Source organism: Eubacterium sp. 1001713B170207_170306_E7, assembly GCF_015547515.1.
In the GTDB taxonomy this organism is placed as follows: domain Bacteria; phylum Bacillota; class Clostridia; order Eubacteriales; family Eubacteriaceae; genus Eubacterium.
This window is the reverse complement of record NZ_JADMVE010000001.1, coordinates 57053-114723: the sequence shown is the minus strand read 5'-3', so window position 1 is coordinate 114723 and position 57671 is coordinate 57053. Positions and strand designations below refer to the sequence as shown.

Sequence of the window (57671 nt, the reverse complement as noted above, 5' to 3'; positions counted from 1 at the left end):
CAGCGTCCTTATAGAGAAGCATGTCGGTATTTTTCCACTTCTGCTGCTCGCCTCGGTTGGTGGTCATTTCATATATCTTAGTCCCCTCCACCTTTGAGATGGTCGAATTGGAGAAGGCTGCCCTTCCGATCACTGCCATATCAGCCGGCGTGGTATAGTGATCTGGATCATGGAGACCGTGGGCATTTTTAAAATGAGTATTCTTAAGCCCCATCTGCTGGGCCTTGGCGTTCATCTGATCTACAAAAACCGTCATGGCCTGATTGTAGTCCATTTTTTCATTTCCGCCGATCTTTCTGCCGATATTAGCTGCAATTACGTTGGCCGCATCGTTGCCCGACGGCAAAAGCAGTGCGTACAGCAGCTGTTCCCAGGTATAGATTTCCCCAACCTCCAGGTGGGCTACACTGCTTTCATAGCCAATAAGCTTGACCTCATCGCCCACTGTTACCTTATCATTCAGGCTGGACCCCACATAGTCGAGCGCCGTTAAGGCCGTCATCAGTTTGGTTGTGCTCGCCGGATAATAGCGTTCATCTGCGTTTTGTTCCACCAGAATATCACCGCTGTTTACCTCAAAGACAACCACTCCCTCATCTGGACCAAAGGACGGCATCGCCGCCCAGACATTGCTGCCAAAGGTTCCAAACACCAGCAGTAAAGCTCCTAAAACTGAAATAATTTTCCTTTTCATTGATCCCCGCCAAATTACTTAATGTATTTTATTTCTTTAAATTCATCCTTCGCTGCACGCACTGCTTCCTCACTTCCGATGACACAGAGCACATTTTTATCCATGGCTTCACGTATCATACCCGCTGTTTTGCGCAGGCTATCATTCGTTGTACCGAGAATTTCATCTCTTTCCTTCTGGAGGTCCGCCTGGGTGGTCTTGTTAAAGTACATGGTATCTGCCGCGTCTGCTTTCAGCGCTGTCGATAACGGTACATCCTTGCTGCTGATGGTCCCGATAATGTATTTTTCCATTTCACGTCTGGAAACATCCAGGTTTTCAACATATTCAAAGGCTTCGTTATAGGCGTTCAGCGTTTTAGACAGATTGGGGTCTCGGAAAGAGGCAAAGTAAAGCTCACCCGCCCGGTTGATACCAAATTGCGCGCCGTAGGCACCGCCCTGGACGCGGATGCGGTTCCAGAGGTAGTCCATAGCCAGAATCGACTTAAGCACCAGCATACTGCCATTATATCGATAGCCCAGTTCTCTGATGTTAAAGCCCTTGGAAACATACTGGATTTTAGCTGCGGTCATAAAGCCCTCGTCCCTGACCTCCAGATCGAAATGGTAGCGGTGGGTTGGCAGGTTCCCGTCTGGCAGGTCTTTTAAAAAGCCATCCACTGCTTCAAGAACGGACGCCTTCAAATCCTCGTCGCCGGTAATGCTGATGATCAGACCTTTTTTGTTAAAGATCGTACTCGCCACTTCCTTTAGCTTGGCAGACAATGTTTCCCAGCGGTCATCAAAATGATCGTCGAGATCGGCCAGGAACTGGTAAAACTCAACGCCCCCAAGCTCCTCAAACATTCTGGCAGACTGGGAATAATAGGACTGCAGTCGCTGTACGCTGACGGTATGCCCGCCCATCAGGAAATGGTTTTCCTTGTTCATACGGATTTCACCAACAATGTCCTCAATCAGGTGGCGCTCGTCAAAACGGCTTCGTAAAATCGTGGATTCGATAAGCTCCAGCAGCCGTTTGACATTGGCGCCTACGGCCTTACCTTTGATCACGAACTTGCTCTCATAGCGTCCGCTTTCCTTGATATTGTCATAGGTTTCCACGCTTGATGATATCCCGCCTGTGCTGATCTCAATTTCCTGGTTCAGGCGTTCGTAGTCATAATCCTCTGTGCTGACCCGACCGATAATTTTATTGACCAGAGACAGGTATTTCAAGTCTTCCTGGGGGATCGTGTGCGTGTCAAAGTAGAACTTGACATAAGCGATACCACCGGTGTAGCCCGGATGGTAAAGCAGCTTGTGTCCCTTGAATTCTTCTTCATAAAGCACTACATCACGTGCTTTTTTATTGATTTCGTCGAGGCTCAGCTTAGGGATGCTCTCAAGGGCTTCAGGTGTATCCTCAGTATTCTGGCGTTCCAGAAGCGCCTGTGTATCAGCTACCAGGGCGTCCAATGCGTCCGGTGACAAAGATTCCTTATAGGTTTCCAGCTTTTCGCTGAGCGCTTTTTCCTTCTTTTCCGCCAGACTGCTGTCAGGATGAATACTCACAAAGGCCTGATGGGGGTTGCCCAGCAGGTAACGCGCAATCAAAGCCTCAAAGCCTCGGTTTTCGCTGCTCATGCGGAGCTTGGAAATAGCGTCTCGGTATTTCAGATGTGACAGCGGATCGCCGCCATAAAGCCAGGTGTCAAACATCTCCAGCCCATACATCAATCCCTTTGGATACGAGCCGTACTCGCCTTCGATGAGCATAAACTCATTGATGTTAATACCGGCTTCCACGCTGCGCTTGTCAAGGCCATTTTTCACCAGCTCTTCTAAGGTTTTTTCAACGGTTTCGATGAACATATCCTTATATTTTTCGTCTGAATGCTTGAGCACAATGGAAAAATAGGGCTGTTTCATGGAGCTGGAATAAGCGTAATCCACCTCTTTACAAATGTTAAGATCTAAGAGCGCTTTTTTGAGCGGCGCGGAGTTTGCCCCCAGCAGGATGTGCCCCAGAACGTCAAAGGCCAGTATATCTTCAAAGGTCGGCTCGTTTTCCAGCACATAGCTTAAAGAGAGGTAATCCTTGTTCTTCTGGTCCTCGTCCGAGGGGATGGGGTAGCTGTCTGATGCGACAGCCATTTCTTCAAAAGGCGCCTGGGTAGAAATCTCGCTGTCAATCTCCGCCCGGTCAAACTGGCTCAGATAAGCTTCATCCAGATATTTCAGATGAGCGTCCATATTACCATCACCGTAAAGATAAATATAGGAATTGGACGGATGGTACAGCTTTTTATGGAATGCGGCAAAATCCTCAAAGGTAAGATCCGGAATATTTTCCGGGAAACCGCCGGACTCCTCACCATAGATTGAATCCGGGTAAAGGGTCTGGAAGATTTTACGCTGCAGCACCTCCTCGGGGCTTGAGTAAACGCCCTTCATCTCATTATAGACCACGCCGTTATAGGTAATGGGATCTTCTTTATTCTCAAGATGATAGTGCCAGCCTTCCTGGTGAAAAATATGCGGCGTATTATAAATGTCTGGATAAAACACCGCGTCCAGATAAACGTCCATCAGGTTCATAAAATCCTTGTCGTTGGTGCTGGCAATGGGATAGACCGTTTTATCAGGGTAGGTCATGGCGTTTAGAAAGGTGTTCATAGACCCCTTGGCCAGCTCTACAAAGGGTTCCTTAACCGGATATTTCCTGGAGCCGCACAAGACAGAATGCTCCATAATATGGGCCACACCGGTGCTGTTGTCCGATGGTGTTCTAAACCCGATATGAAATACCTTGTTGTCATCGTCGTTGGATATATAGATCAGACGGGCGCCGGTTTTATCATGTTCAAAAACCCGGGCTACGCCGTTTACTTCTTCAATATTTTCTTCCCTCAAAAGGGTGAATCCATGCAGGTTGTCATGTATTTTCAATCTTTTTCTCCTTATTTTTAAATTTTGATGTGGTTCATTATGTGGTTTTTATAGGATAATTTTTATTTTGTCTTTACATCCCAGTTTTTCAGATGCTCGAGGCGATCCTTAATCTTTTTTTCGTAGCCATTTTCTGTCGGTTCATAAAAACGCGTTCCGGCCAAATCGTCCGGCAGATACTGCTGGGGATAATAGTTTCCGGGATGGCTGTGGGGATAAATGTAGTTCAAACCCCTGCCCAGCTTCTCGCTGCCCGGGTAATGAGAATCTCTCAGGTGCCCCGGAACCTCTGAATTGGACTGGTGTCTCACCGCGGATGACGCGGCGTCCAGGCCTGCGTAGGAAGCATTGCTCTTGGGCGCAGAGGCGAGAAAGGTTACTGCCTGTGCAAGATTAATGCGCGCCTCGGGCAGTCCGATCATTTCAACGGCCCGGGCAGCGGCTGTAGCTACCACCAGCGCCATAGGCTCAGCATTTCCGATGTCCTCGGAGGCAGAAATCACGATCCGCCTCGCGATAAATTTCGGGTCCTCCCCGGCCTCCAGCATTTTAGCCAGCCAGTAAAGAGCCGCGTCAGGGTCCGAGCCCCGGATGCTTTTGATAAAGGCTGAGATGGTATCATAATGGTTATCGCCCTTTTTGTCATACTGCACAGCCTTTTTCTGGATACACTCCTGGGCTGTTTCAAGATCGATGTGGATATAACCCTTGTCATCCTTCTCCTTAGTCAGAATCCCAAGCTCCAGTGCGTTGAGGGCACGCCGCACATCGCCGTTGGAGACAGCCGTCAGGCGATCAAAGGCTTCCTCATCCACCTTAACCTTCATGCTGCCATAGCCTTTTTTCTTATCGGTGACAGCCCGTCGCAGCAGGCCCTTTATCTCGCTGTCTGTCAGGGTTTTAAACTCAAAAATCGTCGACCGTGACAGAAGCGGTGAGTTGATCTCAAAATAAGGGTTTTCTGTTGTCGCGCCGATCAGCACCACCAGTCCGCCCTCCACACTCGGCAGCAGCGCATCCTGCTGTGCCTTATTAAATCGGTGGATTTCGTCAATGAAAAGAATCGACTTACGGTTATAGATACCCAAATTATCCTTTGCCTTGTCTAAAATCTCTGTAATTTCTTTTTTTCCGGAGGTTACGGCGTTCAGCTCATAAAAAGCAGCCTGTGTCCGGTGGGCTATAATCTTGGCTAATGTGGTCTTGCCGGTTCCCGGAGGACCGTAGAAAACCACCGACGAAAGCTTGTCCGCCTCAATCAGTCGGTAAAGCAGCTTGCCTTTTCCAATAATGTGGGACTGTCCGACAAATTCGTCCAGCGTGGTCGGACGCATCCGCACCGACAGCGGTGCGTTGTCCTCAATCTGGTTTTCATAGTTCATGTCAAAAAAAGATGCCTGCACGATGCCTCACCCCGTTTCTATCAATTGTTTTTTACTGTTTTTCAATCCAGTTGATTTCGTCTTCGTTTATGTCAAAATACCCGTAAATCCAGCGGTCAGCCTCCAAAAGTAAGGCTTCCCGATCTTTTTTCTGGGTAGTCTCAGTCAAGTTTATAATTTTATCATAAAATTCCTTAAATTTGTCCGAAATTTCCATGCTGACATCTGGAATTTTCAACTTTAGCACGGTATTGGGATAATACTCATACAAATCGACACCCAGCTTTTTCGCAAAGGACTTAAAATAAAAGTTGTATAGCCGGCTGTTAAGCAGCAGTACCAGAAATTCCTCATTGACCTGGCTGTACAGCCGTTTTTTCAGTGTGAGGCCATAGATGTCTGCGCTGAAAAAATAGCGGTTCTCATCAATGGCAAAGCGGTTGTCCTTTGCCTTGTATGGGAAAATAATCTTTTTTTTCATAAAGCATTCGAGGTTTCTGCCCCACTGAATGGCGTACCAAGGCAGACGGCCGCTTTTACACTCTCTGCGGCCGCTCAGCTTTTCCCTGAACTGCTTCAGGTAAACTTCCTCATAGGGGTGCTGCTCGATAGCGTCAATCTCATTCGTATACAGGATTTTTTTACCCGGAGGGGTAATCTCAAAGGCGTGCACATTCCGGTTTTTTATCCAGGGATGCAGGAAACGCGGATCAAAATTATACGCACCCAGCTCCTCGTCGTCAAAGATAAAGGCCTTGTCATTGCCTGTGATGATCCCCTGGAAGCTGTCCACCAGATTCTCCAGGGTAAAGGGCGCACGCTTCTCAATTTTTTCCACCACCGCCTTTGTCCTGGGGCTGTACAGCCGCCACAAGCCGTCATCCATCTGGCTCTGGCGCGTCTCAAAGTCCTGGTGAAGCTTTGGCTGGGCACTCTCCAGATCTTCGATGTAAACAGGTGTTTCTCTCAGCTTACCCTTTTGTACAAAGAACCGGGAAACCCGCACCGTGTGCCGCGCAGGCGTTCTTCCCTTAACCAGAAGGCTCAGTGCCGGATCAATGCCAATGCCATTTATGACACGCAGGCCGTTAAAATCAATGAGCCGCTTAATGGTGAAATGTTCGCGGATAAACTGCCGAAGCGCCCGCGCATTGTAAGCCTCCATAAAATAACGCGAAGTTAAAAATAAAAGCCTCCCTTTATCCTTCAGAAGTTCATAGCCGCGTTTAAAAAAGCAAAAGGATAAATCCCCTTTATTCTGATAAACGTCGCTGTAAAAGGCCTTTAAGCGCTTCATGTACTCCGAATCAATCTCCTTGTGTCCAACGTAGGGCGGGTTGCCGATCACAACGTCAAAGGAGCTGTCCTTAAACACTGCCGCGCTCTTATCCAGGCAGTCCCCCACTATAAGACATGCGGGATAGCAATATTTCCGCCCCTTCAGCGCCAGTGTGATCCGTGTTACCAGCACAGCCAGAGGGTCCTTGTCCACACCGCACAGTGATTTTTGAAGCAACCGCTTATGTACAGTCTCCTTTTCCAGGTCTTTAGTGTTTCTCAGAATATAATCATAGGCAGCGTTGAGCAGCGACCCGCTGCCGCAGGCCGGGTCCAGAATTTTTTCCTTTTTCACAACACTCACACACAGCGAGACCATGTATTCTGCCAGAACATCCGGCGTGTAGAAGATTCCCTGGCTTTTTTTATGGCTCCGGTGCAGACACTCCTCATACAGCTCGCCGATGACACTGGCGTTTTTATTTTCAAAGCTGTCAGTATCCTCGATAAAACGTTTTACATCTTCCCAGATCAGGCCGCTGAGGGTCAGCTTTTTCTCATCGGTCCAGCGATGGGCATTTGAGGTTCCGTGGCTCCATACCCGCATGATGCCGCCGACAGTAAAGTCTGTTCGCAGCTTTTGGGCGTTCTTTCGGTCTAAGACCACGCGGCCATTGTCTACCAAAAACTTCAGAGTCAGTATTTTGATGAGAAAAAGCAGCAGCTCGCCCTTATTCTCTACATAATCGTAACGCTTATAAACCTCATCAATCTTCTGTATTATTTCCTTCATCCCGAGAATCACTCCTTAGTCATACTCAGACCATTATAACAAAAAAAGATGCTGATGGACAGCATCTTAACAAATTCTCTTTTATTCATACAAAGGATATTTCTTGGTCAGGTAGGCTACCTTTTCTTTTGCCAGCTCCAGGTCTTTTTTGATCAGCGCCGCTTCAAAGGCGTCTGCGATGACGGACATATCCTCTTCCTTCATACCGCGGGTGGTAACCGCCGGCGTCCCCACGCGTACACCACTTGTGACAGTCGGCTTTTGCTTGTCGTAGGGAATAGCGTTTTTGTTGGCCGTGATGTTGACACTGCCCAGAATATCATCAGCCTCTTTACCAGTCAGGCCAACAGCGCTGACGTCCACCAGCATCAGGTGGTTGTCGGTACCGCCGGACACAATCCGGAAGCCCTTGTCGGTAAGTGCGTCACACAATGCTTTGGCGTTCTTAATGATCTGTTTCTGGTATTCTGTAAATTCCGGACTGGCAGCTTCTTTGAAAGCCACTGCCTTTCCGGCGATAATATGCATCAACGGTCCCCCCTGAATACCGGGGAATACGGCCTTGTCAATTTTTTCCGCAAAGGCTTCCTTACACAGGATAAGGCCGCCTCGTGGACCGCGCAACGTTTTATGAGTGGTGGTGGTGACAAAATCGGCATAAGGCACTGGGTTCTGGTGCAGGCCAGCTGCCACGAGGCCAGCGATATGGGCCATGTCGACCATCATCAAGGCATCATTGGCTTTGCAGACCTTTGAGATGCGCTCAAAATCAATGGCTCTCGGATAAGCGCTGGCGCCTACTACTACCAGCTTAGGCTTTTTCTCGACAATCAGCCGTTCCAGCTCTTCGTAGTCAATGGTTTCAGAATCTGGGCTGACACCATAGGATATAAAATTAAAGTATTTTCCTGAAAGGTTTACTTTGCTGCCGTGGGTCAAATGTCCTCCCTGATCCAGTCGCATCCCTAATACCAGATCGCCGGGCTCCAGCACAGCAAAATACACTGCCGTATTGGCCTGCGCTCCGGAATGAGGCTGGACATTGGCATGGTCGGCTCCAAACAGCGCTTTCGCACGCTCTCTTGCGATCCGCTCTACCTCATCAACAAACACACAGCCGCCATAATAGCGCGCACCGGGGACACCCTCGGCGTATTTATTCGTCAGATGGCTGCCCATGGCCTCCATCACTGCCTCTGAAACAAAGTTCTCGGAAGCGATAAGCTCAATATGGCTCTGCTGCCGTCTGAGCTCTTTTTCCATAAACTCATAAATTTCCGGGTCTTCTCTTTTCACATGTTCAAAATTCATTTTTTCCTCCACATACGCTCTTTTTCTGTTTATTTAAAATATTGGTTATCATTTTGCCGGTTGGACAGCTTTTCAAGCGAGATGGCGATACTCTTAACATAAGCCATCATTTCTTCCATCTTTGCTTTAAAGTAAAAAACAAACATAATTCCGGCCATCAAAAACAGAATTAAGATGATCGGAACAATGGTCCAGGCCGTACTGGCCAGGCTATTCATAAAGGTATTCATATTTTCTCCTAAGTTTGCCAATCGGATTTGTCCTCAATATAAAGACTACCGTCTGCAAATCAATTACATACTATTTTAACACGAAAATACATTATTGCAAGCAGATTTTAAATTTTTCCTGCTTCTTTTTAGCGCTTAAATAAAAATGCTATAAAATGTTTAGAAATTCTGCGTATAGGTATATATATATACAAAATTACTATAAAGGAGTGACAATTATGTTCCACCTGATTTGGGTTTTAATTATCGGCGGCATCATTGGTGCCATTGCCGGGGCTATAACAAGCAGAAGACTGCCAGCCGGCTGGGTTGGCAACATCGTTGCCGGGATCATCGGTTCATATCTCGGTGAACTGCTCTTAGGCAGCTGGGGACCACAGATTGCAGGAATGGCGGTTTTTCCGTCCATTGTCGGAGCGATCATCCTCGTTGTCATCGTATCGCTTATTCTTGGTTTAGGAAGAAAAGAAAGCTGAACACAACATAAATAAAGGAGGAATCAACCATGGCACGTTTATTACGCGCAGCTGCCGCCATTGGCGCGGCTGTCCTGATCTTCAGTCTGCTCAAAAATAAAAGCGCTGAAAGCGCACCCGACGGCAAAAGCCTGAGAGATAAAGCAGAAGAAGCTGTTGAAGAAACAGCCTCAGCCATTTCTGAATAATTGACCAAGTCCGGCGCCGCCGGACTTTTTTTATGCAAAAAACATCCCAGGGTGCAGCCGGGATGTTCGTTTGGGGAAAATGCTTAAGCGCCCTTATTTACTAAAAAAGAGGCGATGTTCTTGGAAACAAGCTCATTGTACACCACCTCCGCGTTAAATTTCAAGGCCGACAGCCTAAAGATTTTGTTAAAATTCCGCAAAACGCCCTTCCTGAGCCTTCACCTGATTTTTAAACTTTTCAATGACTTCGCCCATTGTGAGGCCATCTACCACCTCGCCGGTCCCATTGATAATGCCCTGTATCCGTTCGTCACTGTAGATTACATCCATATAGTGTCCCTGGTATTCTTTTGCCAGCTTCATTTCAGGTACCTCTTTCATAAGTTGATACTACTTTATCTACCCAATCGGCGGGTGGAAAAATCATAAAAAAAGAGATGTATCTTGCAATACATCTCCCGGCACATTTACTGAATTTTTGCCTTACCGCCCATGTACATGCGCAACGGTTCAGGAATATTAATGGTTCCATCCTCGTTAATATTATTTTCAAGGAAGGCAATGAGCATACGCGGCGGCGCAACCACGGTATTGTTTAACGTATGGGCAAAGTATTTTCCCTTTTCCTTGCTGCGGACACGAATGCCCAGACGGCGTGCCTGAGCGTCACCAAGATTGGAGCAGCTGCCTACTTCAAAATACTTCTGCTGACGGGGCGACCATGCCTCAACATCAATACTCTTGACCTTCAGGTCTGCCAGGTCTCCGGAGCAGCACTCGAGCGTGCGCACCGGGATATCCAGAGAACGGAAAAAATCGACGGTATTGGTGTACAGTCTCTCAAACCACATCATGCTGTCTTCCGGCTCGCACACCACGATCATTTCCTGTTTTTCAAACTGATGGATACGGTAAACGCCTCGCTCCTCAATTCCATGTGAGCCAACTTCTTTTCTGAAACAGGGCGAATAGCTCGTAAGGGTCTGCGGCAGCTGGTTTTCATCCAAAATGGTATCGATGAACTTACCGATCATGGAGTGTTCGCTGGTCCCGATGAGATACAGATCTTCTCCCTCGATTTTGTACATCATGTTTTCCATTTCAGAGAAACTCATAACGCCAGTGACCACATCGCTGCGGATCATGAACGGCGGAATATAGTAGGTAAAACCGCGGTCAATCATAAAATCCCGCGCGTAGGACAAAATACCGGAGTGCAGTCTCGCGATATCACCGCTCAGATAATAGAAGCCATTGCCGCTGGTCTTACGGGCACTGTCAAGATCCACACCATTGAACTTTTCCATAATATCAATGTGGTAAGGCACCTCGTATTCCGGCACCACGGGCTCTCCAAAGCGTTCAACCTCTACGTTTTCACTGTCATCGCGGCCAATGGGTACAGATGGATCAATGATGTTTGGAATCACCAGCATTCTTTCCCGGATCTCTCCTTCAAGCTTTGCCTCCAGAGCCTCTAAATCCTCCAGCTGCTTGTTGATTTCCACCACCTGTGCTTTGGCCTTTTCAGCTTCATCCTTCTGACCTTTGGACATAAAACCGCCAATTTGTTTGCTGATGGTGTTACGCTGTGCTCTCAGGGCATCGCCCTGTGCTTTGGAGTCACGGAACTGTCTGTCTTTTTCCACAACTTCATCAACCAGAACCAGCTTTTCATCCTGAAACTTTTTTCGGATGTTCTCCTTCACAAGCTCCGGATCCGTACGCAGTAATTTGATATCTAACATGTTTCCTCCTTGAATCTATGGGGCGCCTCTCGCTGCCGGAAGGCAAACGAAAATCCCTCTTGCTCATTGTTATTTTACAGATACCACCAATTATAACAAATCTAAAAGAAAATAGCCATTCTCTCAGGGAGGAAATCCCACTAAATCAAAATTTTTTTCATTCCACCTCATCATCGACACAGGTCAGCACTGACTGAAAGGGCAAGCTGCTGCAATCTTTACTATAAAACTGATAGCCATCCTTTCCCGACCGTTTCAGGTGATAAAGGGCCTGGTCTGCCTTGCTGAAAAGGACGCCGTAGCCATCCCCGTCCTCAGGGTAGCGCGCCACGCCGATACTGCCGGTAATCTGTCCTCCAGCCGTGTAACGCCTGAAATTCTCACAGATATTAGCAATCTTCTGCTCCAGCTGCTCCTCGGAGGGATAATTTCTGAAAAAAATCATAAATTCATCTCCGCCGATACGTCCTACTGCATCTCCCGGCAGCGCACAGCTCTTTAAATTTTCAGCCATCCGCTTCAGAACTTCGTCACCGTACAGGTGTCCAAAGCTGTCATTGATCGTCTTAAAATTATCAACATCGATAAAGCATAAAGCGCCGCACCTGGTTTCCGGATTGCATAACATGGTTCCGATACGGTCCTCCATGGCCTTTCGATTAAAAATCCCCGTCAGGACGTCATTTTCTGCCTCATTTTTCAGTTTTTTAAACTCTTTTTTGCGGCTTCCCAGCTCAATAATGTTTGAAACCCGTCTTTTTATCACAACAGGATCAAAGGGCTTTGTTAAAATGTCCAGAGCCCCAAGGGCATAGCCTCTGCGTGCCGCCATTCCCGGCTCCTCCGCGGTGATGAGGACCACTGGCAGCACCTCAGTCAACGCCTCGTCCTGCAAATGCTCAAGAACCTCAAAGCCATCCATCACCGGCATCACCACATCCAGCAGCACCGCTGCCAGCATGTCCTGATTTTTATGTATACAGCACATGGCCTCATATCCGTTTTCAGCCTCTAAAATCTCGAAGGTGTCCTGAAACATCATTCCCAAAATCTTCCGGTTTTGTTCCATGTCATCAACAATTAATATACTCTGACGCATACTGTCCACCCCCTTATCCGCTCTCACACTCTGGAGAGCCTTTCTAAAAAATACCACCCGGCCAAGCCAGAAGCTGACCAGGTGGCAAAACACAGGAAACATCATAAAAAAAGCCGTGCAGGGACACGACACCCATACACAGCTAAAAGTCATCAAAGCGAAAAAATGCTTACACAAATAAGCCTACCAAAAAATATGGCTCTTCTCTTGTTTTTGGAAGAAAAATAGCCTATAATAATCAGTATGCGGTACGGCCCCCACGGGACGTTGTGTATGGTGGTAGTGTCACCCTGCGCAAGCCGGACAGTGCTCCCAACACTTTCCGGATGCCGCATTTGTTTATTTAGTTTTCCTTATGCATTATTATACGTCTTTATTCCTTTTTAAGCAATCATTTTATATTATTTTTCTTTCAATTTCTGCTGTTTTTTACAATAAAAAAGGGCAGTCCGTCTCTTTTCAAAACGTCTGCCGCTGACCGTCTTTAGTTGAAATATGCTCTTATTGCTTCCACAACGCCGTTTTCATCATTGGATTTTGCGGTGTAATTACAGATTTCCTTAAGCTGGGGATGAGCATTCTCCATCGCATAGCTGTACTTACCGGTTTTCATCATTTCATAATCATTAAGGTAGTCACCAAAAAGCATGGTTTCCTCATAGCCGATCCCGTATTTTTCCTGAATCTTGCTGATGGCGGTTCCCTTGTTGCAGCCTGGATTAGAGATATCCACCCAGTGCTCACCCGAAACGGCGATCTCCATCTGTTCGCCAAAGGCCTCCACAAGCGGCGCATGACAGTTTGTTTCTGCGTTTACATAGTCGTAAACCGCAATCTTGCAGATGTCGTCACCGGTTTCCAGGATATCGTCCATGATTTCGTACCGATGGTAATACATCTTGATATTTTCCATAAGCTCTGGCTCATCACTCTCAGCGTATGCGCCTTTTAAACCGCAGATTACAGGGCTGACACCCTCTATTTTCCGAATCTTTCTGACAATTTCCCAGACAGTTTTCCTGTCAATTACACTGGCAAAGCTGTTCGTATCCCGCTCAAAAACCACCGAGCCATTTTCAGCGATAAAAATCATCTTGTCTTTCACTGGCTCAAAAATATGCTCGAGATTGTAGTACTGTCTGCCGCTGGCTGCCGCAAAACGGATTCCCTGCTCTGTGAGGGCCTCAATCATCGGGAAAAGCTCTGGCGAGAGCTTCTTATTACTGTCTAAAAGCGTACCATCCATATCTGCTGAAATCAGTTTAATCATTTTTAGCGAACCTTTCAAATTCAATATTTCTTTTTATCTCATAAATACATGTTTAATCTTCATACGTCTCAATCAATCGTTCAATATTTGCGATGGTCTCCTTCTCAAATAAAGGGCAGAAAAGCTCCACCTCAGTCCTTAAACGAACCTCGTCATAAAAGCGGTTCAGCTTGTCCTCCATCACGTATTCATCCATCATTTCCGGGTTAATATCCCTAAAAAAGCGTTCTCCCATCTCAGTGATAATATCAGCCTCGTCTGGCGACATGGGCGCCAACGTGATGAACTCCAGAGGATATTCCTCCAGACCGAGATAAATTGTAATACGTTTTATTTCTTCCATTTTGTTACCTTTCGTCTATGCTTCTCTACCGCAAAAAATCCAAAACGTTTTTATTTTCTGATAGCTGGCCCTTGCCTTTTCAGTGGGGAAAGACAGCTGATCCGTTTATCACGGCTGTTTGTTTTTCTGGTTATAAATCCCTTCTTGGCCAGCTGGGCGTTTCCTCAGTTAATATTATTGGGGTTCAGATAGATCAGGCACTGTATTGTCCTGGATGATTCCTGGCTCCTCGCAGATTTTTACCACAAAAAATGCTGGCTTGAGTTAATTCCCATCTCAGCCAGTTCCTTATCCGAAGCTATTCCCGTAAAACCATCTCTTACCGGCATCCACTTTATCAGACTTCTTTAAGATTTACGTTTATCCATAAATATCTGTTTCAATTCCGTGTATATGCAAACAATTTGCTGTGTCTGCATTTATTATAGCCTACTGCTCCACGGTTGTCAAAATGAAACCAGACTTAAATCCCTCTGCCTCCCCTTGACAAAACAGATTAGAGCGTTTAAACTATGATTATAAGTTAAATAAAACTTACTTTTATGAATCTAACCAGTAAGGAAGTGACTCTATGAATTTAGCAACCTTTATTATTGCTGCCATTGTTTTTATTCCCATGGCACTGATTGTCTATAACCAGGTGAAAAAGGCCAGAAGCGGCCAGTCCGGCTGTGGCTGCGGCTGTAGCGGTTGCTCACACGCTGCCCAGTGCCATCCGGAACAGGAAACCGATCTAAAAAAAGACAGGAATTAAATTTCCTGTCTTTTTTTTAAAAGCTTGCAAAGGCTTTGCCAAACTCAACGCAGGCATGCCGGCCGGCATCGTCTGGAAACTCCTTGATCATCAGGCCTTCATCAAACAAACGCGCGCCGGTATGTCCGATCCGGTCTTCCCAGTCGCGCATCCATTCGCCGTTTCCCCATCCATAAGAGCCAAAGAGCGCCACCTTTTTTCCTTTCAGTTTTGATTCTATTTCTTCAAAAAATGGTTCAAAAGTGTTCTTTTCAAGGGCTTCACCATCCATGGAGGGACAGCCAAGGGCCACTTTGTCATAATCCGCAATCTGTTCGATCGGAAACTGGCTTACATTGTAAAGATCTGCTTTTTGACCGGCCTCGTCAATGCCATTGGAAATTTTTTCGGCCATAATTTCTGTATTTTCACTATTGCTCCAATAAATTACAGCAATATTTTTATTTTCTTCATTTTTTCTCATCATTGTTCTCCTTAACGGTTCATAAATCATCGAATATCTTAATAAGAAGTATACCCCTGTGTTTAGAAATTATTCATCTCTCAGACCAATATATCCGTTTTTTTCACTCTCAACCAGGATAGATTGATTTTATTTTTACCGTCCTGTCAAACTCCATCACAAGCTTCGCTGTCCCCTTTTCAAAGGAACAGTCTACTGTAATTCTCAGCTCTTTATCCCAGTTATCATTCTCCAGACCCACTATCTCGATAAAGTTTCCTTTTTCCCCGGACAGCCCTTTCCAGAGTGTTTCAAGCGATTGGGCGTTCAGCTCTTCCTTTGCCTTAGTGGTGTATGGAAAATCGTAAGCGGCCCTGACATAGTCTCCTTCAGCCAGCGTTTGTACCAGAGAACGGGCTATTTCTTCTGATTTTGTCTTGGTGTCTTCTCCGTATTTTCCTTTATTGCAGCCTGTAAACAAGAGCATAACCGACAGCGCAACCAAAAAAAGCGCGAGATATTTTTTCTTTTTCATTAATTCCTCACTTTCCTTAGCGTATTATATCTTCTAATGGGAATAATATCAAGTAAAAGACTTTTACGTAAATTCAAAAAGTTTTTGCTTTTCATCTCTGTTTATATTAAACTAGAAAGTAATCACAAATTCACAAAAATAAAGGGGGATCCGATGAAACTTAAGATCAACTCACGGGGAATTGGAAATGTTTTACTGATTGCCCTTTTAGTTTTATTGATCATTCATATTTTGGTATTATCCGGGGTGTTATCACCAGACATTATCTGGGACACCACCATCACCGATACAGCATCTGTTGTCATTTCTGAATGGATCGCTATCTTTTTCATTCTACTGTTTGTTTTCGGTATACTGCTCAAGCTAAATTACCTTCCCATAAAGGGCCTGCGAAAAAGTGCCGACAGCATTCTCTGGATTATGAGCCTCTATTATATGCTGAACATCATCGGTAATTTTATGTCTGACAACCCCATAGAAAAGCTTCTATACGCTCCCCTGACGCTGATTATGATCCTCATGGCCCTGCGCCTGATCTTTGCAAAGGATCTTGATCCCAAGCGGCGGCGCAAGCCTCAGAAACGTCCTCAAAAAATACGAAGAGCCTCCTGAATTGATCAGCCCCTTGTCAAGTAGACAAGTAAAATATCTAAAATAAAACGATAGGTATCCGCCATATCAGAACACAGATATGGCGGATATTTATGTTATACACACCATTTGGCTTTGTAGGCTTCTAGCCGTTTGTTTTCAGAAATCGGGTACTGAATAGCTGCTTCTGAAGCCAGTGCCTCCCGCCTTACCTCAGATGGTGTTTTACAATGAAATCTGTCCTGTGGTCTTTCATTGGCATAAAATTTCATATATCCATGGATGGCAGAATACAGAGAGCCTTCGTCGGTGATCTTATACATACAGTACATTTCAGACTTGATAATTCCCCACAAGCCTTCTGTGGGTCCATTATCAATACAGTGTCCGACACGTGACATGGATTGAGCCATTCCCTGTTCTTGAAGCTTTGTCTGGAATACCTTGCTCGTATACTGATAGCCTCTGTCGCTGTGAAAGAGTGGTCTGGCTTCCGGATTCTGTTCCACTGCTTTGTCATATGTATCAAATACAAGCTTGTTGTCATTTCTCCGGTTGATAACATAAGCTACTGGATAACGGTCATAAAGGTCGAATATGGCGCTGAGATACAACTTCTTTCCGGTTTCGGGAATTTTAAATTCTGTTACATCCGTAGCCCATTTTTCATTAGGTTTTCCTGCATTGAAATCTCTTTTGAGCTTATTTTCAGCAGTAGCTTCCGGCTTGGAAGAATGGTATGTTTTCTTCTTTTTTCTAATAACAGAATGTATTCCAAGTTTCTTCATAATCCTATGAATCCGGTTCTTGCTATAGTTCGTATGATTGAAATGGTTTATCCAACTTGTCATTCTCCGGTAGCCTAAGATGCGGCAAAAACGTTCATCGTACTCTTTTATCAATTCTGCCAGCTTTAAATTCTCTGCCTCCCGTTCAGGAACTGAGCGGTGCAGCCATTTGTAATAAGCTGCGCGTGAAATTTCCAACTGTCTGCACATCCAGTTGATGCTCCATTGTTTTTTTTCAATAAAATATTGAATCGCCATATATTTCGATTCGAAGCGTTGTTTTCCAAACCTCACATCCTTTCGAATTCTTTCGCTTTTTTTAACAGTTCCACTGCCATATCCTTTTCTTCAAGCTGGCTTTTGAGCCGTATATTTTCTCGGCGCAGCCGTTCCAGTTCATCCACTTCGTCATCTGCTTTATGGTGCCCGCGCCGATCAACCAAACCAGTTTCACCATTAGCATCATATTTTTTCACCCAGGAGTAAACCTGGCTGTATGAAACATCAAACAAAGAAGCGGTTTCTTTGTAATCTCTATCATGGGCAATGCAGTATTTAACAATTGCTTCTCGTTCTTCCAAAGTTGTTTTTCTCCGTGCTTCTGCCATATAGACCTCCCTCTTAGGATTATAATCCTTAAGCTTTCTATTGGCATTATACAACGAAACCCAATGCAACAAAACATCTGCTGTACTAATTTTGTGTTTTGCGGCAAGTTCAACTGCGGAGCCTTTTCCAGAAAGATACTCTTCAACCACCATTGTTTTGAATTCTGCTGTATAAGATTTATTACCTGCCGAACACAAGAGTCCCTCTGCTCCTTGCTCCTGATACTGCCGTACCCATCGTTTAAAGCACCCCGGTGCTGACTTATATCCTAACTCATGGGCTTTTTCTTCCAAGGAAAAAAGCCCATTCAGATATCCCTCCACAATATTCAATTTTTCTTCAGATGTATATTTTCTATACATAAAATCCCTCCTAAGTAGATTTTGGTTATTTACCTTGTCTACTTAAGGGGGATCATATCAAATCAGGAAGCTCTTCTTTTTTTATTTACGTGTTACACTTTTAATTTCACCAGTGATTTCATTCATCAGGAAGTCGGTATAGGGGATTTCTTCAAAAAGGCATCCATCTTTTTTCATCGGTACCAGCCGAACTGAGCCTTCACAACTGCCATTTTTGATCTGACCGCCGACTTCCACGTTCCTCAGTTCAGGAAGCTCTGTCTGAAGGGCTCTGCGGATCAAGCCGGTACAGGTGGACCCAAGGCTTTCGCCCAGAATTTTTCCGATTTCTACTACCATCCCAATGTTGGTGTAGGGCAATGGGCGCTCAACGGCCGACGTTACACGTTGCAGCCTGCCCTCGGTATTGATAAAGGTTCCCGCAACTTCTGGGAATGCCAGAGCCGGAAGCACAACATCTGCCTTCTGGGCTGCTAAGGTCAGGTGCGTATCCTGAACCATGACAAAATCATAGCCAGATAAGTCCGCATTGGGGTCCTCACCAAAGATCATGATTCCCCTTGCAGCGTCCAGCACCTGCTGTGTCTGAGTAACGCCCAATAAACTAAGCGCTTTGCTGTTATTTTTCTGTTCAACTCTGAAAATGCCGCGTCTCGGTCCGTCGCTCATTCCTAAGAGAACCGCGATATCAGCGGCCAAAGCAGAAGCTTCTTCTGTGATATACTTGCCGCCAAGGACCACCATTGGGTGTTTTGCGCTCACCAGCGCATTCCCGATCATTTCAGATTCCTCGCTGATCTCCAGCGCTGCCAGGGAATCCTTCAGGGCCTCTAAGCCGTCGGGTACGTCTGCTGTCTTACGGTTTTCAAGAACGTATTTTGTAATTTCACCCAGAAAATCCAAATCATCATATTCGGTTGTAAATTCATCCCCGATGCGGTTCATGCCATCTTCAGCCGCATTGATAAAGAAGATGGAAGCACCGTGGTTTGAAGCCTGGCTGAGCTTATAGCGCAGTACAGGATTGTTTGTCCGCAGACATCCCAGCACCAGTATCGCGTCTGATGACAGCAATTCATCCATACTGTGGATTTCGCCGCTGCATGGCAGTACAGCATCCTCGCCATGAATGGTATTGCTGAAAGAGAAGGTTTCTGCTTGCAGAGTGTCTGCCAGCTTTTTAATGATGGCAATTTCTTCAGTGGTATATTTCGGTGAAACAGCGACTTTTAAAGCCTCCGCTCCATTTCTTGCTGAAATGGTCTGCGCTTTTTTGGCAATGGCAACAAAAGCGTCGTACCAGCTTGCTTCTTCCAGCTGGCCCTTTGCATTGCGGATTAACGGTTTTGTCAGGCGGTCGCCCAACTGTACCTGGTTTGTTCCAAAACGGCCACGGCCACACATTACCCCTTCATTAGCAGCAGCGCTGATATCCATCGGTACTGCTTTTACAATGGTATCGCCCATAGTTTCAACTACCATCTGGCAGCCGGCACTGCAGTAGCCACAGGTTGTCAGGGTCTTTTTCGTATCGGTCGGAACGTTTTTGAAGCCTCTTGCGCGTTCTCCCAGCGCTCCGGTGGGACATACAGAAATACAGGTACCACAGGAAATACAACCGGAATCAGCTAATTTTCCACCGAGAGCCGGTACCACAACCGTATCAAAGCCACGGTTCATCAGACCAAGCGCTGTCACACCCACGACTTCATCACAGGCGCGTACACAGCGTCCGCAGAGAATACACTTGTTGGGGTTACGCACAATAAACGGGTGGTCATCATCAAAAATCAGCTCTTCATTTTCACCGTCAAAGCGTTCAGGCGCCACATCGTACCGGTTGGCATAATCGATCAGCTTACATTCAAAATAATCGTGACAGCCGCATTCCAGACAACGAGACGCTTCTTCTCTGGCCTGCTCGGGCGTATAGCCCTTGACAATTTCTTCAAAAGTATCTTTACGTTCCTCTGGTGTCAGATGTGCCATCGGAGGCCGTTTGTACTTCTTTTTGCCTTCCAGGTAATCTGCGTCGATATCATCACGCGTAACATAATAAGGCTTACGGTAGCAGATTTCCCGGCCCTGAAGATATTCGTTGATAAAGCCGACTGCTTTTTTGGCTTCGCCAATGGCGCGGATAGCAATGGAAGCGCCGTCATTGGCACAGTCGCCGCCCGCAAAGACGCCTTCGAGATTCGTCGTAAAGGTTTCTTCATCTGCGACAATGGTATTGAACTTCGTCAGCTCAAGTCCATCCATTCCTTCAGGGTCAATGCCCTGGCCAATCGCCAGAATAACGGTGTCCACGTCAATCAGCTCAGTTTCACCCTCAATGGGCACAGGCCGACGGCGTCCGCTGGCGTCTGGTTCGCCCAGCTCCATTTTCTGAAGCAGCATCTGCTTAACATGACCATTTTCATCCTTGATGATTTCAATCGGGTTACACAGGTTTTTAAAGACAACGCCCTCTTCCTGCGCTTCCTCAATTTCTTCCTGTTCAGCCGGCATTTCGGCAACAGTACGACGGTATACATTGTAGACTTCCTTTGCCCCCAGGCGCACCGCGCTTCTGCAGGCGTCCATGGCGGTATTCCCGCCGCCGACAATGGCGACCTTATCGCCCAGGTTCGCCGGCTCATTGTTGACAATCTGTCTGAGCAACTCGATCCCGCCAATAACGCCATCTGCGTCTACGCCTTCACAGCGCAGTCCACTGCTGGTCCAGGCGCCAATGGCCACATACATGGCATCATGCTGTTTTCTCAGACTCTCAAAAGGCAGATCCGCGCCAATGCGCACACCCGTCTTAACAGTAACACCCATATCTTCGATCAGCTTGATTTCTTCATCCAGGACTGTCTTTGGCAGACGGTACTCCGGAATCCCATAGCGCAGCATGCCGCCAGCTTTGGGCATGGCTTCATAGATGGTAACGGCATGGCCGGCTTTTCTCAGAAAATAGGCTGCTGTTAAACCGCCTGGGCCGCCGCCGATGACACCAATGCTTTTGTGAGTGTCTGGCGCAACCTCTGGCATAAACATTCCCTTGTCAATGTCCAGATCCGCTGCAAAACGCTTGAGCCACAAGATTGAAACAGGTTCATCCACCAAACCTCGGCGGCAGGCCTTTTCGCAGGGATGCGGACAGACACGCCCGATGGATGCCGGCAGAGGCAGACGGTCCTTGATCAGCTTAATGGCTTCCTCGTATTCTCCGTTGGCTATAAGCCCAACATATCCCTGGCAGTCTGTCTGTCCCGGACATTCCAGCTGACACGGCGCCACACAATCGCCAATGTGCTTGGAAAGCAGAAGCTCCAGGTTGGTTTTCCTGGATTCCAGCACTCTGTCGGACTTGGTCGTGATGACCATACCTTCCACGATGGGGGTTGCACAGGCTTTCAGCAGTTTTGGATTTCCCTCAACCTCTACCATGCAGAGGCCGCAGGAGCCATAAACCTCGGTGCGTTCGTCATAGCAAAGAGTTGGGATGTCAATACCGTTTTCGCGGGCAACGTCCAAAATAGTCTGTTCTGCAAAACCCGTTACTTCTTTTCCGTTAATATTAATTCTTAATTTCTTCATGTCCCTCACTCCTTCCTAATCCACGATTACCGCATCAAACTTACAAACGCTGGCGCATTTTCCGCACTTAACGCATTTTTCCTGATCGATAACATGAACCTTTTTAGGTGTGCCCGAAATGGCCTCAACCGGGCAGTTCTTGGCACAGCGGGTACAGCCGACACATTTTTCCTCATCAATGCTGTAGGTAATCAAGGCCTTACAGCTGTGAGCTGTACATTTATGTCTGTAGATATGGTCCTCATATTCGTTTCTGAAATAACGCAGGGTGGTAAGAACCGGGTTCGGCGCTGTCTGGCCAAGGCCACACATCGAGCCCTCCTTAACCTTGAGACAAAGCTCTTCTAGAAGCTCAATATCGCCGTCACGTCCTTCGCCTTCTGTGATACGGGTCAGAATTTCAAGCATACGCATGGTTCCGATACGGCAGTAGTTGCATTTACCACAGGATTCCTTCCGGGTAAAATCCAGGAAGAAGCGGGCCATATCAACCATACAAGTGGTTTCATCCATGACAACCATCCCGCCGGAGCCCATGATCGCGCCAGTTTTAGTAATAGAAGGATAGTCGATAACGGTATCCACCAGCTCAGCTGGAACACATCCACCGGATGGTCCGCCCATCTGAACCGCTTTAAATGCCTTATCATTTTTGATACCGCCGCCGATATCATAAATGACGTCACGCAGAGTTAAGCCCATTGGAATCTCAACCAGACCGCCCTTTTTGATTTTACCAGTCAGGGCAAATACTTTGGTGCCCTTGGAATTTTCATTTCCGAGCTGTCCGTAAGCTTCACCGGAATTTCTGAAAATCCACGGTACGTTCGCATAGGTTTCAACGTTGTTGATATTGGTCGGTTTTGCCCAGTAGCCTTTTTGGGCCGGAAATGGCGGCTTGAGACGCGGCATCCCGCGTTCCCCTTCCAGCGACGCAATCAAAGCGGTTTCTTCACCGCAGACGAAAGCGCCGGCGCCGGCTTTAATTCTCAGATCAAAGCTGAAGGAGGACCCAAAGATATTCTCACCAAGATAGCCTGCCTCACGAGCCTGTCCGATGGCATTCTCAAGACGTTTTATGGCCAGTGGATACTCTGCACGGACATAGACAACACCCTGTCCAGCGCCGATGGCCCTGGCTGCAATAATCATCCCTTCAATGAGCGCATGTGGATCACTTTCAAGTACCGAACGGTCCATAAAGGCACCAGGGTCGCCTTCGTCGGCGTTGCAGACTAAATACTTGACGTCTCCCTTGGCCTTATGGGCTTCATTCCATTTAAACCAGGTTGGGAAGCCTGCCCCGCCGCGGCCAGCCAGCCCGGCTACTTTAACGGTATTAATAATTTCTTCCGGTGTCATCTCCTCAACAGCTCCTTTAGCGGCCTTATAGCCGTCGACTGCCAGATAATCCTCAAGACGTTCCGGGTCAATGACACCACAGTTCTGAAGCACCACGCGTTTTTGCTTGGCGATCATTTCCTTGTCCTGAGCTGCCATTTCCAGGTCTGTAATATTTTTCTGCCCAAGGATATGTTCATCCACAATACGCTCAACATCGCCGGTATCGACATTGACGTAGGTAATCTTAGCGCCTGAGGGATCAACCACATCCACAATGGGTTCAAGATAGCAGGTCCCGATACAACCGGTTTTTTCAAGGTCAATACTCAGATTTTTAGCGGCAATCTGATCTTTAAAGGCTTCTTCAACCTTTGCAGCGCCGGCAGCGATACCGCAGCTTCCCTGCCCAATGATTACTTTATAGTTTTCCATTGTCTACGCCTCCTGTTCCTTGAGCTCTGTTAAAATATTAACCACTTTATCCTTTGTCAGCTGGCCATAGGTCTCTCCGTCGATCATCATCACCGGAGATAAAGAGCAGCAGCCCAGACAGGCGACATTTTCCAGGGTAAAAAGACCGTCCTCGGTGGTTTCGCCCTCTTTAATGCCAAGATGCTCCACAACGGCTTCCTCAATCATTGAAGATCCATTAACGTGACAGGCTGTTCCCTGACAGAGCATGATCAGATGCTTGCCAACAGGATTCATGCGGAACTGAGCATAAAAAGTTGCAACACCGTATATTTTCGCTACTGGAATATCTGTTTCACGAGAAATATACAGCATTAAGTCCGGGGACAGATAGCCATAGGTTTCCTGAGCCTTCTGCAGGATGGTAATCAGGCTTCCTGCTACATCGGCATACGCGTCCAGAACTGCATCTAATTCTGGGAATTTGGGCTCATCCTGACAGCCGCAGCCGCAGTGATGATCATGATGGTGTTCGTGATTCATAATTACTCCTTACTTTTTTCCTGATTTAACAGGTTTCCTCAACTTCTTCCACTTGCACAATGTATCCAATTTTTCTAAAGAAATTTTCCCGTTTTAAGGATAAAACGGGATGAATCCACAGTAATATTTTCTTATTCTATAGTATAAATCCTTATTGTCTTTATTATACTCCTATTTTACGAATTTGCAAGACCTTTTGCGAATTTTTTCACTTTTATTCTAATAATTTTTTCTACTCTCTAGTCTCAGCTGTTTCTTCTAGTTTTTGGTCTGCCAAAGCTGTCTTTTTATTCGGTACAAGGGTCAGTACAATACCGAATAAGATAGCTGCGAACCCGCAAATTGTGTAGGTGCTCGGAACCTCCCCCACAAAGAAAAACACAAAAACCGGGTTTAGTATTGGCTCCAGCAGCGAAAGAATCGACGCTTCAAAGGCAGATACCAGTCGAACTCCTTTAAGAAAAAACAGGTAAGAAATACCAATTTGAAAGACGCCAAGCAATATAAGATACAGCCAGTTTATCGTGGGGAGACCTGAGAAGGATATCTGGCTGTGCATGAATATGAGCATTACCCCAGCCATAACAAAATTGATAAATCCGATGATGGTAATATCGCCCATCGGGTATTTTTTCTCCATAAAATACTGCTCCAGCGCATAGGCAATACCTGCGGACAGGGCCAAAAGATTACCAGCCATGGCGGTCGCGTTACCTGAAGCATTCAATGGATCGCAAAAAATAATGATAATTCCAGCCAAAATTGTAACCCGTGGCACAAACTCCCGCGTGACCAGCTTTTTTTTACCGCTGATCAGATAAGCCAGATAGAGCCACAGCGGCGCTGTACACTGCAGTATAATCGCGTTGGCAGCTGTCGTCAGCTTTGTCGCGATGACAAAGCTGATGGTTAAGTATGTATAAGAAATAATAAGACCAATGTAATTTTTACTGAATCGGACTTTTTTCCATTTTATGAATGGCAGAAAAACACAGCCTGCGATCAGACTTCTCGCAAAGGCAATGCTGATCGCGCTCGCTTCAATGCTTTTAATTAAAAGGCCGCCTGTGCTCATTAGCGTGACGGCCAGTAAAATAAAGCATGCTCCTCTATTTTTTGAATTCATTCCCCACAGCACCTAAATCATCCGGTGGCCTCTTTGAAGGCCGGTATCGCCGGAACGCACAAATTCCAGAATTCCATAGGGCTCAATCATGTTAAAGAACGCGTCCACCTTATCCCGGGTTCCGGTTATTTCCAGTACCAGGCTTTCGCGGGCCACATCCACAACATTGGCTCTGAATAAGTTGGAGATTTCCACGATATTGGAACGGGTTTCGTCATTGGCCTTAACCTTGATAAACACCAGCTCCCGGCGAATAGATTCCTCCGGTTTGAGCTCAATGACCTTGATAACGTCGATTAGCTTGTTCAGCTGTTTTTTTATCTGCGCAAGAATATGCTCATCACCTGTCACCGTAATGGTGATGCGCGATACCTTGGCATCCTCTGTCGTACCGACAGTCAGGCTGTCGATATTATAGCCGCGTCTTGCAAAAAGCCCTGCAATACGGCTTAAAACCCCAAAGTTATTTTCAACCAAGAGGGATAAACAATAGTTTTCCATGGCTTCTCTCCTAAATCTTTATAAAGTCTTCATGAACCTGACATTCAATCAGAGTTGGCCCATTATGGGAAATAGCATCGTTAAGGGCCGCTTCGGCTTCGGCGTTTGAGCTTGCCTGATACCCTTTAATGCCGTATGCCTCAGCCAGCTTCATAAAGTCAATGCTGAAGTTAATGTCTGTGCCGCTGTAATGATTTTTACCATAAATATCGTGCTGAAGCTGGCGTACCATCCCCAGCTTATGATTGTTGATCATAATAATATTGATATTTAGATTATGCTCTGCAATAACCCCCAGCTCACCCATGGACATCTGGAAGCTACCATCGCCGCAAATCGCGAAGACCTGCTTTGGATTTTCCCTTGTCGCAAAGGCCACCCCGCCAGCGGCGGGAATGCTGTAGCCCATGGTTCCCAGACCGCCAGAGGTAAAATAATGACGTTCCTTACAAACCTTAAAGTACAGCGCGGACCATATCTGGTTCAGGCCAACATCAGCTACAATCGTTGCGTTATCCGAAGCGATGTCTCCTAATTTTTCAAACAAAAGCTTGGGGTTTACCAGGCCTAATTCCAAATGTGTATCGTACAGAAGCGGATGATTCTCTTTGATGATCTCAATGGTTTTAAGCCAGTCTCTGGTATCCTTCTTTAAATCCTTCTGGATCAGGTCGAGCAGAACCGTACGCGCGTCGCCTACAATGGGCACGTTGGTATCGTCGATGTTTTTTCCGATCTCTGCAGGGTCGATATCAATATGAATGAGCTCCATATCATTGATCAAGTCCATCAGATTGTTGGTTCCCCTGTCAGACATCCGGGCGCCGACACATATGCATAGATCCGCCGCCTCTAAAATTTTATTTGAGTACTCAAAGCCATGGCTGCCCGCAATGCCGCAGTACAGCGGATTATCCTCTGGAAAACAGCCAACCCCCATCAGGGTTGTGATAACAGGAATACCGTTTTGCTCCGCAAAGGTAAGCAGTTCTTTTTCAGCGTAGCTTAAAACCACACCGCCGCCTGCATAAATAATCGGGCGTCTGGAGGACTTCATCTTTCTGATGGCCCGCCTTATCTGGCCTGTATGACCTTCATAGGTTGGCTTATACCCGCGTATTTCGACCTTTTCACAATAGTTGACACTTTTGAGATTCGTATTCTGCACATCTCTTGGAATATCAATTAAAACAGGGCCCGGACGACCTGTAGATGCAATGTGAAAGGCTTCCCGTATAATCCGGGGAATGTCGGCCGCGTCCTGAACCAGATAAGAGTGCTTGGTAAACGGCTCTGTCGCACCGGTAATATCGGCTTCCTGAAAAGCATCGGTTCCAATAAGGTCTCTGTTAACCTGGCCTGTAATGGCAACAATCGGAATAGAATCCAGATAAGCGGTAGCGATTCCAGTAACCATATTGGTTGCTCCCGGACCAGAGGTTGCCAGACAGACCCCAACCTTGCCGGACTCTCTTGAATAACCGCTGGCATAATGCGGTCCTGCCTGCTCATTCCGGACCAGCACATGCTGGATGGGTGATTCGCGAAATGCTTCGTACAAGGGCAGCAGCGCACCGCCCGGATAACCGAAGACGACCTCCACGTTTTCTTTTTCCAAACACTTTAAAATCAATTTTGCAGCTAACAGTGGAATCACTCCCTTTACTTTAGTATAATTTAGTAATTCAGTCTATGATATTATTTTTAAAATAAACTGTCAAGACTATTTTAAAAGATAAAAATTTAACGATATATCAGCAACTTGCCTAAGAGCGGCGTCTTAACAGTAATCGCCTTTTTAGGACACATTTCCTGACAGCAGTAGCACCGAATACATTTATGATAATTGTAATGCGGCACGCGGCCCTTGCGTGTTTCCTTCCAGGTCAGGGCCTTATCCTCTAAAGGACACGACGCCACGCAGATACCACAGCGCACACAGCGCTCCTCAATAATAACGGGCTTTCTGGTGATCAATCCTCTTATTTTAGACAGCTGGCCAATGGTGCTGTTCTCCTCAGACCGGACGGGAATCCGCTCAACGTTAAAATTGCGGTTGATGTGGTCCTCCAGCCTTTCGCCAAGAATTTCAATTTTATCGACATCACTTGTGCCAAGCCCCATTTCATTTCCAGAAGCAATGGTTGGCACATAGGACGGCTCCAGATCCACCAGACGCGCAAAGGTAGCGTCCAGAGCCACGGGATCATCCGAAACCAGCAGCAGGTTCATGGCAACCGGTGTGCCAGACGCCGGTCCGTTGCCCTCCATTGCGATAATTCCATCCATGACAAAAAGGCGTGGCTTTATGCAGAGGTTCAGATCGACCAGCATTTTCCCAAATTGCAGGCTGTCAGGATAGCGCGCGTGGCACGCTCCCTTGTTAAATCCATAGACACAGCCAAGCTGGTTTTTTACCGCACCGGTAATCCGTGTGAGACCGTGGGTTTTCATCTTACTGATACTGATGATGGCATCACTTTCCAAGACACCCTCAGCCAGTTCAAATTTTTTGGTCGTCACTCCCTCGGGATAGGCAACTGATTTTCCTTTTGAAAATTCCAGCAGCGAGATACCATGCCGGTCGGCCACCTCCTTGATTCCCGATTCCTCTGCGACCTTTTCAGGGTTACCGATTCCTGGAGAATCACCATAACATATCTTTTTACAGTCGGCTTCTTCCAAAATACGGGCCACGGCTTCAAACACTGCCGGATGGGTCGTTACAGCGCTTTCTTTTTTCTTCCCGCGAAGCAAGTTTGGCTTCAGTAAAATCTTTTCCTCCGGGCGGACAAAACGTTCAATCCCTCCCAATGCGGCTACGCCCTGCTTCAAGGCTTTGTATACAGCCTCCGCGTCATAGGAATCGCATTGAATTAAAGCTACCTGAGACATTCCATACCTCTTTATTTACCAACCAGCTCGATGCCGTTGGCCGTTTGTTTTATTTTCTTTTCTTTCATCAGCTTACCCAACGCGCGTTTAAAGGAGCTCTTGCTCATTTTAAACTCTTTGCTGATAATCGACGGATTGGTTTTATCATTATACGGCAGCATTCCGCCGTTTTTTTTCAGTTTGTCCAATATCAAAAGAGCGTCCTTGGGTATTTCTTTATAAGCCTTTTTATTGGGGCTTAAAACCAGCTTGCCGTCCTTTCGGGTTTCTGCAACCCTGGCTTTGATTTTATCCCCGCAGTGAAAATCGGTCGTCATTTCATTTTTCAGAATCATGCCATGATAGGCGTTATCCACAGCGACAAAGGCTCCAAGCTCTGGATTGATCTGATAAATGTACCCCTCGACCCAGTCGCCGTCCTTGTAGGGCGATTGGGCTTTAAGCAACGGATAAACTTTCATGGTCGCACACAGGCGGCCGCTCTTGTCAATATAAAGATTCACAAGGTATTCCCGTCCCTTCTGCACTTTTGTAATCTGCTCATGATAGGGCAGTAAAAGGTCTTTCTCCAAGCCCCAGTCCAAAAAAGCGCCAACCTTAGTGATGTCCACCACTTTTAAGGGAGCGAACTCACCCAGCGTAATCTTGGGCTTTCTGGTCGTTGCGATAAGCCGGTCTTGGGAATCACGATAAACAAACACCTCGATTTCATCGCCGACCTTACAATTTTGGGGGATCTCCTTTTGTGGCAGCAAAACGCTGTCCTTCTTTTTATCGCTGCTGTCATCCGCTGCCAAATATAAACCTACTGAGGTCTGACGGTCAACCGTCAGATGCTGTATTTTTCCTATTTCGATCACTTTACTTTTCCACTTATTCCTTTTTTAAAATATTGTATACAGATTTATCTTATTGCAAAAAATAGGACTTAAAAAGTCCTATTCAGCCATTACTTAATTTCTTTAATTTCTTTTCGGTTTGCTTCGATTTTATCGTTCAGCTCTTTCAGCTGTACCTGGAGGTTATAGAGTATCTTATCAGAGTAATGCTGGGTCCCGATTCTCAGCTCTTTCGCACTTGCCTGGGCATTTTTTATGATGGTTTCGGCCTGGGCAGTCGCGGTTCGTGTAATCTCGTTGGTATCGATCATTTCCTTCAGCTTTTTCTCAGCTTCGTTTTTGATCCGTTCTGCGTCTCCTTCTGCTTCAACCATTATTTTCTTCTTTTGCTCTACTATTTCCCGGGCCTGTACCAGCTCTGCCGGCAGCTCTTCCCGTATTTCATCGATAATTTCCATAATTTCTTCAGGACTGACCAAGGCCTTTGACGAAAATGGCAGGGTGTTTCCCTTTTCCACAAGTTCTTCCAATTCAGTTAGCAGTTCTAAAACCTTCATTCTCTAGCATCCTTCCCATATTTTATCCGTATCGCTTTTTCAACATGTGGAGGTATGAAATCTGACACATCCCCATCGAATTCCATAAGCTCCCGCACAACGCTTGAGCTCAAGTAGGAATATTGATTGTTTGTCACCATGAAAAAAGTTTCAACATCATTGTCCAGTTTTTTATTTGTCAGTGCCATCTGCAGTTCAAATTCAAAGTCCTGCACTGTCCGAAGCCCCTTTAAAATTACCTGGGCGCCCTTTTCCTTAGCATAATCCACCAGCAGTGAGGACGAAGTATCAACCTCTACGTTTTCCAGATGCGCCACGCTCTCCCAAATCATCGCACACCTTTCCTCACTGGAAAACAGGTATTTCTTTTTATAATTTACCATCACACACACGATGACCCTGTCAAAATGCTTCGAGGCCCTTTCTATAATGTCCAAATGACCAAAGGTAACCGGGTCAAAGCTTCCGGGATACACAGCACTTCTCATTGACCAACATTCTCCCAACTATAAAAACTGATTAAAGTCGTTCCGTACTTTTTTTCTTTATATTTTGCAAATGATTTAATCGTTATTGGCATTATAACAGATTTTTCATGTTCCATCATTATAATTCCATCAGAATTCAAGATATTTTTCTCACAAATTTTTTCCACGATCGAAATCATGCCGATCCCATCCTTATACGGTGGATCCATGTATATCATATCACATTTTACTGAATTTTTGCATAAAAAACCAATTCCTTCTTCTGCTGAACAATTTTTTATAATTGCTTTGCCTTCAAAACCGGTCAGTTTTAAATTTTTCTTAATGATACCAATACTGTCTTTGGAAATATCAAAGAAATAGGCCTGGGGAACACCGCGGCTCAGCGCTTCTATGCCCATAGCACCGCTTCCGCCAAAAAGATCCACAAAGATCTGGGCTTCCCTCAGTTCGATCTGGACGCTGTTAAAAACAGCCCCTTTAACCTTATCAGTCGTTGGCCTTATCCAGTCACCGCCGATGGATACGAGCTTTGTCCCCCTTTTTTCACCTGCTATTACGCGCATTTCGTTCTCCCTTTAATTCATAGAAATTTCCGATAAATTTTTATAGAAGGTTTCAATAATCCGGGCCCGGTAGGCCATTGTTTCCTTATCACCTGCATTGTAGATTTCCTTTGCCACCATTTTGGTTTCAGCAATAAGATCAAAATCCTCATAAGGATTCAAGGCTTTAAACTCGGGAAATCCATGCTGCTTCAGACCAAAATAATCACCTGGCCCGCGCAGCCGGTAATCTTCATCGGCAATCTTTTTGCCGCTGTGATTGTTGACAATTACCCGCATGCGTTCAATGGTCTGATCATTTCTGGAGTTTGACACTAAAAAGCAATAGGATTGGTGCATCCCCCTGCCCACACGTCCCCGAAGCTGGTGCAGCTGGGACAGACCAAAACGGTCCGCGCTCAGAATGGTAATCACGGAAACATTGGGCACATCAATTCCAACTTCAATAATACTGGTGGCCACCAGAAGGTCAATTTCACAGCGGTTAAAGGCGTCAATAATCTGTTTTTTTTCTTCCGCGGGCATTCGGCTGTAGAGACAGGCAATACGGAACCTGCTTCCGTAAAACTGCGTCACCTCTGCAAAGACGTTCTGAATATCCTTGACTTCACTCATTTCCTCGGACTCTTCAATAAACGGGCAAATGACAAAAGCCTGCTGGCCCTTGTCCATTTCGTTCGCCATAAAATTCAAAATCTTCGGATAAGATTTCTCATTATAAAAATGGGTCTTGATTTTTTTTCGCCCCTTTGGCAGCTCGTCGATATAGGAAACATCCAAATCGCCATAGAGAATAAGCGCCAGTGTTCTGGGAATCGGGGTAGCGCTCATGACCAGCGTATGAGGTGTTTCTCCCTTCAGACTGAGCTTTCCACGCTGCTTGACGCCAAAACGGTGCTGCTCGTCAGTAATAACCAGCCCCAGATTATAGTAATCCACACTGTCCTGTATGAGCGCATGTGTTCCGATGATCACCTGTGCCTCGCCGCTGGCAATGGTTTCAGTCACTGCGTTCCGCTCCTTGGCCTTTTGTGAGCCTGTCAGCAGTTCGACGCGTATGCCGTAGGGTTCAAGATACTGTTTGAAATTTTGGGCGTGCTGGCCTGCCAGTATCTCTGTCGGCGCCATATATGCGGTCTGGTAACCATTGAGCGCCATCAGATAGGCGCAGGCAACCGCGATAATTGTCTTACCGGAACCCACATCGCCCTGAACCAGACGGTTCATTACAATTTCCTTTTTCATATCGCCGGCAATATCGTCAAGCACCTTCATCTGGCTGTCTGTCAGCTCAAAGGGCAGTCCCTTTGTGAAGCGTTTGAGTGCCCCAAAATTGTCAAGATGGATTTTAGACACGCCGTTTAACGCGCGGCTGTTCATAATACCAATATTAATTTTCAGGGCTTCCTCAAACTTTATCCGGCTTTTTCCCTGGGCTACATCCTCTACTGTATCGGGAAAATGTATCTTTTCCAGGGCGGCTTCCTTTGAAAGCAGATGGTACTTTTCCCGGTAACGCTCCGGCAGATCATCCTTTACAACCAGGGGCTGCTTGAAGACTGCTGACATGTATTTTTTAAGCGATTCTCCCGGAACTCCCTCGATTTTGGGGTAAACAGGGGTAAGAATAAAGAAATCCTCTAGCTTGCTCTCATGAGCAAACTGGGGATTATACATTTGACGCCGATTATTTTTTATGACAACCTTTCCGAAAAAATAATAAACCTCGTTCTCGGAAAAAATATCCCTAAGATAGGGCTGGTTAAACCAGACGATCTCGCCTTTTACGGATTCGCCATTTTCAAGCGTTTCCACTACCGGCAGCACAAAAAGGGACATGTTTCTGCGGATACGGCGCAATGTTCCCTTCCTGGCAACAACGGCCCTTACCGTCACCGCCTCATCCGTTTCTGTCTGAAATGAGCCCATTATTTTTCGGTTAAGATACTTCCGGGGATAAAAATCAAGCAGATCCTCAATGGTGGTAATACCGTGCGCCCCGAAAGCCTCCGCTCTCTTCGGCCCGATACCTGATATGTTTCTAATTGAATCTGACACTTTCATTTTATCCCCTCTGAATCTATTCTACCGACACAATGTAATAATACAGCGGCTGCCCGCCTTCGTTGATTTCCACATCGCAATCTTCAAATTTTTCTTCCAGCTCTTCAACAAGTGCTTCCGCATCGTCCTCGGCCACATCGGAACCATAATAGACCGATACGAGCTCGCTGTCCGCATCAACCATTTTATCCAGAAGCTCTTTGGTTACCTCTGAAACATCGTCACCTTTCACGATTATTTCACCGCCAAAGATACCGATGATATCATTTTTGGCAATCTTCAGGCCGTTGATCTTGGTATCGCGGACGGCGAAGGTAACCTCCCCGGTTTTAACCGTTGGAATGACCTCCAGCATGTTCTTTTCATTGTCTTCCCATTTAACCTCGGGCTGAAAGCTCAGCATTGCCGTGACACACTGCGGAATGGTCTTGGTTGGAATGACATGCACATGCTTTTCTGAAATGGCCTGTGCCTGATTGGCCGCCATGATGATATTGCTGTTGTTGGGGAAAAGAAAAATTTCTTCCGCGTTGGTCTTTTCAATTTCATCCAGAAAATCCTGAGTACTCGGATTCATGGTCTGTCCGCCGGAGATAACCCGCGTAATCCCCAGATCCTTGAACAAATTGGTCAGTCCCGCTCCTGGCGATACGGCCACAAAGCCATAGGGCTTGGCCGGCTCATTATCCTCGGTTTCTTCTTCCGAAACCCCCAGCATCTCGCGCATATTGTCAACCTTCATACGGATCAGAGCGCCATAGGTCAGCCCTTTTTCAAAGGCCTTGCCCGGGTGGTCGGTGTGCACATGCACCTTGATGATATCATCGTCTTTAATGACAAGCACACAGTCCCCAATGGTATTCAGGTACTCACGCAGCTCGTTATCGTCCGCCTTGGCAGCGTCCTTAACAATAAATTCAGTACAATAGCCAAAGGTAATGTCCTCAGGCCGCATGTTTGAGTCGTCGACAAAGCGCTCGCGGTCGCTGATATTCAGGTGTACCTCCTGGCTCAGCTCCTGGTTGGTCATTCCCTTGTAAGCGCCTTCCATAATAAAAATCAGGCCCTGCCCGCCGGCATCCACAACACCGGCTTCCTTTAATACCGGCAGTAATTCCGGTGTTTTCGCCAGCGATTTTTTACCATAGGAAATAACATTTTCAAGGTAATCTTCCAGATTGTCGTAACGGTCATAGTTGTCCATGGCAAATTCAGCCATTTCACGGGCAACCGTCAAAATTGTTCCTTCAGTCGGCTTCATGACAGCTTTGTAAGCAGCGTCAGCGGCGGCGCGGATCGCCATACCAAGGCCCTTGATGTCCAATTCTTCCTTATCCTTACAGCCCTCGGCCAGACCACGAAGCAGTTGAGACAGGATAACGCCTGAATTGCCGCGGGCGCCGATCAGGGCGCCGCTGGATGCGGTTTTCGCAACACTGTAAAGGCTGATGCTCGTCATTTTTTCCAGCTCGCTTACCGAATGTGAGAAGGTTAAAGACATATTGGTTCCCGTATCGCCGTCCGGCACCGGAAACACATTTAGCTCATCCACTGTTTTTTTATAAATTTCGAGATTTTTCGCACCATACTCGAACATTTTTTTTAGTAAATTTCCATCAATTATTTGGGTCTTCATTCCTTCCTCCGCCTACACTCTTACGCTTACGACATTAACACTGATGCGTTTTACCTTCAGTGAAGTTTGTTTTTCAACGCTGTATTTTACGGCTGAAATAATATTTTCAGCCACTACAGAAATCTTAATTGCCTGTTCTACAATCACGTAGAGGTCGATAATCAGCTTTCCATCGTCGTCGATTTTAACGCCGACGCCCTTACTGGCCTGCTCTCCGGACATTATTTCAATCAGGCCGTCCTTACCGCGCTGATGTGCCATACCGACTAAGCCGTAGCATCCCATAGCAGCGTTTCCGGCGATATCCGCAATCGCTTTACGCGAGATATCAATATATCCTAATTCGTTTTCTATTTTCATTGGTAAATACTCCTTTATCTTCTTTACTCAACTATATCATATCTATTTTACATAAATAATTCAAGAAAGTCAAAATTCTTATTGCATTATTTTTAAATTTTATGGTATAATAACCTCTGTTTTAGTAGAAGAATAGCGCAAGGGAGGTTGGACAAATGGCTAAAGAATGTTTTGTATGTAAAAAAAGCGTTGTGTCTGGCAACAATGTCACTCACTCTAATAAACATAATAAAAGAGTATGGAGACCTAATTTACAAAAAGTTAAAATTGTACTTGATGGCACTCCACAAAGAGTTAATGTTTGCACCAGATGTTTACGTTCCGGAAAAGTTGAAAGAGCATAGTACCCGTTTCAACTTATAAAACGTGCAGGTTTGATTACTTGCACGTTTTTATTTTACTCATTTACAATATCAACCATCAATATTCCCTGCTCAACCGATATTTCAGGCTGCTTTTCGGCGGTGACATTACTGATGCCATAGCCGGGTATAAAATGTGCCATCTCGCCGTTTTTCACTGGATACTCGAACCCCTTCAGGTTGATCTCCCCGGCATGGTCGGTAAACGCCAGAACCGAAACCGTCGTTCCCACCGGCACATCCAGGACGGCGCGGTCCTTCACCAGAAAGATCCGGTTGTTTTCATTGATAATTTCACCCTGAATCCCTTCTTTCAGAAGACGGTTCAGTAAATAAAGATTCCCGAAGCTGTGGTCAAACCGGTTTCCTAAAGCGCCGAACAGTACCACTTCATCAAACCGCTTCCGGATACAATACTCCACAGCCAGCTCCGTATCCGTTTCGTCCTTATGGGTAGGATGGCGTTCAACGACCACGCCCTTTTCTAAATATTCTGTGAGCAGCCCGGCACGGATTGAGTCCATGTCGCCGATTACCAGCTGTGGTGTTATGTCCAGGGCATGGACAACGTTCGCCCCGCCATCCGCACAGATCACCTCAAAATCCACTGCACTCTCCAGATAATTTTTATAAAAAGTTAAGTTTTCATACTGTCCATTTGTAAAAACGACTGCTTTCATTCTAATAGTCACTTCTCTTATTTTTTATTTCATTCAAAAGATAGCTGTAGTGCTCATACCGCACCGGGCTGATCTCACCGCTCTCAAGCTGCGCTTTCACCGCGCAGCCAGGCTCGCTCTGGTGGAGACAGCTGGCAAAGCGGCAGGCGCCCTCCTCAAATTCCGGGAAATAGAAACGGAGGTCTTCCTTTTCTATTTCCCTGTCCAGCTTCAGCGACGAAAACCCAGGGGTATCCAGTAAATACCCGCCGGCCTTTAAATCCAACAGCTCAACATGGCGTGTTGTGTGCTTGCCGCGGTTAAGCTTCTGGCTGAGCTCGCCGGTTTCCATGGCTCCCGCCTCACACAGCCGGTTGGCCAGCGTTGATTTGCCCACACCCGACGGTCCTGCCAGAAAGGCTGTTTTGCCCTCTATTTCGGCCTCTATCGCTTCCAGGGCAATGTTATCCGTCTGATCAAAAGCAAAGCATTTATAGGGCGTTTTGGCGTAAATAGCCCTAATCCTCTGCAGCTCACCCGCGTCCACAAGATCGGTTTTTGTAATGCAGATGATCGGCTCAACAGCTTTCATTTCCGACGCGATCAGCAGCTTATCCAAAAGCAGCAGGTTCGGGCTCGGATTTTCTCCGGCAAACACAATTAACGCCACGTCTACATTGGATACAGGCGGGCGTACAAATTCGTTTTTTCTCGGTTTTATTTCATCAATTGCCAGTTCGTCCTGGTCATTCTCAACCACTTCCACAAAATCGCCGACCATGGGCTTGATTTTCTGATGCCTGAAAATACCGCGGGCCTTACATTCTAATAAAGAAGCGGAACCGTCGGGTCTTACATAGTAAAACCCTCCGATTCCCTTGATAATTCTTCCTGAGATTCTATTTTTTTTCATATTCATTGACAACAATACCGTTATTAATTGCCGCCTCCACCTTCTTCAGGCGACGGTGATGGCTTAGGCGTTGGGGTTGGGGTCGGTTCTGGCGTCGGGGTCGGCGTCGGGGCCGGCTTTCCGCTGCTGACGACAAAATTAATCGAAGTGCCTCTTTCGGTCTGGGTGCCTTCGGTCGGCGACTGACTGATAACAAGACCAGCGCTTACCGTGTCGCTTTCACTGGTCGTTACTCTGCCAACACTCAGTCCGCTGTCCTCAATCTGTGCCTCCGCGGCGGATTCGCTCATTCCAACGATGCCAGGAACTGTTACAAGATCCTGCCCCTTGCTGACATAGAGCGTGATACTGGTTCCTTCAGCAACGCTGACGCCCTCACCGGGATCAACCGAATAAACTATGCCGGTGGCGACATCACTGTTGTACTCACGCTTAACATTCTTAACCAGCTTCAGTTTATCAATGGCCGCGGTGGCTTCCGCCTCGGTCAGTCCGATAACCTTTGGTACCGTGACATTCTGTGTCCCCTTACTCACATTTACCTTAACAGTCTGTCCCTTTTTCATTTCTCTGCCTTCTTCAGGATTCTGAGAAACGATTTTGCCGGCTTCAACATCCGAGCTGTATACCTGGCTCTCTACTTCCAGCTTTAATCCAACCTTTTCCAGTTCCTGGGCCGCCTGCTCCTGAGTCATGTTCTTAACGTTCGGAACCATGACCGCTTTTGTGGACAATGTGTTCATCAGGATAACGATCAGGATGACCGCCAGAATTCCTCCGGCGATGGAAAAACCAATGATTTTTTTCTTTTTCTTCCGCTGGGCCAGCGCCAGGTCATCTTCCTCTTCCTCATCGTCTTCGGGATAACCGCTTTCGATGGGGCCCGTAACCGGCTCAATTTTAAAGAGTCCTTCATCGCCGATAATCTGTGTTTCACTGGTGGCGGCAGCGCCGTTATCGCCCACTGCCGCATTGGCGTCCACCATGATCTTTTCAAGATCATCGATGAGCTCATCCATATTCTGGTAGCGTTCTTCAGGCTTTTTACGCGTCAGTTTAACCACAACATCATTGACACTGGCCGGAATGTCCGGCAGGATTTCCTTCGGAGGTACCAGCTCCTCCTGAATATGCTTGATGGCAATGGTCACTGTGTTTTCTTCGTCAAAGGGAAGCTGCCCGGTCAGCAGCTCATAGTACATGATGCCGAGAGAATAGAGATCGGAACGCTCGTCCACGAACCCGCCTCTCGCCTGTTCAGGTGAGATATAGTGAACAGAGCCCATGGTCTGGTTGGTCATGGTTACTGTAGAGCTGGTGATGGCTCTCGCAATCCCAAAATCCGCAACCTTTGGCACCAAATCACGGGTCAAAAGAATGTTGTGAGGTTTTATATCCCGGTGAATAATCTTATGCTCATGGGCGCATTTAAGCGCAGCCGCCACGTCTATAATGAAGCGGGTCGCTTCCTTATAATCAAGATGGCCTTTTTTATTCAAGTACTGCTTCAGGGTAATGCCGTCCACATACTCCATAATGATATAATAAATATCCCCCTCTACGCCCACATCGTAAACAGAAACAATATTCGGGTGGGAAAGCCCCGCGGCCGCCTGGGACTCGCGGTCAAACTTTTTGATGAATTGTTCGTTTTCTGTGTACTCTTCACGCAAAACCTTAACCGCGACGTAGCGGTTAAGCTTACGGTCCTTTGCTTTGTAAACATAGGCCATGCCGCCGCGCCCGATCAACTCAATTATCTCGTAGCGATTGTTCAAGACCTTACTAATCATTGGCAGTTACCTCTTCCTTTGGGTTAAACAGTACAACGGTTATATTATCATTACCCCCGTTGTGGTTTGCTAAGTTAATCAATTCTTTGGTCGCGTCTTCCAGAGAATGCGTTAAGACAATTTCCCGAATAGCCCCTTCGTCAACCATATTGTAAAGACCGTCGGAACAAATCAAAATGACATCCTCCGGGGTTACCTGATAATCATACAGGTCTGGCTGAACAATATCGTCTGTGCCGAGGGCACGGGTAATGACGTTTTTCTGAGGATGGACACTAGCTTCCACCGAAGTGATTTTCCCCTCATCCACTAGCACCTGAACCAATGAGTGGTCCTTTGTTAACTGCTCCATTCCAGCTTTGTTAATGCGGTAAGCCCGGCTGTCGCCCACATGGATAACGCCCAGACGTCCACCATCCAGGATGCACATGGTCAGAGTGGTTGCCATACCAAGACACTCTTCACAATTACGGCTCACATCAAGAATCTCATGATTGATTGCATTGACAAAACGGTACATTTCGTCATAGTCAAAATAATTTTCGACATCTGACAATTTTTCTTTTATATAATCAACAGCCATCTGGCTGGCGATTTCACCGGAACGGTGACCGCCAAGACCATCGGCTACTGCGAAGACATAGTATTTTCTTCCACTGTTTTCAATGGTAGCCGCCAGACAAGCGTCCTGATTTACTTTTCGCTTGGCGCCTATATTTGAAGAATACGCACACTTCATCTCATCACCTCTTTATTCCGTCTGCTTTTTGGCGCAGCTGGCCACAGGCCGCATCGATATTATCGCCTATTTTCCTTCTAATTGTACAAGTAATACCGCGCTTTTTCAACTCATTGCTAAAAAAATTTACATTTCGGCTTCCCCTGTACGCACTTTCCGTAACCGGATTCAGGCCGATCAAATTAACATGGCAGGGCATTTTCCCCAGTATTTCAGCAAGCTCAGCGACATCCTCGGGACGGTCATTGAATCCCTCGATTAATGCGTATTCAAAGGTGATTCTCCGCTTTGTTTTTGTAAAATAATCGTTACAAACCTTAAGAAGTTCTTCAATTTTATATTTTTTTGCAATGGGCATCAGCGTTTCACGGCGGTCCTGGAAGGGCGAATGCAGTGAAATCGCCAGATTAATCTGAAGGTCCAGCTCCGCAAAGGCTTCAATCTGCGGGACAAGGCCGCAGGTGGAAAGTGTGATTTTGCGCTGTCCAATCCCCCAGCCCTCATTTGCGATATTCAAAAATTTCAGTATGTTTTCATAATTATCAAAAGGCTCGCCAATGCCCATGATCACGACATTGGAAATCCGTATTCCAGCTTCCTGCTCGACCAGATAGATCTGATCGAGAATTTCGCCTGCTTCAAGATCTCGGATTTTCCCACCTCTTGTGGACGCGCAGAAGGCACAGCCCATCCGGCATCCCACCTGGCTGGAAACACACAGAGAATAGCCGTGATGATAGGACATCAGCACCGTTTCGATGCTGTTGCCGTCTGGCAGGCGGATTAGGTATTTTTTAGTCCCATCGACAGGGTCTTCCTGCAGCCTTTCAATTTTTCCATGCTCGATACCGTATTGTGCTTTCAGCTTTTCCCGGAGTTCTTTTGAAAGATTGGTACAAGCCTCGAGATTTTCCGCTTTCTTTTCATACAGCCATTGAAAAAGCTGTTTTCCCCTGAAGGAAGGCTCTCCGGCTGCTTCCATCAGCGTTTTACATTCGTTTAATGTCTTTCCAAATATATTTTCCATCAGAAAATGGATTACCTTTCTATCCAATTAAAAATCCGGCATAAAGCCGGATTCTAATTTAGTCAATCACTTTTATTTATTATAACACAAATTCTAACAAGATTAACAATCTTTTTTCAGCTTCGCCATAAAAAAGCCGTCACAGCCATCGTCGAGGGGGCTGGTGTGCCGTCCGTTCATCTCGCCGGGCGCCACTTTCATAAAGGGATATTCCCTCAGCACCCGCTCGATCTGTCCTTCATTTTCGTCACGGTTGACCGTGCAGGTACAATAGACCAGTGTTCCTCCTGGCTTCAGATACAGAACCGCGTGGTCGAGAAGCTGTCTCTGGATGCGGGTCAGCTCTTTGCGGGCTTCCCTGGTGACGGTGTAGCGTATCTCAGGCTTTCTTCTGATAATTCCAAGGCCTGAGCACGGCGCGTCCAGCAGTATCCTGTCAAAGGCTTCCCGATCCTCTGGCCTGAAAATACATCCGTCTGTTTTCTGCGTTTCAATATTACGGATACCAAGGCGTTCGGCCGTTTCCTCAATCAGCTTGAGACGGCTGTCGAAAATATCACGGGCGATTATTGTCCCCTCATTGTCCATTATCTGGCTCAAATGCGTCGTTTTTCCACCTGGTGCGGCGCACATATCCAGTACACGGTCCTTTTTCTGGGGCGCTAAAAGCCGCGCTGCCATCATGGCACCCTGGTCCTGAATCATAAAACAGCCCGCTGTAAACAGCGGATCCCGCTGCACCTGGCTCTCAAAACTCCCCAGTCTGCTTAAATGCAGGGCATCGCTGTCCAGCTTGCCCTCCGCACAGTCTATTCCCTGCTCAGAAAGCTTCTGCGCCAGGGTATGCCGGTCAAGCTTAAGGGTGTTGACTCTTATGGTAAACGGCGGTTTTTCATTGAGCAATGGGATGATCGCTTCAGCCTGTCTGGCACCGTAGGTTTCATAGTATTTATGAATAATCCAGACCGGTATGGAGTAACGCACTGACAGCGCTTCCTTCTCATTGCTGAAGGAAGAAAAATCAAAGGCTGCATCCGCATCTCTGCCCCGGAGCACATTTCTGAGCACTCCATTGACAAAACCCCTGGCCTTTGGTCTGAGTTTTCCCGTAATTTCCACCGCTTCATTTACCGCCGCGTAGGATGGGATTTTATCCAAAAAATAAATCTGATAAACCGTCATCCTCAGTATCTCCAATACCTCAGGGTCCAGCTTATTCAGATTTTTTGAAACATGCTTTTTTAACAGGTAATCCAGGTACAGCTTATTTTGAAGGGTCCCGTAGACAATATTGAGATAAAGTCCACGGTCCTCTTCTTTATAATGGCTTTCTGAGAGCACTTTTTTGGTTTCCAGATTGGAATAAGCGCCCTCACAGCTCACTCTGAGCAGCGTTTTTACCGCTTGTTCACGAATTTTCATAAGCTGTCAGTTCCTGTTCCGCAACGCCAGCAGACGCAGCAGGTTTAAGAACGCCATGAGCGTACTGGCAACATAGGTTAACGCAGCGGCCCGAAGCACCTTCTTAACGCCCTGTTCTTCGCCCGGAGCAATGAGCTGGTACTCTTCCAGTGCCGCCACTGCTCTGCGGCTCGCGTTAAATTCTACTGGCAGGGTGATAATATAGAACACCAGCGAAACACAGAATAAAATAATGCCAATATTCATCAATGTCGGACCAAAGCCTGTATTCCCTCTGCCAAAGACCAGCCCGATGAAAAACAAAGGCCAGGCAGCATTGGACGCAAAATTACAGACTGGCACAATGGCGTTGCGGAACCGCAGCGGAAAGTAACCTTCCTTATCCTGGATGGCGTGCCCAGTCTCGTGGGCCGCAACGCCGACAGCAGCGATGCTGTCCTGACCGCCGACGCCGCCGGACAGACGCATGACCTTATGTCTGGGATCATAATGGTCTGTCAGGTTCCCGCCAATGCTCTCAATGCCAATGTTGCTGAGTCCATTAATATCCAGCAGCTTTCGCGCTGCTTCGGCCCCGGTCAGGCCATTGCGCGTCCGTACACGGCTGTAGGTTTTATAAGCGCTGCTGACCTGATACTGTGCATAGGCGGCCAGAATAAGCCCAGGTATCAAGATCAGCATTGAGCTGTAGTAACTTAAAAACATTTTATTTTCCTCACAATTTTAATTATTTGTGACCTATTATACAAAAACTCTCTAAAATCAAGCTTAATCTATTCAAACCGTGAGCCTGATTCGATGGTATTCCCATTGAAATAGACCTTCGACGGCATTCTTTTCTTGCCTGGCATCTGAATTTCTCCAATGGCGAGGGCGCCATCCCCGGTTTTTACAACTAAACCGCTCTTAGTGTTTGCCTGCAGGACTATTCCGGGGAGTTCTTCCCCGGAATAGTCCAAGCGTACCGGCGCAAAGCATTTTATCTTTTCACCGTTCAATTCAGTGTAAGCGCTTGGAAAAGGATCGGTTCCGTTAATACGGCGCAGAATTTCAAAGCTGCTCTGGTTCCAGTCAAGCTTTCCGGTTGTCTTTTCAACCTTATCCGCATAAGTTGCCAGAGCCTCGTCCTGCTTTTCGGGCACCGCTGTTCCTGCCGCCAGAGCCTCCAGCGTATCAATCAGCAGCTCCGCTCCCTTTTCTGCCAGAAGATCATGAAGCCGGCCAACGGTGGTGGTCTCATCAATAGGCACATGCACCTTTGAGAGCATATCGCCCGTATCCATACCGACATCCATTTTCATTATGGTAACGCCCGACTCGGCTTCGCCGTCAATAATGGCATGATGCACTGGCGCGGCGCCGCGATATTTAGGCAGCAGCGAACCGTGTATGTTCACAGAGCCCAGGGGCGGCATAAAAAGTATTTCCTCAGACAATATCTGTCCATAGGCGGCCACCACAAAGACATCCGCCTCCAATAGCCGCAGCGCTTCAACCGCTTCCGGGGTTTTAATCTTCTCTGGCTGAAGCACAGGAATTCCAAGCTCCAGCGCCCGCTGCTTGACTGGTAAAAACTTTATTTTTTTACCGCGCTGGTTTGGACGGTCGGGCTGAGCGACCACAGCCGCCACATCATGCCCGGCTTCCACCAGCTTATTGAGGGCAGGAACCGCAAAATCAGTGGTTCCCATCAATATGACACGTAGTTTTTTCATTTAACGACCCTGTCCAGAAACACAATGCCATTCAGGTGATCAACCTCATGGCACACTGCCCGGGCCATGAGCCCCTGGCATTCCATTTCGTAGCGGTCACCACTCAGATCCGTGTATTCAACCGTGACAAGCTCCGGGCGCTCTACCTTGCCGGAACGGTCTGGAAAGCTTAAGCAGGCTTCCTCCTCGATGACGGATCCCTCCTGCTTTGTAATTTCCGGATTAATCAAGGTCACCGGGCCTTCTCCAATATCAATTACGATGAGCTGTTTCAACACGCCAACCTGCGGCGCGGCCAAGCCGACGCCCTCCTCAGCATACATTGTATCCAGCATATCTTTTTGCAATTCAATGATCCGATCATTTATTTCAGTAATTTCACGGGTTTTTTTTCTCAGAATCGGATCGTCGTTTACCCGCATTTTTCTTATCGCCATATTTTCTCCTTTCTAAAGGGTCGCAGGAGGATCAATTTCGATTGACACCTTTGAGGCCAGCCGTTCGATTTCCCCTGCCGCCGTTATTTCTTCAATTATATGTTTAAAGACTTCCAAATCCTTTGTTTTTAATAAAATTTTCCAGCGAATCTGCCCGTTCCCACGGATCACGCCGGATAAAAAGGGCTCAAAAACTTCCACAGCGCCCTTATGTCCGCAGGCTTTTTTCAGCGAATGGTAAAAAACCCGGCTGTCCGCTGCCACCTGCGTCTCATCTGAATGAAAGAGGCTGAACAGCACAATGTGCTTTTCCGGCGGATAGCCCATGAGGCTCCGGTATTCAAACTCCTGCCTGTAAAAATCTTCTGGGTCCTCTGAGATCAACGCCTCATTGGTGATATTGTCCGGCTCATAGGTTTGAATCAGGCATGGGGTATCTTCAGCCATCCTGTTAAAAAAACGCTTGTAAAGCTGATAGGCGTTTTCCGATGAACTGTAATCTCCGTGGTTCAGATCGCTGTCGATGAGCAGCGCAGCGGCCAGGCCGATATTTTGAAAGTCAAAATTTCTCAGCAGCATACGCGTTCCCAAGATAATATCCCAGCTTTTTTCTGAGAGCTCACGGTTGATTCTTTTAAAATCATCATAGCAGGCAACGGTTTCGCCGTCAAGCTTTAAAATACGACAATCCGGATAACGGTTTTTAAGCAGCTCATAGACCTGGTCTATGCCTAGTCCCAGCGCCTTGATTTTTTTCTCGCCGCATTCAGGACAGACAGCGTTCCTTTTTTTAGTATACCCGCAGTAATGGCATTTTAAAACATCACCGCCTGCATAGTATTTCAGACTAACCCCACAGGTCGGGCACTTTTCCACATAGCCGCAGCTCCTGCAAAAGACATAGGACGCGTAGCCGCGCTTATTGATGAGCAGCGCCGCGGTTTTTTTCTCCGCCAAGGTCTTTTCAAGACAATCTCTGAGGCGGTGGCTCATAAAGTCAAAATTCCCCGACTTCATTTCGCTCTGCATATCAATAATCGCTGGCACAGGCTTTTTTCTTACAAAGCATGGGGCATTATGAATCCCTGTCCAGTGACCGGTTTCTGTCTTTTTCATCGCCATCACAGAAGGCAACTCGTCACTGATGACCAGCTCTGCGCCACAGAGCGCGGCGTATTCCTGAGCAAGGGTAATGGTGTTGTACCTGGGCATGGCCGCCGCATAATAGGACGGATCGCGCTCCTCATCCACAATGATGAGCCCCAGCCTTTTGAAGGGCATAAAAAGCGCTGCCCGTGAGCCAACCAGTACCTTTATCTCACCGCAGCTCACCCGTTTAAAAATCTGATAACGCTCCTTCTGGCTCATCTTTCCATGGCAGACGGCCACGGCGTTTCCAAAATAGCGGTAAAGCAGGGCCCTTGTCTCAAGGGAAAGTCCAATTTCAGGAAACAGCATCACGGCTGTTTTTTCCCGGCTCAGGCAATCCTCCACCAACTTGCAGTAAAACATGAGCTTGGTCATTGCGTCCTCTTCAAAAACAAAGCAGGGCCTTTCCTCCTCACGTTTTTCTAAAAACCGCTGATATAAAAAGGCGCTGCCCTCAGAAAGCTCAATCGCTTCAGTCACCGCTTTTCCGGATGGCGCCGCGCAGCTTGTATCCCGTTCATAGCCTGTCACCAGGCCTTTTTTCTCCAGGGCACACAGACTGCCGCCAACATCGCCCAAAAGGTCACAGAGCTCTCTTCTGGTAAAATCTCTTACCGCCAGCAGCTCAAGAATCTGTTTTTGCACCGGTCCGCGCACTGCTTCTCTTTTCTCAAGCCGGTAAACTCTTTCGGTGGACTCGTAGGAGGTAAAGACAATCCGGTTCTCATGTGGGTCTTCCTCCGAAACCGCTGAGCGTCTGACGATTTTTACAGGGCTTGTAAAATGATAAAGGCCCTCATAAAACAAAGAACAGTAGGCGCTTTTCATCCACAGGCATAAAGCGATTTGTTCCTTTGTTAAAATCGGGCTTTCATCAATAACGGCTTCGAGTTCTTTGATTTTTTCCGGATAAGCGGTTTCCTCTTTCACACGGACCACAAAGCCCTCAAGCTGACGGTTTCCATTCCCGAAGGTTACGCCAACGCGCACCCCGGGAACAACAACCGACTCAAACCTTTCCGGTATTTTATAGTCATAAGGATGATCAATTCGCTTATTCGTCTGATTTAAATAAATCTCAGCAAATTTCACGATCGTTCCTATAAATCTTCAGCCATATCAGCGGTTGTTTCCGCTTCACTAAAAAGATCATCTTCTGGGAAAACAGCGTCTTCAAAAACATCGTCAACTTCTGAAGTCTCCACAGGCTGTACCGGACGTACAAGATCCTGGGCAATCTCGGCTGTGGCGATGGAGACCGGATTATCAATGGTAATCTTGACCAGCGGCTCGTCGCCGTCGATGATTTCCCGGGCTCTTTTGGCCGCTGCCAGCACCAGCTCATATTTATTGCTCGCTTTGGAAATCAGATCGTTGATGGCCGGGTAGCGCATTCCCTTGCTCGCGTAATTCTCTGTAATATTTGGTTTCATTTCTACCTCCCTAAAATATCATTCACTTTATTTTTCAGACGTTCGGTTCTGCATTTTTCAGCAGTGATAATGGATTCGACCTGGCGGGCCGCCACATTTTTATCCTGATTAATGACAATATAGCTGTAATCATCCGCATTGGTCATCTCATCATAGGCGCAGCTCAGGCGCATTTCCATCTGCTCCGCACTCTCCGTCCCACGCATTTCAATTCTTCTGCGCAGCTCTTTCATGGACGGCGGCGCAATAAAGATGTAAATCCCTTCTTTGTAATTCTCCCGAACCTTGGCGGCGCCCTGAATATCAATCTCCAGTATAACATCATACCCTTCTTCGAGTAAATTTTCAACATAATCCTTCGGAGTTCCGTAATAATTATCATAAACCGTCGCGTATTCCAGGTATTTTCCCCGCTCAATACGCTGCTCAAACTCTTCTCTGGTAACAAAGAAGTAATCCTTACCCGGCACCTCATAATTTCTTGGTGAACGGGTGGTCTCAGAAATTGAAAGCCGTATCTCCGGACGGTTCTCACGCACAATTTTACAGACTGTCCCCTTGCCGGCGCAGGAAGGCCCTGAGATCACGATCAGAATTCCCTTTTCCCGTTCAAAAAACTTTTCTTCACTGCTCATCTTTGCTTAAACTCCTCCAATTGTTGACATTTTTATAAAATTATTCGATATTCTGGATCTGTTCGCGGATTTTTTCAATCTCACTTTTAACATCCACAACCAGGTTGGCAATGCCGATGTCACTGGCCTTTGAGCCAATGGTATTGATCTCGCGGTTGAGCTCCTGAACCAGAAAGTCAAGCTTACGCCCTACGGGTTCATCCTCTTCTCCGAGAATTTCTTTCAGACGGCCGGTATGGCTCTTAAGCCGTGTCAGCTCCTCGCTGATATCCAGCTTATCTGCCATAATGGCCACCTCTGTCAGAACACGCTTCTCGTCCACTTCCATGGAATCGGTGTAGGTCTCGATTTTTGCTCTCAGCTCTTCCTGATACTTATTCAGCATCTCCGGACTCTTGGCCTCAATGGCCGAGACGGCTTTTTCAATGGCGGCACAGCGGGCCGCAACGTCCTCTTTGAGCGCCCTTCCTTCACGGCTCCGGCTGGCATCCACCTGTTCCAGCGTTTCCTCGAGTACAGGGGCCATTTTAAGCCAGACGGCTTCATAGTCCACGCCCTCATCCTCAAGACTGACAACATCCGGAAATTTAGCGATCAGGCCAGGGCTCAGATCATCATCGATCATGGAATCCATTGTCTTAATCTCATTTAAAACATTGATATACGCCTTGGCAAGGTCACGGTTAAAAACAATCCGTTTATTCTGGGCGTTAATCTCATTGTATTTGATAAAAACCTCAATGCGGCCGCGTGCGATTTTTTCACTGATGGCCTTTCGGATATTTTCCTCAATGGGATTCAGGGACCGCGGCAGCTTCAGAAAAAAATCTCTGAAGCGGTGGTTAATGGTTTTTATCTCGATTGATATTTCCAGTGCTTCGTCTCTGTAATCCTTTCGGCCAAAACCTGTCATACTTTTCATTTTGTTGCCTCCGTTCTTTTCGGGCTTACAATTCTCTTAAGGCTGCAAACAACGCCTCTTCCGCATCGGGAACCTGCATTTCATAGACTCCCGTAAACACTACCTTTGCCGGTCCTGTCATAAAAACAGCGTTTCCGTCAAGTTCAATGACCAGATCCCCGCCGGACAAACAGGCCTGTACCTTATTGCCAACCAGCCCCATGCGGTTTAACACCGCAACGGTGGCACAGGTACCCGTACCACAGGCCAGCGTACGGCCAACGCCGCGCTCCCAGGTGTCCATGGCAATGCTGTCCGGGCCAAGCACCTCCGCGAAGCTGATATTGCATTTATTGGGGAACATGGGGTGCTTTTCAAAGTATGGGCCGACCTCCTCGATGGGAAAGCTGTCCACACTGTTCACCAGAACCGCCATGTGCGGGTTGCCCATGGACGCGCAGCCATAGGTCAGTTCTTGACCATTATAGGTGATTTTTTCTCCAATGAGCGCCGCCTTATCTGAAACCACAGGAATATCCCGGGGCTCAAAACTGACGTTACCCATGCTTACTTTGATGGTAGATACCCCTCGATAGGATTCTAAAACCTGGACGCCGATTTTCCCGGCCCGGGTTTCAACCTCAAAGGGTTTTGAAGCGTCCACAAGGCCAGCGTCAGCCGCGTACTTGGCAAGGCAGCGGACACCGTTGCCGCACATTTCAGCGACGGAGCCGTCCTGATTGTAATAATTCATGCGCACATCGCAGGACTTTGAGGGCTCGACCAGAATCAAACCATCTGCGCCGATTCCAAAATGCGGCCTGCACATCGCCTCTATTAACTGCGCCGGAAGCTCAATGGACATATCCATATTGTCAATGACGATAAAGTCATTCCCGGCACCCTGCATTTTTGTAAAATTCATTCTTAAGCCTATCTTTCCATTTTCAATTATTTATCTTCTATCATATCCAAAAAACTTCCAAAAAACAACAGGAAATGCTAGAATAATTTGAAAAGATTAAATAAAGAAATAAAATCTTTAAAATAGATGAAGGGAATTGAATCAATGGCATTTGACGGCATTACCACCAAACATTTAATAAACGAATTACAGGAGACCATCACCGGGGGCCGTATCCGTAAAATATACCAGCCGGAAAACGATGAAATCCGAATGACCATTAACAAGGGAAAAGAAAACCATAACCTTTTAATCTCGGCCAACGCCAACAACCCGAGAGTTTACCTGACCGAAAAGCTCAAGGAAAACCCGGGCACACCGCCCAGCTTCTGCATGGTGCTCAGAAAACACCTGCTGAACGGCATTATCGTGGACATCGTCCAGCACGAGACCGACCGGGTCATCGAGTTCAGCGTCTCTGGCAAAAACGAGTTCAACGATGTGGTGGTAAAAAAGCTGATCGTTGAAATCATGGGCCGCAACAGCAATGTTATTTTATTGAACGATAAAACCGACGCCTCCGGCGAAGCACAAGACGGCGAAGATATCATTCTGGACTCCATGAAAAAGGTTGGCTCCGGCTCTAACCGTTACCGCCAGATTCTGCCAGGAAAGGCTTATGTCTACCCGCCGGAAAGCGGCCGCCAGAATTTTCTGACGCTCACCGAAGCCCGCTACGATGAAATGGTGTCGCAAAACGCCGAAACCGTTACAGAGCGCTTTTGGGTACAGTGCTTTCTGGGGCTGAGCCCCATCATTGCCCGGGAGATCTGCTTCAGGGCCGGCCTTAACCCGGAGCTCAAACTGAAGGAATTCTCAAAAAAACAGCTCGGCTACCTGTACCAGTCCTTCGGCGAGATTATGAAAGAAATTGAAAAGGGTTCCGACTGCGGCATTTACTATTTCCGCCGTGAGATCGTGGATTTTTCTACGGTCAGCCTCCACCATATGACAGATAACGCCCGCACTGCCTATACAAGCGTCTCAAAAATGCTGGAGGCCTTTTACTATATCAAGGACAAAAAAATCCGTTTCAAGGCAAAGAGCGCCAATCTGCGCCATCAGCTGGACACCCTGCTGAAAAAAAATTATAAAAAGCTTCAGAACCTGCATCAGGATATGGACAATTCCAAAAAGAATGAAAAAAACAAGCTCTACGGCGATCTCATTACCGCCAATATCTACATGATTCAAAAGGGTATGGAAACCGTGGAGCTGGTGGACTACACCGACCCGGAAATGCGAACGGTCAAGGTTCACCTGAAAGTCAATGAAACGCCTTCCCAGAACGCCCAGCGCTTTTATAAAAAATACAACAAGGGAAAACGGGCGCAGATCCAGCTGGCCGAGCAGATTAAAACCACCGAGGAACAGGTCTACTACCTCGAGAGCCTCACAGGCGGCCTGGATCAATCCACAGAGCTCAATGAGCTGGATGAGATCCGCCACGAGTTCATGCATTCTGAATTTAATAAAAAGGGCCTGACACCCAAGGAGGCCAAGAAAAAGATCGCCGCCTCCAGGCCTCTGCATTTTTTGTCCTCTGAGGGCTTCGATATCTATGTTGGAAAAAACAATTACCAGAATGATTATATTTCCACGCGCCTGGGCGTAGACGAGGACTGCTGGCTTCATGTCAAGGATATTCCAGGCTCACACGTCCTGGTTGTCGCCAATGGACGCTTCATTACAGAAAATACGCTGCTGGAGGCGGGTATGCTGGCAGTATGGCACAGCAAAGCCAAAAACTCCGAAAATGTTCCGGTAGACTATGTCGAGTTCAAGTTTTTAAAAAAACCCAAGAAAGCCAAACCGGGCATGGTCATTTTCACCAATCAAAACACCATGTACGTGACCCCTACCAGGGATAAAATCGCCGCAATCCAGCAGATTTTTGATGAAGGTGAAACCACAACATCAAAATGATGCCGTGAAAGCATCTCAACCTTCAAAAACGTTCATACGACACATACGTCAAAGCGCAGCGACATATGACATAAAAATAAAAGGGGGCATATAAGCATTTTTCAAGATAGTTTATTTATTTTACTATCTTATTGTATAAAAATAAATAAAAAGCGGTCTGTTTAAAAACAAAACAGACCGCTTCCCCGTCCGCGCTTTGTCATATGTGTCACATGACAACACCCGGCTTTAATTCTTTGATTTTATATTTTATTAAAGCAAAAAACTTTACTCTATTTCCTTCAACCCGTCCAGAATCGCCTGAAACTCCTTTGGTAATGGCGCAGAAAATTCCATGTATTCGCCTGTACGCGGGTGTTTAAAGCCTAACAGCTCGGCGTGAAGGCACTGCCCCTGGGTTTTGAAGGGATTTTTTTTATCGCCCTTGTATAAAGGATCTCCCGCAATGGGGTAACCGATGGCCTGCATATGCACCCGGATCTGATGGGTTCTGCCAGTTTCCAGCCGGAACTGCATAAGTGTATAGCCCTCGACGTAGCGTTTAAGCGTCTCAAAGTGCGTAACCGCTTCTTTTGCATTTTCCTTTACGACCGCCATACGGATACGGTCTTTGGGATGCCTGCCGATGGGCATATCAATGGTACCGCGGTTGTTTTCCATAATCCCTTTCACCAGCGCCTTATACTGGCGCGTAATGGTATGCGCCTTCAGCTGCCCGGTCAGATTCTGATGGGCCGCATTATTTTTGGCCACCATCAGGAGCCCCGAGGTATCCTTATCAATCCGGTGGAGGATCCCTGGCCGGTAAACGCCGTTAATACTTGACAGCTCGCCGGTATGGTACATCAGCGCATTGACCAGCGTGCCGGAAGGGCTTCCCGGAGCCGGGTGCACCACCATCCCCTTGGGTTTATTGACCACAATCACATCTTCATCCTCATAGATAATCTCTAGGGGGATGTTCTCTGGCTCAATGGCGCTTTCCACGGGATCGGGTACGGCGATGGCGATGACCTCACCGCCCTTCAGCTTATAGCTGGCCTTTTTCTGGCTGCCATCCACCTTCACAGCACCTTCCGTCAGTAAATTCTTGATATAGCCTCTGGAAAAATCCGGCTCCTGCTCGGCGCAATAAGCGTCCAGACGCACCCCCGCGCTTTCTTCCGGGACATGGTATTCTTTTATTTCCATTTAATCATTCCTCAATTTCTTCTAAATATATTTGTCGACCACCAGGCGCAGGTTTCCTTTTTTAGTGACACCGCCGAGCTCTGTGACCACTGCTTTGCCCTTGCCTCTGAGCGAAATAATATCGCCAGCCTTGATCCGGTAATCATTTTTCGTTATTTCCTCGTAATTGACACGGACCCGGCGCTGCTTGATATAGGTAATGCTGTCCTGACGCGAAAAACCCCATATTTTATTGATCACACCGTCCAGACGGTCCGAGGCGGCTACCAGCTCCAGACGCTTAAACCGCAGCTCAAAGGCTTTGATCTGATCCGCCTTTAGTATTTCAGGCTTAATGGTCCGGCCCTTTATCTTTGTGAAGTTCAGGGCAATGAAATCCCTCAGGCGGTCTGCAAAGATCACCTGTACCATTTCATCTCCCACATGAATGTCGCCCACACATTCACGCGTGATGCCGAGGTGCATCAGTTCGCCCAGCACATTGCGGTGATCCATTGGAAATTCCTTTGGGAAAAGGACCGCCAGCATTGGCCATTCAAGATCACTGGCATCTACATAGTCCGGATAAACACACAGCATTCTCCGGCCGGCGTTTTCCATTCCTCCCCAGAAAAGATAGGGCTCACCTGAACGCTTCAAGATTTTTTCCATTTTCAGCTGCATGGCTTCATCCTGGAAATCAAAAAACAGGGGGGCATAATTATTCTGACAGGCTTCCTCTACTCTGGCCAGCAGAAATTCATCTTTTTTATCCATTTTCACTCCTTATACTACCGGGGTTTTCCAGCGCCCCAACTTTAAATAAACGATCTCTGCCACCACCGAGACCAACGTGGCCGCCGGTGCCGCCAGACCGATGGCCATCAGGCTGCCGGACAGCGCCACACTCAAAACCCATGCCAGCGGCAGGCGGACAAGCAGAGACGCCGCCACACCGTTGACCATTGAAAAGGTCGTCCGTCCACAGCCGTTAAAAAAGCCGAGAAAGCAGAAGCCAAAGGCCACAAGCATAAAATCAATGCTGAACGTCCTCAGATAGGCGGTCCCCGCCGCTACAACCGCGGGCTCCGCCCTGAAGATCTGTAAAATGGACGCTGGAAACGCCTGCGCCCAGATAAAAAAGGGAACGGAACAGACCAACGACATCACAATACTGGCAAAGAGGGACTTTTTTGCCCGCTCAGGCTGGCCCGCGCCGATATTTTGAGCGGCGATGGCGGCGATGGCGCCGGAAAAAGCGCCGGCAGGAAGCATGGCAAAAGCGTCAAACTTACCCGCAATGCCTACCGCTGCGGCCGCAACCACCCCCATGGTGTTGATGATGGCTGTAATAAACAGAAAAGAAATCTGCAGCAGGGTCTCCTGAAGGGAGACTGGAATCCCAACCTTTAAGAGCCTGATTACCTTGTCTTTGTAAATCCTGAAACTGTCCTTTTTAAATTTAAAAATAAAATCCTTCCGGTTCAGATAGACGACTGCAAGAATCATGCTGACCCCCTGAGAGCCCGCAGTAGCCAGAGCCGCGCCCGCCGCGCCCATTTTCAGGACACCGACCAGCAGTAAGTCAAAAACGATGTTAAACACACAGGCTACCGCAATAAAATACAGCGGGCTTTTTGAATCCCCCAGGCCTCTGAGCATGGCGGCCAGAGCGTTATAGCCAAAGATAAAAAAGATTCCGCAGGCACAGATCCGAACATAATCCATGGCCGAAGCAAAGGACGCCTGAGGCGTTTTCAAAAGATTTAAAAAAGGGCCGGCCAGGCAAAATAACAGGATTGTCATCAAAAACGCGGCGATGGCAAAAAGAGTCAGCATGGTACTGATGGTCTCAAGGGTATCCTTTTCCCTGCCGCCGCCATAATATTGGGCGATGATGATGGTACCGCCCATGGTCAGACCCGCTACAAAGCTTATGACAATCTGCATCATCTGCGTTCCGATGGAGACTGCCGCGACGACAGCGGCATCGTTAAACCAGCCGACCACCATCATATCCACCGCGCCGTAAAGCGCCTGGATAAAATTAGCCAGCAGATAGGGCAGCGCAAAAACTGCCAGCGTTTTATAAATATTGCCCTTTGTCAGGTTTTGTATTCTCTGTTCCAAACGCTATCCCCCCAAACAATTCATAAACAATCTTTTTAATTATAGCTAAAAACGCAGCGATTCACAAGCAAAACCCACGACAAAAAAACCGGTGTTCTGCCACCGGTTTCAGTCTGTCAAAAAGCAACGAGACGAAGCCTTTTACCTAAGGAGGAAAAAACGGCCTGCGGGCACTACCCATGCAGTTTCAGCTTCTTTACTAAGGCTCATCCCTTATCTCCCCAGTGTCCGGCTGCTCCTCTAATACGGCATGATTTCCGGCCGTTATCCACAGCGCCTGGACCTTTTTTCTTATCTGGATAAAAGGCGCAGTCTCAGACTACGCCACTTTTTAACAGCCTTTAGCCGGTATTTTATTACCGGTTTTTCACACAAAACCTTCTTCCTTTAGCTCACTCCATAGATTCGAGGATCTCATAGGGTTCTGATTTTGACAATTCAAGAACGAATTCTCCCCTTCCGTTCTCTGTCATTCCCAGACGAATCCCAATGCGTTGATCACCTGTTGCAACAAGAAGCCTTTTCTCGTCTTCCTCCAGCAGCGTGAGATTTTCATTGCGGTAAACGACCATTGTCTTAATCTGCATTATTTTTTCCAGATCTTCATAGCGGACCATCTTGGTAAAATCACCATAACTGCTTTGTCTGAAACCCGGCGGCGCCTGATTACCGTCCACAATTAATTTAAAGGTATCTGGCATAATTTCCTGGCATTTAAAGGTTTCTCCATGATACAAAGCATATTGCCCTGAGCGCATATTTTGTTCACCTCCTTTCATGTATAATAGAAAACTTTTATGTATTCGTTTTCTAAGAGACTTTAAATGAAACCGTCTGTCCATGGCGGCAGACGGTTATAAGCTAAAAAATCGCGCTGATCAGCATTTTATACAGTGGAAAAATGATAAACTGAAGCAAAACCACTGCCGCAATCCCAGAAAAATCAATGGGACCAATGATGGCGAAACGGCGCAGAGGTGATAAAATCGGCTCAGTCAGGCCATAAATCACTTTGACGATCGGATTATCCGGGCTTGGGTTAAACCAGCTCATCAGAATATTCGCTACAATCAGGAGCGTGATTAATTCAACAAGGTATTGACCGGCAACCAGTAAAATGTTTTCGATCATTCCTATTTATCATCATCCCAGTTTAAAATAGGGGTAATTGTTTCACTTTCGTCCTTTTCCATGCTGGTAGAAACAGAAACCTGTTTTGGCGCAAGGATAAAAACATTATCGGCGATACGGTTAATGGAGCCCTCCAGCGCAAAAACAGCTCCGTTAAGAAAATCAAAAATTTTCTGGCCGTCTTCGTACTCTGTGTTTTTAAGGTTAACGACAACCGTTTTATCCGCTTTGATTTTATTGACAATCCCGGGTGCGTCCTCGAAACGTTCAGGGTCTAAAACCAAAACCTCCGGACCGTCGCCAATGCCTACAAGACCAGTACGTTTCGGGGCAGGCGTTGTTTTCTTGGGCTGGGGTGCATAGGTGTTTCTCGGTTCTTCGACGGCTTCCTCTACTTCATCATCATAATACTCATCATCGTAGTATTGATCGTCGTCATCCATTTCCATACCGAAAACCTTTATGATTTTATCTTTGAATTTTTCGTTTGCCATGCTGTTTCTCCTAACGATTAAATATTTTTCTTCCGATCCTTACAATCGTAGCCCCTTCTTCTATGGCGATGGGGTAATCATCCGTCATTCCCATGGATAAATATTGCATATTTATATTTTCTCCATGGTATTCTGTGTCTATTGTATCATATAATTCTTTTAATTGCTTAAAAACTTTATGAATTTCATCAGAATTTTTTGTCATGGGGCCAATACACATCAGACCCTGAATCTCAAGGTGCGGACAATTTCCCGCTTCCTCCATGACCTGCTTGTATTCTTCTGCCATGAAACCGGACTTACTGTCCTCCTCGGCGAGATTAAACTGAATCAGAACATGCGTCCGCACACCGTGCTTGGCGCTTTCCTTTTCAATGGTTTTCAGGAGCTCGATGGAGTGCACCGAATGGATCAGGTCAACCCTGCCCATCAGGTACTTGACCTTATTGCGCTGCAAATGCCCAATAAAATGCCAGCGTACCGGTCCTTTGATCTCATCGACCTTTGCCAGAAATTCCTGTACCTTATTTTCTCCAAGATCATGGACGCCGGCGTCAACAACTGCCTGTGTCTCCTCAACACTGCGGTGTTTGGTCACCCCCACCAGTGTTACATTTTCCGGAATGTCTTTTTTTATTGCCGCGATATTTTCCGCAATGACATGATCTGCCATCTTCATTTCACTTCTTTCTCTGAAAATTTATGGATAAACCTTAATGGTCGTACCAGAGGACAGGGCTTTGTTATTTTCGTCATCCAGTTTTAAAACAGCCATCCCCTTATCGTACTTGTACACCGTTACGGGTGTCAATTCCTCGAAATAGCCCTTTTCAAGCGTTTTTACATAGGTCGCGCCTTCTTTTTTAATGATCGCGCTCTGCGGAACCTGAAAACAGCTGAACCGCTCGATATTAACATCGGTATTTATCATGATCTCGTTGGCAAAGACATTGACATAATCCTTGACCAGCATGACGATGATTTTGTTATCGCCATCCTCAATAACATCAACCAGATAGCCTTTATAGGTATTCTGGCCATTTTCAAAAGAAAGGGTAGGATAATAGCGGAGCTGATCCACCCGTTTGACCAGGAATTTATAATATTCCGCGTTCTTTTCTGAACCGCGGGTTCCCATATATTCTTCCTTGTTCGCCAGTGCTTCCTCTTCACCCTCCACCGCTTCGCTGTTGGGGATTGAAAAAGCCGTGAAGATATGGTCGTTATTAATAATTTTAAGGGCCGTCTGATCCTCTTTGTCAATTTTGCTGGCCGTCTTCAGAAAATTCGTGTTAATATAAGGCAGAGCACTTTCGCTGACGACTTTTTCCATGGCATTAAGGGTAGTATAAACATACCCTGAGCCCATCATCTGTAAACCACTTAATGTCATGTCTCTTGCCTGGCCGTCGTTTAAGCTCTCGTATACGGCCTTCTGCTGATTAAGCTCATCTTGGTTTTCGCCCATAAACTGAACGGAGTCAACCAGAAATTCCTTTCTCTGCCGGTCAGCCTGGCCAAACTGTGTGGTGATCTTGGCCATACCCACGTAATTTGCCGTAATTTCATTAATGACTGAAGGCCAGTCATTATAATACTTATCCGCCATAATCTGATCAATGGTTTCGATCTGGTATTTCAGAAAATTCTGATTTATCGCCTTCGGCGACTGGGTCAGCGTTTTGTAGCCGTTGGTCTTTTCCCCTTCCGGCAGGGTTAAATCTGCCGCAGAGAAATCATCCAGCTCGATATAATCAATGTCTTTAAAAAAGAAAAAATTGGTTTTATAAGCATTGGTATATTCAGAGGTCTCCAGCAGCATCCGCTGATTGTTCCGGTAAATACCCGCAACGATTATGACGGCAACTAAAAAAAAACGACGCCAATAATCAATTTTCTCCGTTTATTGACCCGTCTCTTCGATTCT

The 57671-nt window shown here is 46.8% G+C and carries 57 protein-coding genes (1 of these 57 cut by a window edge); 6 read left to right on the top strand and 51 right to left on the bottom strand.

What is annotated here, in order from left to right:
* The 6 genes from I2B62_RS00570 to I2B62_RS00545 all read right to left on the bottom strand — a co-directional run.
* Nucleotides 1–694: the 5' end (the start) of a D-alanyl-D-alanine carboxypeptidase family protein gene (locus tag I2B62_RS00570; RefSeq protein ID WP_195267040.1), read on the bottom strand. 953 nt of this gene lie to the left of the window's left edge; the window shows 694 of its 1647 coding nt (coding positions 1–694); its start codon is at nucleotides 692–694; its stop codon lies beyond the left edge, outside the window.
* A gap of 14 nt (nucleotides 695–708) precedes the next feature.
* Nucleotides 709–3627 carry an insulinase family protein gene (locus tag I2B62_RS00565; RefSeq protein ID WP_195267039.1) on the bottom strand — a complete coding sequence of 973 codons (2919 nt, stop codon included), beginning with the start codon at nucleotides 3625–3627 and terminating at the stop codon, nucleotides 709–711.
* A gap of 62 nt (nucleotides 3628–3689) precedes the next feature.
* Nucleotides 3690–5030, bottom strand: coding sequence for a replication-associated recombination protein A (locus tag I2B62_RS00560; RefSeq protein ID WP_347707778.1), 1341 nt, complete (start codon nucleotides 5028–5030; stop codon nucleotides 3690–3692).
* A 31-nt stretch (nucleotides 5031–5061) separates the two neighbouring features.
* Entirely contained in the window at nucleotides 5062–7080 is a 2019-nt protein-coding gene (locus I2B62_RS00555; RefSeq protein WP_195267038.1) for an N-6 DNA methylase, read from the bottom strand.
* Nucleotides 7081–7161: 81 nt separating this feature from the next.
* Entirely contained in the window at nucleotides 7162–8391 is a 1230-nt protein-coding gene (glyA, locus tag I2B62_RS00550) for a serine hydroxymethyltransferase (protein WP_195267037.1), read from the bottom strand.
* Nucleotides 8392–8420: 29 nt separating this feature from the next.
* Nucleotides 8421–8621 carry a hypothetical protein gene (locus tag I2B62_RS00545; protein ID WP_195267036.1) on the bottom strand — a complete coding sequence of 67 codons (201 nt, stop codon included), beginning with the start codon at nucleotides 8619–8621 and terminating at the stop codon, nucleotides 8421–8423.
* Between the two features lie 218 nt (nucleotides 8622–8839).
* Between I2B62_RS00545 and I2B62_RS00540 the strand changes: the two genes are divergently transcribed.
* Both I2B62_RS00540 and I2B62_RS00535 read left to right on the top strand, forming a co-directional pair.
* Nucleotides 8840–9097, top strand: a complete 258-nt coding sequence (locus I2B62_RS00540; RefSeq protein ID WP_195267035.1) for a GlsB/YeaQ/YmgE family stress response membrane protein — start codon at nucleotides 8840–8842, stop codon at nucleotides 9095–9097.
* 29 nt (nucleotides 9098–9126) lie between these two features.
* Complete coding sequence (locus tag I2B62_RS00535) at nucleotides 9127–9285, top strand: hypothetical protein (RefSeq protein WP_195267034.1); 159 nt, start codon at nucleotides 9127–9129, stop codon at nucleotides 9283–9285.
* 186 nt (nucleotides 9286–9471) lie between these two features.
* On the opposite strand, the gene I2B62_RS00530 is transcribed toward I2B62_RS00535, so the two are convergent.
* The 5 genes from I2B62_RS00530 to I2B62_RS00510 form a co-directional block, all read right to left on the bottom strand.
* Complete coding sequence (locus tag I2B62_RS00530) at nucleotides 9472–9648, bottom strand: hypothetical protein (RefSeq protein ID WP_195267033.1); 177 nt, start codon at nucleotides 9646–9648, stop codon at nucleotides 9472–9474.
* Nucleotides 9649–9752: 104 nt separating this feature from the next.
* Nucleotides 9753–11033 (bottom strand): serine--tRNA ligase, encoded by a 1281-nt coding sequence (gene serS, locus I2B62_RS00525; RefSeq protein WP_195267032.1) that lies wholly within the window; start codon nucleotides 11031–11033, stop codon nucleotides 9753–9755.
* Between the two features lie 157 nt (nucleotides 11034–11190).
* Nucleotides 11191–12132, bottom strand: a complete 942-nt coding sequence (locus I2B62_RS00520; protein ID WP_195267031.1) for a diguanylate cyclase — start codon at nucleotides 12130–12132, stop codon at nucleotides 11191–11193.
* 484 nt (nucleotides 12133–12616) lie between these two features.
* A complete protein-coding gene (locus I2B62_RS00515) occupies nucleotides 12617–13402 on the bottom strand; it encodes an HAD family hydrolase (RefSeq protein WP_195267030.1) in 786 nt (261 codons plus the stop codon).
* A gap of 52 nt (nucleotides 13403–13454) precedes the next feature.
* Nucleotides 13455–13745 (bottom strand): hypothetical protein, encoded by a 291-nt coding sequence (locus I2B62_RS00510; protein WP_195267029.1) that lies wholly within the window; start codon nucleotides 13743–13745, stop codon nucleotides 13455–13457.
* A gap of 571 nt (nucleotides 13746–14316) precedes the next feature.
* Between I2B62_RS00510 and I2B62_RS00505 the strand changes: the two genes are divergently transcribed.
* Complete coding sequence (locus tag I2B62_RS00505; protein ID WP_195267028.1) at nucleotides 14317–14499, top strand: FeoB-associated Cys-rich membrane protein; 183 nt, start codon at nucleotides 14317–14319, stop codon at nucleotides 14497–14499.
* A 16-nt stretch (nucleotides 14500–14515) separates the two neighbouring features.
* Here the strand turns inward: I2B62_RS00505 and I2B62_RS00500 are convergent, their stop codons facing one another.
* Together I2B62_RS00500 and I2B62_RS00495 are read right to left on the bottom strand one after the other, a co-directional pair.
* Nucleotides 14516–14962, bottom strand: a complete 447-nt coding sequence (locus tag I2B62_RS00500; RefSeq protein ID WP_195267027.1) for a flavodoxin — start codon at nucleotides 14960–14962, stop codon at nucleotides 14516–14518.
* 109 nt (nucleotides 14963–15071) lie between these two features.
* A complete protein-coding gene (locus tag I2B62_RS00495; protein WP_195267026.1) occupies nucleotides 15072–15476 on the bottom strand; it encodes a DUF3887 domain-containing protein in 405 nt (134 codons plus the stop codon).
* 153 nt (nucleotides 15477–15629) lie between these two features.
* Here I2B62_RS00495 and I2B62_RS00490 point away from each other — a divergent pair, with 153 nt between their 5' ends.
* Nucleotides 15630–16088, top strand: a complete 459-nt coding sequence (locus I2B62_RS00490) for a hypothetical protein (RefSeq protein ID WP_195267025.1) — start codon at nucleotides 15630–15632, stop codon at nucleotides 16086–16088.
* Between the two features lie 95 nt (nucleotides 16089–16183).
* Here the strand turns inward: I2B62_RS00490 and I2B62_RS00485 are convergent, their stop codons facing one another.
* From I2B62_RS00485 to I2B62_RS00410, 16 genes are all read right to left on the bottom strand, one after another.
* Complete coding sequence (locus I2B62_RS00485) at nucleotides 16184–17113, bottom strand: IS3 family transposase (protein ID WP_195267024.1); 930 nt, start codon at nucleotides 17111–17113, stop codon at nucleotides 16184–16186.
* Between the two features lie 32 nt (nucleotides 17114–17145).
* Nucleotides 17146–17826: a helix-turn-helix domain-containing protein gene (locus I2B62_RS00480; protein ID WP_195267023.1), complete on the bottom strand. Its 681-nt coding sequence runs from the start codon at nucleotides 17824–17826 to the stop codon at nucleotides 17146–17148.
* 81 nt (nucleotides 17827–17907) lie between these two features.
* Entirely contained in the window at nucleotides 17908–21414 is a 3507-nt protein-coding gene (locus I2B62_RS00475) for an FAD-dependent oxidoreductase (RefSeq protein ID WP_195267022.1), read from the bottom strand.
* 15 nt (nucleotides 21415–21429) lie between these two features.
* Nucleotides 21430–23190 (bottom strand): NADH-quinone oxidoreductase subunit NuoF, encoded by a 1761-nt coding sequence (locus I2B62_RS00470; RefSeq protein ID WP_195267021.1) that lies wholly within the window; start codon nucleotides 23188–23190, stop codon nucleotides 21430–21432.
* Between the two features lie 3 nt (nucleotides 23191–23193).
* Nucleotides 23194–23712: an NADH-quinone oxidoreductase subunit NuoE gene (nuoE, locus tag I2B62_RS00465; protein WP_013381580.1), complete on the bottom strand. Its 519-nt coding sequence runs from the start codon at nucleotides 23710–23712 to the stop codon at nucleotides 23194–23196.
* Between the two features lie 232 nt (nucleotides 23713–23944).
* The gene (locus I2B62_RS00460) at nucleotides 23945–24838 is read right to left on the bottom strand and encodes a DMT family transporter (RefSeq protein WP_195267020.1); all 894 of its coding nucleotides are present in this window, start codon (nucleotides 24836–24838) and stop codon (nucleotides 23945–23947) included.
* Nucleotides 24839–24850: 12 nt separating this feature from the next.
* Nucleotides 24851–25339, bottom strand: a complete 489-nt coding sequence (gene ilvN, locus I2B62_RS00455) for an acetolactate synthase small subunit (protein ID WP_195267019.1) — start codon at nucleotides 25337–25339, stop codon at nucleotides 24851–24853.
* A gap of 10 nt (nucleotides 25340–25349) precedes the next feature.
* Nucleotides 25350–26996, bottom strand: a complete 1647-nt coding sequence (gene ilvB / locus I2B62_RS00450) for a biosynthetic-type acetolactate synthase large subunit (protein WP_347707777.1) — start codon at nucleotides 26994–26996, stop codon at nucleotides 25350–25352.
* Between the two features lie 86 nt (nucleotides 26997–27082).
* Entirely contained in the window at nucleotides 27083–28234 is a 1152-nt protein-coding gene (locus tag I2B62_RS00445) for a DUF362 domain-containing protein (protein ID WP_195267018.1), read from the bottom strand.
* Between the two features lie 11 nt (nucleotides 28235–28245).
* Nucleotides 28246–29094, bottom strand: coding sequence for a S1-like domain-containing RNA-binding protein (locus tag I2B62_RS00440; RefSeq protein ID WP_195267017.1), 849 nt, complete (start codon nucleotides 29092–29094; stop codon nucleotides 28246–28248).
* Between the two features lie 89 nt (nucleotides 29095–29183).
* On the bottom strand, nucleotides 29184–29630 hold the full coding sequence (locus I2B62_RS00435; protein ID WP_013381586.1) for a hypothetical protein: 447 nt from the start codon (nucleotides 29628–29630) through the stop codon (nucleotides 29184–29186).
* On the bottom strand, nucleotides 29627–30118 hold the full coding sequence (gene coaD, locus I2B62_RS00430; RefSeq protein ID WP_195267016.1) for a pantetheine-phosphate adenylyltransferase: 492 nt from the start codon (nucleotides 30116–30118) through the stop codon (nucleotides 29627–29629). The genes I2B62_RS00435 and coaD overlap by 4 nt, the downstream gene beginning before the upstream one ends.
* Entirely contained in the window at nucleotides 30115–30684 is a 570-nt protein-coding gene (gene rsmD / locus I2B62_RS00425) for a 16S rRNA (guanine(966)-N(2))-methyltransferase RsmD (RefSeq protein WP_195267015.1), read from the bottom strand. The genes coaD and rsmD overlap by 4 nt, the downstream gene beginning before the upstream one ends.
* Before the next feature lie 12 nt (nucleotides 30685–30696).
* Nucleotides 30697–32748: an ATP-dependent DNA helicase RecG gene (gene recG, locus I2B62_RS00420; RefSeq protein ID WP_195267014.1), complete on the bottom strand. Its 2052-nt coding sequence runs from the start codon at nucleotides 32746–32748 to the stop codon at nucleotides 30697–30699.
* Between the two features lie 16 nt (nucleotides 32749–32764).
* On the bottom strand, nucleotides 32765–34384 hold the full coding sequence (locus I2B62_RS00415) for a DAK2 domain-containing protein (RefSeq protein ID WP_195267013.1): 1620 nt from the start codon (nucleotides 34382–34384) through the stop codon (nucleotides 32765–32767).
* Between the two features lie 12 nt (nucleotides 34385–34396).
* Nucleotides 34397–34744, bottom strand: coding sequence for an Asp23/Gls24 family envelope stress response protein (locus tag I2B62_RS00410; RefSeq protein ID WP_058693955.1), 348 nt, complete (start codon nucleotides 34742–34744; stop codon nucleotides 34397–34399).
* A gap of 155 nt (nucleotides 34745–34899) precedes the next feature.
* Here I2B62_RS00410 and rpmB point away from each other — a divergent pair, with 155 nt between their 5' ends.
* Complete coding sequence (gene rpmB, locus I2B62_RS00405; protein ID WP_081571172.1) at nucleotides 34900–35088, top strand: 50S ribosomal protein L28; 189 nt, start codon at nucleotides 34900–34902, stop codon at nucleotides 35086–35088.
* A 53-nt stretch (nucleotides 35089–35141) separates the two neighbouring features.
* Here the strand turns inward: rpmB and I2B62_RS00400 are convergent, their stop codons facing one another.
* From I2B62_RS00400 to dapF, 14 genes are all read right to left on the bottom strand, one after another.
* Nucleotides 35142–35786, bottom strand: coding sequence for a thiamine diphosphokinase (locus I2B62_RS00400; protein ID WP_195267012.1), 645 nt, complete (start codon nucleotides 35784–35786; stop codon nucleotides 35142–35144).
* Nucleotide 35787: 1 nt separating this feature from the next.
* Entirely contained in the window at nucleotides 35788–36684 is an 897-nt protein-coding gene (gene rsgA, locus I2B62_RS00395; RefSeq protein ID WP_195267011.1) for a ribosome small subunit-dependent GTPase A, read from the bottom strand.
* A gap of 17 nt (nucleotides 36685–36701) precedes the next feature.
* Nucleotides 36702–38471 carry a Stk1 family PASTA domain-containing Ser/Thr kinase gene (gene pknB, locus I2B62_RS00390; protein WP_195267010.1) on the bottom strand — a complete coding sequence of 590 codons (1770 nt, stop codon included), beginning with the start codon at nucleotides 38469–38471 and terminating at the stop codon, nucleotides 36702–36704.
* Nucleotides 38464–39210, bottom strand: a complete 747-nt coding sequence (locus tag I2B62_RS00385; protein ID WP_195267009.1) for a Stp1/IreP family PP2C-type Ser/Thr phosphatase — start codon at nucleotides 39208–39210, stop codon at nucleotides 38464–38466. The genes pknB and I2B62_RS00385 overlap by 8 nt, the downstream gene beginning before the upstream one ends.
* Before the next feature lie 4 nt (nucleotides 39211–39214).
* The gene (rlmN, locus tag I2B62_RS00380) at nucleotides 39215–40237 is read right to left on the bottom strand and encodes a 23S rRNA (adenine(2503)-C(2))-methyltransferase RlmN (protein WP_195267008.1); all 1023 of its coding nucleotides are present in this window, start codon (nucleotides 40235–40237) and stop codon (nucleotides 39215–39217) included.
* A gap of 102 nt (nucleotides 40238–40339) precedes the next feature.
* Nucleotides 40340–41659, bottom strand: a complete 1320-nt coding sequence (gene rsmB / locus I2B62_RS00375) for a 16S rRNA (cytosine(967)-C(5))-methyltransferase RsmB (protein WP_195267007.1) — start codon at nucleotides 41657–41659, stop codon at nucleotides 40340–40342.
* Nucleotides 41660–41665: 6 nt separating this feature from the next.
* The gene (locus I2B62_RS00370) at nucleotides 41666–42364 is read right to left on the bottom strand and encodes a zinc metallopeptidase (RefSeq protein WP_195267006.1); all 699 of its coding nucleotides are present in this window, start codon (nucleotides 42362–42364) and stop codon (nucleotides 41666–41668) included.
* Nucleotides 42365–42432: 68 nt separating this feature from the next.
* Nucleotides 42433–43374, bottom strand: a complete 942-nt coding sequence (gene fmt / locus I2B62_RS00365; protein ID WP_195267005.1) for a methionyl-tRNA formyltransferase — start codon at nucleotides 43372–43374, stop codon at nucleotides 42433–42435.
* Complete coding sequence (gene def / locus I2B62_RS00360) at nucleotides 43371–43811, bottom strand: peptide deformylase (RefSeq protein WP_195267004.1); 441 nt, start codon at nucleotides 43809–43811, stop codon at nucleotides 43371–43373. The genes fmt and def overlap by 4 nt, the downstream gene beginning before the upstream one ends.
* 12 nt (nucleotides 43812–43823) lie before the next feature.
* Nucleotides 43824–46052, bottom strand: coding sequence for a primosomal protein N' (gene priA, locus I2B62_RS20405; protein ID WP_195267003.1), 2229 nt, complete (start codon nucleotides 46050–46052; stop codon nucleotides 43824–43826).
* An 8-nt stretch (nucleotides 46053–46060) separates the two neighbouring features.
* The gene (gene rpoZ, locus I2B62_RS00350) at nucleotides 46061–46393 is read right to left on the bottom strand and encodes a DNA-directed RNA polymerase subunit omega (protein ID WP_195267002.1); all 333 of its coding nucleotides are present in this window, start codon (nucleotides 46391–46393) and stop codon (nucleotides 46061–46063) included.
* 2 nt (nucleotides 46394–46395) lie between these two features.
* Nucleotides 46396–47028, bottom strand: a complete 633-nt coding sequence (gene gmk / locus I2B62_RS00345) for a guanylate kinase (RefSeq protein ID WP_195267001.1) — start codon at nucleotides 47026–47028, stop codon at nucleotides 46396–46398.
* A 40-nt stretch (nucleotides 47029–47068) separates the two neighbouring features.
* Nucleotides 47069–47950 (bottom strand): YicC/YloC family endoribonuclease, encoded by an 882-nt coding sequence (locus I2B62_RS00340; protein ID WP_195267000.1) that lies wholly within the window; start codon nucleotides 47948–47950, stop codon nucleotides 47069–47071.
* Nucleotides 47951–47975: 25 nt separating this feature from the next.
* A complete protein-coding gene (gene dapF / locus I2B62_RS00335; RefSeq protein WP_195266999.1) occupies nucleotides 47976–48854 on the bottom strand; it encodes a diaminopimelate epimerase in 879 nt (292 codons plus the stop codon).
* Between the two features lie 144 nt (nucleotides 48855–48998).
* On the opposite strand from dapF, the gene I2B62_RS00330 reads away from it, so the two are divergent.
* Complete coding sequence (locus I2B62_RS00330) at nucleotides 48999–50819, top strand: NFACT RNA binding domain-containing protein (RefSeq protein ID WP_195266998.1); 1821 nt, start codon at nucleotides 48999–49001, stop codon at nucleotides 50817–50819.
* A 267-nt stretch (nucleotides 50820–51086) separates the two neighbouring features.
* Here the strand turns inward: I2B62_RS00330 and I2B62_RS00325 are convergent, their stop codons facing one another.
* From I2B62_RS00325 to I2B62_RS00290, 8 genes are all read right to left on the bottom strand, one after another.
* Nucleotides 51087–52010 (bottom strand): RluA family pseudouridine synthase, encoded by a 924-nt coding sequence (locus I2B62_RS00325; RefSeq protein WP_195266997.1) that lies wholly within the window; start codon nucleotides 52008–52010, stop codon nucleotides 51087–51089.
* Between the two features lie 21 nt (nucleotides 52011–52031).
* The gene (locus I2B62_RS00320; protein WP_195266996.1) at nucleotides 52032–52766 is read right to left on the bottom strand and encodes a YlmH/Sll1252 family protein; all 735 of its coding nucleotides are present in this window, start codon (nucleotides 52764–52766) and stop codon (nucleotides 52032–52034) included.
* 9 nt (nucleotides 52767–52775) lie between these two features.
* Entirely contained in the window at nucleotides 52776–54119 is a 1344-nt protein-coding gene (locus I2B62_RS00315) for an MATE family efflux transporter (protein WP_195266995.1), read from the bottom strand.
* A gap of 392 nt (nucleotides 54120–54511) precedes the next feature.
* Nucleotides 54512–54877: a hypothetical protein gene (locus I2B62_RS00310; protein WP_195266994.1), complete on the bottom strand. Its 366-nt coding sequence runs from the start codon at nucleotides 54875–54877 to the stop codon at nucleotides 54512–54514.
* A gap of 103 nt (nucleotides 54878–54980) precedes the next feature.
* Nucleotides 54981–55250 (bottom strand): YggT family protein, encoded by a 270-nt coding sequence (locus tag I2B62_RS00305; RefSeq protein WP_195266993.1) that lies wholly within the window; start codon nucleotides 55248–55250, stop codon nucleotides 54981–54983.
* Nucleotides 55251–55252: 2 nt separating this feature from the next.
* Complete coding sequence (locus I2B62_RS00300) at nucleotides 55253–55744, bottom strand: cell division protein SepF (protein WP_195266992.1); 492 nt, start codon at nucleotides 55742–55744, stop codon at nucleotides 55253–55255.
* 10 nt (nucleotides 55745–55754) lie between these two features.
* Complete coding sequence (locus tag I2B62_RS00295; RefSeq protein ID WP_243259381.1) at nucleotides 55755–56423, bottom strand: YggS family pyridoxal phosphate-dependent enzyme; 669 nt, start codon at nucleotides 56421–56423, stop codon at nucleotides 55755–55757.
* A gap of 21 nt (nucleotides 56424–56444) precedes the next feature.
* Nucleotides 56445–57566, bottom strand: coding sequence for a hypothetical protein (locus I2B62_RS00290; RefSeq protein ID WP_195266991.1), 1122 nt, complete (start codon nucleotides 57564–57566; stop codon nucleotides 56445–56447).
* Between the last annotated feature and the right edge of the window lie 105 nt (nucleotides 57567–57671).

What these genes read in the sequence shown, in the direction of transcription:
- I2B62_RS00385 (WP_195267009.1), bottom strand. Translation starts at nt 39,210, where the DNA reads ATGAAGTGTGCGTATTCTTCAAATATAGGCGCCAAGCGAAAAGTAAAT.
- I2B62_RS00510 (WP_195267029.1), bottom strand. Translation starts at nt 13,745, where the DNA reads ATGGAAGAAATAAAACGTATTACAATTTATCTCGGTCTGGAGGAATAT.
- I2B62_RS00290 (WP_195266991.1), bottom strand. Translation starts at nt 57,566, where the DNA reads ATGCTGCTGGAGACCTCTGAATATACCAATGCTTATAAAACCAATTTT.
- ilvN (WP_195267019.1), bottom strand. Translation starts at nt 25,339, where the DNA reads ATGGAAAACTATTGTTTATCCCTCTTGGTTGAAAATAACTTTGGGGTT.
- I2B62_RS00370 (WP_195267006.1), bottom strand. Translation starts at nt 42,364, where the DNA reads ATGTTTTTAAGTTACTACAGCTCAATGCTGATCTTGATACCTGGGCTT.
- I2B62_RS00490 (WP_195267025.1), top strand. Translation starts at nt 15,630, where the DNA reads ATGAAACTTAAGATCAACTCACGGGGAATTGGAAATGTTTTACTGATT.
- I2B62_RS00495 (WP_195267026.1), bottom strand. Translation starts at nt 15,476, where the DNA reads ATGAAAAAGAAAAAATATCTCGCGCTTTTTTTGGTTGCGCTGTCGGTT.
- I2B62_RS00480 (WP_195267023.1), bottom strand. Translation starts at nt 17,826, where the DNA reads ATGTATAGAAAATATACATCTGAAGAAAAATTGAATATTGTGGAGGGA.
- I2B62_RS00545 (WP_195267036.1), bottom strand. Translation starts at nt 8,621, where the DNA reads ATGAATACCTTTATGAATAGCCTGGCCAGTACGGCCTGGACCATTGTT.
- I2B62_RS00340 (WP_195267000.1), bottom strand. Translation starts at nt 47,950, where the DNA reads ATGAAAAGTATGACAGGTTTTGGCCGAAAGGATTACAGAGACGAAGCA.
- I2B62_RS00325 (WP_195266997.1), bottom strand. Translation starts at nt 52,010, where the DNA reads ATGGAAATAAAAGAATACCATGTCCCGGAAGAAAGCGCGGGGGTGCGT.
- I2B62_RS00295 (WP_243259381.1), bottom strand. Translation starts at nt 56,423, where the DNA reads ATGAAGATGGCAGATCATGTCATTGCGGAAAATATCGCGGCAATAAAA.
- I2B62_RS00320 (WP_195266996.1), bottom strand. Translation starts at nt 52,766, where the DNA reads ATGGATAAAAAAGATGAATTTCTGCTGGCCAGAGTAGAGGAAGCCTGT.
- def (WP_195267004.1), bottom strand. Translation starts at nt 43,811, where the DNA reads ATGGCGATAAGAAAAATGCGGGTAAACGACGATCCGATTCTGAGAAAA.
- I2B62_RS00435 (WP_013381586.1), bottom strand. Translation starts at nt 29,630, where the DNA reads ATGAAGGTTTTAGAACTGCTAACTGAATTGGAAGAACTTGTGGAAAAG.
- I2B62_RS00305 (WP_195266993.1), bottom strand. Translation starts at nt 55,250, where the DNA reads ATGATCGAAAACATTTTACTGGTTGCCGGTCAATACCTTGTTGAATTA.
- I2B62_RS00535 (WP_195267034.1), top strand. Translation starts at nt 9,127, where the DNA reads ATGGCACGTTTATTACGCGCAGCTGCCGCCATTGGCGCGGCTGTCCTG.
- glyA (WP_195267037.1), bottom strand. Translation starts at nt 8,391, where the DNA reads ATGAATTTTGAACATGTGAAAAGAGAAGACCCGGAAATTTATGAGTTT.
- I2B62_RS00555 (WP_195267038.1), bottom strand. Translation starts at nt 7,080, where the DNA reads ATGAAGGAAATAATACAGAAGATTGATGAGGTTTATAAGCGTTACGAT.
- I2B62_RS00485 (WP_195267024.1), bottom strand. Translation starts at nt 17,113, where the DNA reads ATGGCGATTCAATATTTTATTGAAAAAAAACAATGGAGCATCAACTGG.
- rsmD (WP_195267015.1), bottom strand. Translation starts at nt 30,684, where the DNA reads ATGCGCGTAATAGCAGGTGAAAAAAGGGGGACAAAGCTCGTATCCATC.
- I2B62_RS00475 (WP_195267022.1), bottom strand. Translation starts at nt 21,414, where the DNA reads ATGAAGAAATTAAGAATTAATATTAACGGAAAAGAAGTAACGGGTTTT.
- dapF (WP_195266999.1), bottom strand. Translation starts at nt 48,854, where the DNA reads ATGAATTTTACAAAAATGCAGGGTGCCGGGAATGACTTTATCGTCATT.
- recG (WP_195267014.1), bottom strand. Translation starts at nt 32,748, where the DNA reads ATGAAAGTGTCAGATTCAATTAGAAACATATCAGGTATCGGGCCGAAG.
- rsmB (WP_195267007.1), bottom strand. Translation starts at nt 41,659, where the DNA reads ATGAAAATTCGTGAACAAGCGGTAAAAACGCTGCTCAGAGTGAGCTGT.
- I2B62_RS00520 (WP_195267031.1), bottom strand. Translation starts at nt 12,132, where the DNA reads ATGCGTCAGAGTATATTAATTGTTGATGACATGGAACAAAACCGGAAG.
- rlmN (WP_195267008.1), bottom strand. Translation starts at nt 40,237, where the DNA reads ATGGAAAATATATTTGGAAAGACATTAAACGAATGTAAAACGCTGATG.
- rpmB (WP_081571172.1), top strand. Translation starts at nt 34,900, where the DNA reads ATGGCTAAAGAATGTTTTGTATGTAAAAAAAGCGTTGTGTCTGGCAAC.
- I2B62_RS00330 (WP_195266998.1), top strand. Translation starts at nt 48,999, where the DNA reads ATGGCATTTGACGGCATTACCACCAAACATTTAATAAACGAATTACAG.
- I2B62_RS00515 (WP_195267030.1), bottom strand. Translation starts at nt 13,402, where the DNA reads ATGATTAAACTGATTTCAGCAGATATGGATGGTACGCTTTTAGACAGT.
- rsgA (WP_195267011.1), bottom strand. Translation starts at nt 36,684, where the DNA reads ATGAATATGAAAAAAAATAGAATCTCAGGAAGAATTATCAAGGGAATC.
- nuoE (WP_013381580.1), bottom strand. Translation starts at nt 23,712, where the DNA reads ATGAATCACGAACACCATCATGATCATCACTGCGGCTGCGGCTGTCAG.
- I2B62_RS00445 (WP_195267018.1), bottom strand. Translation starts at nt 28,234, where the DNA reads ATGTCTCAGGTAGCTTTAATTCAATGCGATTCCTATGACGCGGAGGCT.
- I2B62_RS00400 (WP_195267012.1), bottom strand. Translation starts at nt 35,786, where the DNA reads ATGAAAGCAGTCGTTTTTACAAATGGACAGTATGAAAACTTAACTTTT.
- pknB (WP_195267010.1), bottom strand. Translation starts at nt 38,471, where the DNA reads ATGATTAGTAAGGTCTTGAACAATCGCTACGAGATAATTGAGTTGATC.
- coaD (WP_195267016.1), bottom strand. Translation starts at nt 30,118, where the DNA reads ATGAGAAGTGCTGTGTATCCCGGAAGCTTTGACCCGGTTACCTTTGGT.
- I2B62_RS00410 (WP_058693955.1), bottom strand. Translation starts at nt 34,744, where the DNA reads ATGAAAATAGAAAACGAATTAGGATATATTGATATCTCGCGTAAAGCG.
- I2B62_RS00540 (WP_195267035.1), top strand. Translation starts at nt 8,840, where the DNA reads ATGTTCCACCTGATTTGGGTTTTAATTATCGGCGGCATCATTGGTGCC.
- I2B62_RS00470 (WP_195267021.1), bottom strand. Translation starts at nt 23,190, where the DNA reads ATGGAAAACTATAAAGTAATCATTGGGCAGGGAAGCTGCGGTATCGCT.
- I2B62_RS00500 (WP_195267027.1), bottom strand. Translation starts at nt 14,962, where the DNA reads ATGAGAAAAAATGAAGAAAATAAAAATATTGCTGTAATTTATTGGAGC.
- I2B62_RS00505 (WP_195267028.1), top strand. Translation starts at nt 14,317, where the DNA reads ATGAATTTAGCAACCTTTATTATTGCTGCCATTGTTTTTATTCCCATG.
- I2B62_RS00300 (WP_195266992.1), bottom strand. Translation starts at nt 55,744, where the DNA reads ATGGCAAACGAAAAATTCAAAGATAAAATCATAAAGGTTTTCGGTATG.
- I2B62_RS00460 (WP_195267020.1), bottom strand. Translation starts at nt 24,838, where the DNA reads ATGAATTCAAAAAATAGAGGAGCATGCTTTATTTTACTGGCCGTCACG.
- I2B62_RS00415 (WP_195267013.1), bottom strand. Translation starts at nt 34,384, where the DNA reads ATGAAGACCCAAATAATTGATGGAAATTTACTAAAAAAAATGTTCGAG.
- serS (WP_195267032.1), bottom strand. Translation starts at nt 11,033, where the DNA reads ATGTTAGATATCAAATTACTGCGTACGGATCCGGAGCTTGTGAAGGAG.
- rpoZ (WP_195267002.1), bottom strand. Translation starts at nt 46,393, where the DNA reads ATGAAACCAAATATTACAGAGAATTACGCGAGCAAGGGAATGCGCTAC.
- fmt (WP_195267005.1), bottom strand. Translation starts at nt 43,374, where the DNA reads ATGAAAAAACTACGTGTCATATTGATGGGAACCACTGATTTTGCGGTT.
- I2B62_RS00530 (WP_195267033.1), bottom strand. Translation starts at nt 9,648, where the DNA reads ATGAAGCTGGCAAAAGAATACCAGGGACACTATATGGATGTAATCTAC.
- gmk (WP_195267001.1), bottom strand. Translation starts at nt 47,028, where the DNA reads ATGAGCAGTGAAGAAAAGTTTTTTGAACGGGAAAAGGGAATTCTGATC.
- I2B62_RS00310 (WP_195266994.1), bottom strand. Translation starts at nt 54,877, where the DNA reads ATGCGCTCAGGGCAATATGCTTTGTATCATGGAGAAACCTTTAAATGC.